The organism is Pseudomonas sp. NPDC086251 (assembly GCF_044746405.1).
Lineage (GTDB): Bacteria > Pseudomonadota > Gammaproteobacteria > Pseudomonadales > Pseudomonadaceae > Aquipseudomonas.
Map to the genome: position 1 here is coordinate 1 of NZ_JBIVBY010000004.1, position 57671 is coordinate 57671.

53 protein-coding genes and 1 pseudogene are annotated in these 57671 nt (G+C 54.7%); 45 read left to right on the plus strand and 9 right to left on the minus strand.

Annotated elements, in window-relative coordinates; all coding sequences use genetic code 11:
- Positions 1-395: S1 RNA-binding domain-containing protein (locus tag ACIPL2_RS06985; protein WP_401354298.1), on the plus strand; the 395-nt coding region annotated here is incomplete at its 5' end.
- Positions 396-830: 435 nt separating this feature from the next.
- On the opposite strand, the gene ACIPL2_RS06990 is transcribed toward ACIPL2_RS06985, so the two are convergent.
- On the minus strand, positions 831-1694 hold the full coding sequence (locus ACIPL2_RS06990; RefSeq protein ID WP_401354300.1) for a metallophosphoesterase: 864 nt from the start codon (positions 1692-1694) through the stop codon (positions 831-833).
- A 290-nt stretch (positions 1695-1984) separates the two neighbouring features.
- Here ACIPL2_RS06990 and ACIPL2_RS06995 point away from each other — a divergent pair, with 290 nt between their 5' ends.
- The 30 genes from ACIPL2_RS06995 (at position 1985) to fabF (ending at position 34698) form a co-directional block, all read left to right on the plus strand.
- Positions 1985-2263 carry a hypothetical protein gene (locus ACIPL2_RS06995; protein WP_401354303.1) on the plus strand — a complete coding sequence of 93 codons (279 nt, stop codon included), beginning with the start codon at positions 1985-1987 and terminating at the stop codon, positions 2261-2263.
- A gap of 152 nt (positions 2264-2415) precedes the next feature.
- Positions 2416-2712: an integration host factor subunit beta gene (gene ihfB / locus ACIPL2_RS07000; RefSeq protein WP_007899751.1), complete on the plus strand. Its 297-nt coding sequence runs from the start codon at positions 2416-2418 to the stop codon at positions 2710-2712.
- A gap of 27 nt (positions 2713-2739) precedes the next feature.
- The gene (locus tag ACIPL2_RS07005; protein WP_401354305.1) at positions 2740-2979 is read left to right on the plus strand and encodes a lipopolysaccharide assembly protein LapA domain-containing protein; all 240 of its coding nucleotides are present in this window, start codon (positions 2740-2742) and stop codon (positions 2977-2979) included.
- A gap of 151 nt (positions 2980-3130) precedes the next feature.
- Positions 3131-4207 (plus strand): dTDP-glucose 4,6-dehydratase, encoded by a 1077-nt coding sequence (gene rfbB / locus ACIPL2_RS07010; protein WP_401354786.1) that lies wholly within the window; start codon positions 3131-3133, stop codon positions 4205-4207.
- Positions 4204-5097, plus strand: coding sequence for a dTDP-4-dehydrorhamnose reductase (gene rfbD, locus ACIPL2_RS07015; protein WP_401354308.1), 894 nt, complete (start codon positions 4204-4206; stop codon positions 5095-5097). Before rfbB ends, rfbD begins: the two co-directional genes overlap by 4 nt.
- Positions 5094-5990 carry a glucose-1-phosphate thymidylyltransferase RfbA gene (rfbA, locus tag ACIPL2_RS07020; protein WP_401354311.1) on the plus strand — a complete coding sequence of 299 codons (897 nt, stop codon included), beginning with the start codon at positions 5094-5096 and terminating at the stop codon, positions 5988-5990. The genes rfbD and rfbA overlap by 4 nt, the downstream gene beginning before the upstream one ends.
- A 391-nt stretch (positions 5991-6381) precedes the next feature.
- Complete coding sequence (locus ACIPL2_RS07025; protein WP_401354313.1) at positions 6382-7824, plus strand: mannose-1-phosphate guanylyltransferase/mannose-6-phosphate isomerase; 1443 nt, start codon at positions 6382-6384, stop codon at positions 7822-7824.
- Positions 7825-7964: 140 nt separating this feature from the next.
- Positions 7965-9338 carry a phosphomannomutase gene (locus tag ACIPL2_RS07030; RefSeq protein WP_401354315.1) on the plus strand — a complete coding sequence of 458 codons (1374 nt, stop codon included), beginning with the start codon at positions 7965-7967 and terminating at the stop codon, positions 9336-9338.
- A gap of 101 nt (positions 9339-9439) precedes the next feature.
- Positions 9440-10534: a GDP-mannose 4,6-dehydratase gene (gene gmd / locus ACIPL2_RS07035; protein WP_401354317.1), complete on the plus strand. Its 1095-nt coding sequence runs from the start codon at positions 9440-9442 to the stop codon at positions 10532-10534.
- Between the two features lie 12 nt (positions 10535-10546).
- Positions 10547-11632: a DegT/DnrJ/EryC1/StrS family aminotransferase gene (locus ACIPL2_RS07040; RefSeq protein WP_401354319.1), complete on the plus strand. Its 1086-nt coding sequence runs from the start codon at positions 10547-10549 to the stop codon at positions 11630-11632.
- A 101-nt stretch (positions 11633-11733) separates the two neighbouring features.
- Positions 11734-12516, plus strand: a complete 783-nt coding sequence (locus ACIPL2_RS07045; RefSeq protein WP_401354322.1) for an ABC transporter permease — start codon at positions 11734-11736, stop codon at positions 12514-12516.
- Positions 12513-13283, plus strand: coding sequence for an ABC transporter ATP-binding protein (locus ACIPL2_RS07050; protein ID WP_401354325.1), 771 nt, complete (start codon positions 12513-12515; stop codon positions 13281-13283). Before ACIPL2_RS07045 ends, ACIPL2_RS07050 begins: the two co-directional genes overlap by 4 nt.
- The gene (locus ACIPL2_RS07055; protein WP_401354327.1) at positions 13261-15558 is read left to right on the plus strand and encodes a glycosyltransferase; all 2298 of its coding nucleotides are present in this window, start codon (positions 13261-13263) and stop codon (positions 15556-15558) included. The genes ACIPL2_RS07050 and ACIPL2_RS07055 overlap by 23 nt, the downstream gene beginning before the upstream one ends.
- Complete coding sequence (locus tag ACIPL2_RS07060) at positions 15549-17201, plus strand: glycosyltransferase (RefSeq protein WP_401354330.1); 1653 nt, start codon at positions 15549-15551, stop codon at positions 17199-17201. The genes ACIPL2_RS07055 and ACIPL2_RS07060 overlap by 10 nt, the downstream gene beginning before the upstream one ends.
- A complete protein-coding gene (locus ACIPL2_RS07065; RefSeq protein ID WP_401354332.1) occupies positions 17198-17827 on the plus strand; it encodes an acetyltransferase in 630 nt (209 codons plus the stop codon). Before ACIPL2_RS07060 ends, ACIPL2_RS07065 begins: the two co-directional genes overlap by 4 nt.
- Positions 17824-18933 (plus strand): glycosyltransferase family 4 protein, encoded by a 1110-nt coding sequence (locus ACIPL2_RS07070; protein ID WP_401354334.1) that lies wholly within the window; start codon positions 17824-17826, stop codon positions 18931-18933. The genes ACIPL2_RS07065 and ACIPL2_RS07070 overlap by 4 nt, the downstream gene beginning before the upstream one ends.
- 229 nt (positions 18934-19162) lie before the next feature.
- Positions 19163-20293 (plus strand): acyltransferase family protein, encoded by a 1131-nt coding sequence (locus tag ACIPL2_RS07075; protein ID WP_401354337.1) that lies wholly within the window; start codon positions 19163-19165, stop codon positions 20291-20293.
- Positions 20294-20339: 46 nt separating this feature from the next.
- Complete coding sequence (locus ACIPL2_RS07080) at positions 20340-21479, plus strand: acyltransferase family protein (protein ID WP_401354339.1); 1140 nt, start codon at positions 20340-20342, stop codon at positions 21477-21479.
- A gap of 455 nt (positions 21480-21934) precedes the next feature.
- Positions 21935-23461: a hypothetical protein gene (locus tag ACIPL2_RS07085; RefSeq protein WP_401354341.1), complete on the plus strand. Its 1527-nt coding sequence runs from the start codon at positions 21935-21937 to the stop codon at positions 23459-23461.
- A gap of 111 nt (positions 23462-23572) precedes the next feature.
- Positions 23573-24571 carry an NAD-dependent 4,6-dehydratase LegB gene (locus ACIPL2_RS07090; protein WP_401354344.1) on the plus strand — a complete coding sequence of 333 codons (999 nt, stop codon included), beginning with the start codon at positions 23573-23575 and terminating at the stop codon, positions 24569-24571.
- A 7-nt stretch (positions 24572-24578) separates the two neighbouring features.
- Entirely contained in the window at positions 24579-25286 is a 708-nt protein-coding gene (locus ACIPL2_RS07095; RefSeq protein ID WP_401354346.1) for a sugar phosphate nucleotidyltransferase, read from the plus strand.
- Positions 25240-26127: an NAD-dependent epimerase/dehydratase family protein gene (locus ACIPL2_RS07100; protein ID WP_401354349.1), complete on the plus strand. Its 888-nt coding sequence runs from the start codon at positions 25240-25242 to the stop codon at positions 26125-26127. The genes ACIPL2_RS07095 and ACIPL2_RS07100 overlap by 47 nt, the downstream gene beginning before the upstream one ends.
- Positions 26128-26130: 3 nt before the next feature.
- Positions 26131-27078 (plus strand): glycosyltransferase family 2 protein, encoded by a 948-nt coding sequence (locus ACIPL2_RS07105; protein ID WP_401354351.1) that lies wholly within the window; start codon positions 26131-26133, stop codon positions 27076-27078.
- Between the two features lie 134 nt (positions 27079-27212).
- Positions 27213-27587, plus strand: coding sequence for a GtrA family protein (locus ACIPL2_RS07110; RefSeq protein WP_401354353.1), 375 nt, complete (start codon positions 27213-27215; stop codon positions 27585-27587).
- Positions 27588-27843: 256 nt separating this feature from the next.
- A complete protein-coding gene (locus tag ACIPL2_RS07115) occupies positions 27844-28812 on the plus strand; it encodes a UDP-glucose 4-epimerase family protein (RefSeq protein ID WP_401354789.1) in 969 nt (322 codons plus the stop codon).
- Positions 28809-29837: a glycosyltransferase family 4 protein gene (locus ACIPL2_RS07120; RefSeq protein WP_401354356.1), complete on the plus strand. Its 1029-nt coding sequence runs from the start codon at positions 28809-28811 to the stop codon at positions 29835-29837. Before ACIPL2_RS07115 ends, ACIPL2_RS07120 begins: the two co-directional genes overlap by 4 nt.
- A gap of 107 nt (positions 29838-29944) precedes the next feature.
- Positions 29945-31939 (plus strand): polysaccharide biosynthesis protein, encoded by a 1995-nt coding sequence (locus ACIPL2_RS07125; protein ID WP_401354358.1) that lies wholly within the window; start codon positions 29945-29947, stop codon positions 31937-31939.
- 112 nt (positions 31940-32051) lie between these two features.
- Positions 32052-32387, plus strand: coding sequence for a ComEA family DNA-binding protein (locus tag ACIPL2_RS07130; protein ID WP_401354361.1), 336 nt, complete (start codon positions 32052-32054; stop codon positions 32385-32387).
- 209 nt (positions 32388-32596) lie between these two features.
- Positions 32597-33391 carry an SDR family NAD(P)-dependent oxidoreductase gene (locus tag ACIPL2_RS07135; RefSeq protein ID WP_401354363.1) on the plus strand — a complete coding sequence of 265 codons (795 nt, stop codon included), beginning with the start codon at positions 32597-32599 and terminating at the stop codon, positions 33389-33391.
- Between the two features lie 32 nt (positions 33392-33423).
- Positions 33424-34698, plus strand: a complete 1275-nt coding sequence (gene fabF, locus ACIPL2_RS07140) for a beta-ketoacyl-ACP synthase II (RefSeq protein ID WP_401354365.1) — start codon at positions 33424-33426, stop codon at positions 34696-34698.
- On the opposite strand, the gene ACIPL2_RS07145 is transcribed toward fabF, so the two are convergent.
- Complete coding sequence (locus ACIPL2_RS07145) at positions 34695-35252, minus strand: TetR/AcrR family transcriptional regulator (RefSeq protein WP_401354368.1); 558 nt, start codon at positions 35250-35252, stop codon at positions 34695-34697. The genes fabF and ACIPL2_RS07145 overlap by 4 nt on opposite strands.
- Before the next feature lie 175 nt (positions 35253-35427).
- On the opposite strand from ACIPL2_RS07145, the gene ACIPL2_RS07150 reads away from it, so the two are divergent.
- A complete protein-coding gene (locus ACIPL2_RS07150; protein WP_401354370.1) occupies positions 35428-36081 on the plus strand; it encodes a GntR family transcriptional regulator in 654 nt (217 codons plus the stop codon).
- 15 nt (positions 36082-36096) lie between these two features.
- The gene (locus tag ACIPL2_RS07155; RefSeq protein ID WP_059406779.1) at positions 36097-36945 is read left to right on the plus strand and encodes a DUF1989 domain-containing protein; all 849 of its coding nucleotides are present in this window, start codon (positions 36097-36099) and stop codon (positions 36943-36945) included.
- A gap of 176 nt (positions 36946-37121) precedes the next feature.
- Here ACIPL2_RS07155 and ACIPL2_RS07160 read toward each other — a convergent pair whose 3' ends face one another.
- Both ACIPL2_RS07160 and eat read right to left on the minus strand, forming a co-directional pair.
- On the minus strand, positions 37122-37289 hold the full coding sequence (locus ACIPL2_RS07160; protein ID WP_401354372.1) for a DUF2897 family protein: 168 nt from the start codon (positions 37287-37289) through the stop codon (positions 37122-37124).
- A 138-nt stretch (positions 37290-37427) separates the two neighbouring features.
- Positions 37428-38792, minus strand: coding sequence for an ethanolamine permease (gene eat, locus ACIPL2_RS07165; RefSeq protein WP_401354375.1), 1365 nt, complete (start codon positions 38790-38792; stop codon positions 37428-37430).
- A gap of 395 nt (positions 38793-39187) precedes the next feature.
- Here eat and kdpF point away from each other — a divergent pair, with 395 nt between their 5' ends.
- From kdpF to ACIPL2_RS07195, 6 genes are all read left to right on the plus strand, one after another.
- Positions 39188-39277, plus strand: coding sequence for a K(+)-transporting ATPase subunit F (kdpF, locus tag ACIPL2_RS07170; RefSeq protein WP_007899818.1), 90 nt, complete (start codon positions 39188-39190; stop codon positions 39275-39277).
- Between the two features lie 8 nt (positions 39278-39285).
- On the plus strand, positions 39286-40980 hold the full coding sequence (kdpA, locus tag ACIPL2_RS07175; RefSeq protein ID WP_401354377.1) for a potassium-transporting ATPase subunit KdpA: 1695 nt from the start codon (positions 39286-39288) through the stop codon (positions 40978-40980).
- Positions 40981-40990: 10 nt separating this feature from the next.
- Positions 40991-43048, plus strand: a complete 2058-nt coding sequence (kdpB, locus tag ACIPL2_RS07180; RefSeq protein WP_401354378.1) for a potassium-transporting ATPase subunit KdpB — start codon at positions 40991-40993, stop codon at positions 43046-43048.
- Between the two features lie 183 nt (positions 43049-43231).
- Positions 43232-43777, plus strand: coding sequence for a potassium-transporting ATPase subunit KdpC (gene kdpC / locus ACIPL2_RS07185; RefSeq protein WP_401354381.1), 546 nt, complete (start codon positions 43232-43234; stop codon positions 43775-43777).
- Positions 43778-43908: 131 nt separating this feature from the next.
- Positions 43909-46554, plus strand: a complete 2646-nt coding sequence (locus ACIPL2_RS07190) for a DUF4118 domain-containing protein (protein WP_401354383.1) — start codon at positions 43909-43911, stop codon at positions 46552-46554.
- A gap of 67 nt (positions 46555-46621) precedes the next feature.
- Positions 46622-47320 carry a response regulator gene (locus ACIPL2_RS07195; RefSeq protein ID WP_401354385.1) on the plus strand — a complete coding sequence of 233 codons (699 nt, stop codon included), beginning with the start codon at positions 46622-46624 and terminating at the stop codon, positions 47318-47320.
- A gap of 142 nt (positions 47321-47462) precedes the next feature.
- Here the strand turns inward: ACIPL2_RS07195 and ACIPL2_RS07200 are convergent, their stop codons facing one another.
- Positions 47463-48509: a patatin-like phospholipase family protein gene (locus ACIPL2_RS07200; RefSeq protein WP_401354388.1), complete on the minus strand. Its 1047-nt coding sequence runs from the start codon at positions 48507-48509 to the stop codon at positions 47463-47465.
- Positions 48510-48731: 222 nt separating this feature from the next.
- Here ACIPL2_RS07200 and ACIPL2_RS07205 point away from each other — a divergent pair, with 222 nt between their 5' ends.
- From ACIPL2_RS07205 to ACIPL2_RS07215, 3 genes and pseudogenes are all read left to right on the plus strand, one after another.
- A complete protein-coding gene (locus ACIPL2_RS07205; RefSeq protein WP_401354390.1) occupies positions 48732-49010 on the plus strand; it encodes a hypothetical protein in 279 nt (92 codons plus the stop codon).
- 45 nt (positions 49011-49055) lie between these two features.
- Positions 49056-49823: a CHAD domain-containing protein gene (locus tag ACIPL2_RS07210; RefSeq protein WP_401354392.1), complete on the plus strand. Its 768-nt coding sequence runs from the start codon at positions 49056-49058 to the stop codon at positions 49821-49823.
- A 261-nt stretch (positions 49824-50084) separates the two neighbouring features.
- Positions 50085-50879, plus strand: a pseudogene (locus ACIPL2_RS07215) (acyl-CoA thioesterase); the annotation flags it as partial.
- A gap of 3 nt (positions 50880-50882) precedes the next feature.
- Here the strand turns inward: ACIPL2_RS07215 and ACIPL2_RS07220 are convergent.
- The 3 genes from ACIPL2_RS07220 to ACIPL2_RS07230 form a co-directional block, all read right to left on the minus strand.
- The gene (locus ACIPL2_RS07220; protein ID WP_401354395.1) at positions 50883-51248 is read right to left on the minus strand and encodes a terminase; all 366 of its coding nucleotides are present in this window, start codon (positions 51246-51248) and stop codon (positions 50883-50885) included.
- A 218-nt stretch (positions 51249-51466) separates the two neighbouring features.
- Positions 51467-52948 carry a methyl-accepting chemotaxis protein gene (locus ACIPL2_RS07225; RefSeq protein WP_401354397.1) on the minus strand — a complete coding sequence of 494 codons (1482 nt, stop codon included), beginning with the start codon at positions 52946-52948 and terminating at the stop codon, positions 51467-51469.
- Between the two features lie 188 nt (positions 52949-53136).
- The gene (locus ACIPL2_RS07230) at positions 53137-53946 is read right to left on the minus strand and encodes a TatD family hydrolase (RefSeq protein ID WP_401354399.1); all 810 of its coding nucleotides are present in this window, start codon (positions 53944-53946) and stop codon (positions 53137-53139) included.
- A gap of 234 nt (positions 53947-54180) precedes the next feature.
- Between ACIPL2_RS07230 and ACIPL2_RS07235 the strand changes: the two genes are divergently transcribed.
- The 3 genes from ACIPL2_RS07235 (at position 54181) to ACIPL2_RS07245 (ending at position 57164) form a co-directional block, all read left to right on the plus strand.
- A complete protein-coding gene (locus ACIPL2_RS07235; RefSeq protein WP_401354402.1) occupies positions 54181-55602 on the plus strand; it encodes a transglycosylase SLT domain-containing protein in 1422 nt (473 codons plus the stop codon).
- A gap of 104 nt (positions 55603-55706) precedes the next feature.
- Positions 55707-56141 carry a DoxX family protein gene (locus ACIPL2_RS07240; protein WP_401354405.1) on the plus strand — a complete coding sequence of 145 codons (435 nt, stop codon included), beginning with the start codon at positions 55707-55709 and terminating at the stop codon, positions 56139-56141.
- 714 nt (positions 56142-56855) lie between these two features.
- Positions 56856-57164, plus strand: coding sequence for a class I SAM-dependent methyltransferase (locus ACIPL2_RS07245; protein WP_401354408.1), 309 nt, complete (start codon positions 56856-56858; stop codon positions 57162-57164).
- Between the two features lie 3 nt (positions 57165-57167).
- Here ACIPL2_RS07245 and greB read toward each other — a convergent pair whose 3' ends face one another.
- On the minus strand, positions 57168-57665 hold the full coding sequence (gene greB / locus ACIPL2_RS07250) for a transcription elongation factor GreB (protein WP_059403661.1): 498 nt from the start codon (positions 57663-57665) through the stop codon (positions 57168-57170).
- Positions 57666-57671 lie beyond the last annotated feature (6 nt).

Below are 57671 nucleotides of genomic sequence, written 5' to 3' on the forward strand. Positions count from 1 at the left end.
GTATCATGGTACTGGAAAGCGATCCGTTCTCCGAGTACGTTCAAGAGAACGACAAAGGCGCAATCGTTAAAGGCATCGTGAAAGAAGTTGTCGCTAAAGGCGCCATCATCACTCTGGCCGACGATATCGAAGCGACTCTGAAAGCCTCCGAAATCAGCCGTGACCGCGTTGAAGACGCGCGCAACGTTCTGAAAGAAGGCGAAGAAGTAGAAGCCAAGATCATCAGCGTTGACCGTAAGAGCCGCGTAATCCAGCTCTCGATCAAGTCGAAAGACGTTGAAGACGAGAAAGAAGCTATCCAAAGCCTGCGCGACAAGCCAGCGACTTCGGAACCAGCTGCTGGTCCTACCACTCTGGGCGACCTGTTGCGTGCACAAATGGAAAAACAGAACTAAGTTCTGAGTTTCTGTAAAAAAAGGGCGACTTCGGTCGCCCTTTTTTGTGCCTTACAACAAGGCTGATGAGTGGTAAGGCTAGTCGATCAAATCAGCAGTGATTTTTTTTGGATCACTCGCAATCTGTGATTCGGACTACTCACTACCCGCCCTGTGCGGTTTCTTTTGCCTGGAGAAACCTATGACAACAACCGAAAAAGATCGCGATATTCACGCCTGAATACTTTTGAGAAGACACGTGGCGAAAGCTTGGCCGGCCAGATCGCTGTGGCCTGGAACATCGCAATCGGGTGAGCGATGGCAAGGACATGTCGTGGTTATACCAGGGCTATGCGTGCGTGTGCCAGAGGCCCTAAAGCTGGGCGGCCACTCATTCTTTAGGAAGGTGACGCGGGTTCCGTTGCGCTGTAGCTGGCGCTGACCGGAGTGCTGGCATTATTGCTGATCATCGCTGGCGGCGTATGGAGGTGCAGGGTTGGCGCTATGGCAAGGCGGTAGGTTGGCGAGCCGGGACTCACGAACAGACTTTTCATTAATATCGATGTTTTGTTCACCTGATGCCCCGCGCATGTGTACCACGGCCATCGCTCCGGTGTTCAACTCGACGAGGCTTAGGGCTCCGTCACCGAAAGAACAACCGGTATCGATATATGTGGCATTTCCTAAATGGGTTATTTGCGGAACGGTTGAGTGCCCAACGTACAGTCTGTCCAATCCTCTAATTATGCCGTGATCACGCTCTTGCAGTTTTGATCGCGCGGTCAAAGCAAGTGCCAGCGCCTTTCGTTGGGCGTCTGCGCCATTTAGTCCGCTTATATGATCTTTCGCTTCGTTCCACCCATCTGTGTCTAATAATACAGGTGCTTGAGCATGCACAATGCCCACTTTCTGGCCGTTCGAAAGGTTGATCTCGATCATAAAGGGCAGCTCTTCCAAACCCTTAACGATCTCGGCCTGGATGCTTGCCGGAAGTTCATAGAGCCAAGATCCGCCCGTGCGCTTGTGCTTGGCTATATTCCCAGTTCCGGCAGCGCATTCCACGGCCGCCTGTTCGTGGTTGCCTCTGACGGCATGAAACCATTGTGTTCCTAGCCATGCGAGTGCGATCTCCGAATTTGGGCCGCGATCAATTATATCGCCGACAGAAAAAACACGATCGCCCTGAGGGTTGAAATTCAAGGCTCTAAGTAATGTGTAGAGGTGTTCGAAATGGCCATGGATATCGCCGACGACGAAATCACGCCCTCGAGTGTTTGGCGCGAAAACCTTTACTGCAGGGCAAGGGAATATTTCACACATGAGCATTTCGGAAAGGATTAAAGGCGCAAGCTTACCATTTTCAGATCTAAAGCATCGTTAGGCGATTGAAGCGGTATATCGAGCATTGGGGTCAAATAGGTGTAAACCTATTTCAGGAGTAGACATCGAGTTTGGTGCTTCAGAGGCCCGTGTTGGATGCTTCTGTAATGGCATGAAACAAATGTCCCTCTTGGGATGTCTCTTTCTTTAGCAGGATCAATCGTTTAATTGCAGCTAGTCTTGATCTCAAGCGAACGAAGCTCGGCATGGCGCCTGGCATAAGGAAGTGAATGAACAAGCTCATTGTCGCAATAGCATTACTGACACTGGCGGGCTGTACCACTAATGCCAAGACCCATGCGGTACGCGGGGTCAGCGGCATTGAGGTTGATTGTTCGGGATTGGGCTCAGGCTGGGAGAAATGTCACAAGCGTGCAGCGAAGGAGTGTAAGGGGGCGGGCTATAAAGTCGTCGCCAGGTCGGACGATGCCAAGGAAGAAGATGAATTCCCGTTCGGCTTCAACCCTGCAGGCTATCTGACACGAACCATGTTGGTTATTTGCAGGTGAAGTCGTAACAGGCAATAAATGTGGTGGCCAGGGTGAAACCGGCATTGCACCACGCATCGAAAGATGTCAAAAATCGGGCTGTTCAAATTCCCGCGGGCATGCTAAAACCTTTGAAGCGATTTTCCTAGCTGCTTGAAAAAGAAGGGAAAAATATGACGAAGTCGGAGTTGATCGAACGAATTGTCACCCATCAAGGGCTGCTCTCATCAAAGGATGTGGAGCTGGCCATCAAGACCATGCTTGAGCAAATGTCCCAATGTCTGGCCACCGGTGATCGTATCGAGATCCGTGGGTTCGGCAGCTTCTCCCTGCACTACCGCGCACCGCGCGTAGGCCGCAACCCAAAAACCGGTCAGTCCGTCAGCCTTGACGGCAAATTCGTTCCGCATTTCAAGCCAGGCAAAGAACTGCGCGATCGCGTGAACGAGGAAGAGGAAGAAGGCCTTTGACCGTCTCCGTGATTCAAGGAACTGCTGATGCGTAACGTAAAGCGTGTATTGCTCGCGGTATTCATCCTGCTGTTGGTGCTGGCGATCCTGGCGTTCGTACTTGAGAACCAGCAGTCGGTTATCTTGCTGTTCCTTGGTTGGGCGGGGCCACAGTTGCCTGTTTCGGTGGTGATGGTGCTGGCGCTGCTGATCGGCATGGTGATCGGGCCGGTCATTAGCTGGATTCTGGGTCGGGTATCCAGAGGGTCGCGTAGACGGCTTGTTTGATTGCGCTGCTGTCGAATTTACATCACTGCTTGTCCATATCCGTTAGTCGAGCCAACATGAAGCCCTAATTGCTGTTCGGTTGCTGCGCTGGCTTCGTCAAATGACCGTGCTTGCCGACGGCTCTGTCAGTCACTCAAGGGTATGGTTTCGCGTGAAAATTCTAGTCACTGGCGGTGCGGGCTTTATCGGCTCGTCAGTCATTCGACATATCATTTCCAATACCATCGACGCTGTGGTCAACGTCGATAAGCTGACTTACGCTGGAAATCTCGAATCTTTGGCCGAAGTCAGCGATAACCCTCGTTATGTATTTGAGCGGGTCGATATCTGTGATCGCGAGCAGGTTGATCGCATTCTGAATGAGCATCAACCGGACGCTATCATGCATCTCGCTGCAGAGTCGCATGTCGATCGCTCTATCTCCGGACCTGCCGAGTTCATCCAGACCAATATCATTGGCACGTACACCTTGCTTGAGGCTGCGCTTCACTATTGGATAGCAATGGACGATGGACGCAAGGCAGGTTTTCGTTTTCATCACATATCTACGGATGAGGTGTTTGGCGATCTGGAAACCTCCAGTGTGCAGTTCACCGAATCTACGCCATATCGGCCAAGCTCTCCCTATTCCGCCAGTAAAGCGGGTTCCGATCACCTGGTCAGGGCTTGGGCTCGTACCTACGGTCTGCCGACATTGATCACCAACTGTTCAAACAATTACGGACCATTCCATTTCCCTGAAAAACTGATCCCGCTGGTTATCCTCAATGCGCTGGAGGGGAAGTCGTTGCCGGTTTATGGCGAAGGTACACAGATCCGTGATTGGCTGTACGTCGAGGATCACGCTCGTGCGCTTTATCACGTCATCACTCAGGGGGAGGTCGGTCAGACCTACAATATTGGTGGTCACAACGAAAAACAGAATATCGAAGTGGTGCGCGCGGTATGCGCACTACTCGACGAACTCTGTCCGAACTCCCGCTATCGGCCACACTCGAGTTTGATTACCCACGTTCAAGACCGTCCCGGTCATGATCAACGCTACGCAGTCGATGCCGGCAAGATCCAGCGTGAGCTGGGTTGGCTGCCGAGGGAAACCTTCGAGACAGGGCTTCGCAAGACGGTTAAGTGGTACCTCGACAACGCGGAATGGGTCGCGCATGTGAAGAGTGGCAGCTATCAGCAATGGATCGATCAACACTACACAGAACGATCGAATCGCCCATGAAAATTCTGTTGTTGGGGAAAAATGGTCAGGTGGGCTGGGAGTTGCAGCGTTCCCTCGCACCGTTAGGGCAAGTGATTGCTCTGGATTGCGGCACGGCGTTCGGCCTGTGTGGTGATCTGGCAGATCCCGTCGGGTTGCGGGCAACGATTCGGGAAGTCAAACCTGACGTAATCGTCAATGCAGCGGCTTACACTGCCGTCGACAGAGCCGAGTCCGAATCCGAGCTGGCCAGCAAAGTGAATGGCTTGGCATGTCAGTTGATTGCTGAGGAAACCGCCAATCTTGGTGCCTGGCTGATTCACTACTCTTCCGACTACGTCTTCGATGGTCGTGGCTCGGTACCGTGGAGCGAGTCGGATGCAGCCTCGCCGTTGAATCACTACGGTGTCAGCAAGCTCGCGGGCGAACAGGCGATTATCGCAAGTGGCTGCAAGTATCTGATTTACCGCACCAGCTGGGTCTACGCCGCTCGCGGCGACAACTTTGCAACAAATATGCTGCGATTGGCGAGAGAGCGTGAAGTTTTGAACATCATCAATGACCAAGTCGGCGCGCCGACCGGCGCCGACCTGATTGCGGACATTACCGCGCTTTCTCTCCAGCAGGCTTTGAAGCGCCCCGAATTGTCGGGCTTGTATCATCTGGCAGCGGCCGGAGAGGTGTCCTGGTACGGTTACGCCCAGTACGTCATCGGCTTCGCCCAGGCGTGCGGCGAGCAACTGGTGGTCAAGACCATCAATCCAATCAAGACCTGTGACTATCCAACACCGGCACGCCGTCCACTGAATTCACGTTTGAATACACATAAGTTGCGCGACAGCTTTTCTCTGCACTTGCCAGACTGGCAAAGTGGAGTTAGCCGAATGCTCGCGGAAGTCCTGGACAAATGACCATCATCAAACGAAAAGGCATCCTTCTCGCCGGAGGTACGGGCACGCGCCTGCACCCGTTGACGTTGGGTGTGTCCAAGCAAATGTTGCCGATCTACGATAAACCGATGATCTTTTATCCGTTGTCGGTGCTGATGCTCGCAGGCATCCGCGACATTCTGATCATCTGCACACCGGAAGATCTACCGAGCTTTCGCAAGCTGCTGGGTGACGGAGGCGCGTACGGGATCAAATTGACCTATGCGGAGCAACCCAGCCCGGACGGCTTGGCCCAAGCGTTCATCATCGGTGAGGAGTTCATCGGCAGCGATCCTTGCTGTCTGATTCTGGGTGACAACATTTTCTATGGACATCACTTCTCCGACAGTCTGCGTGCAGCCGCCAATCAAGAGCGCGGGGCGACGGTCTTCGGCTACCATGTATCCGATCCGGAGCGATTCGGTGTTGTGGAGTTCGATGCTGATGGGAAAGCGCTGAGTATTGAAGAAAAGCCTGCCATGCCGAAATCCAGTTTCGCGGTGACCGGTCTGTATTTCTACGATAATCGCGTGGTCGACATCGCCAAGGCCCTGCAGCCTTCCGCGCGAGGCGAACTCGAAATCACTGATGTAAATCTCGCCTATCTGAAGCAGGGGGCGCTCAAGGTGGAAATACTGGGGCGCGGTTTTGCCTGGTTGGATACCGGGACCCCGGATTCGCTGCTCGAAGCCAGTCATTTTGTGCACACCATTGAGAAGCGCCAGGGATTGAAGCTGGCATGTCTCGAAGAGATTGCATACAACAATGGATGGATTTGTAATGCGCAGCTAGCGGGTCAGGCCAGGCGACTTGAAAAAACCGCATATGGTGAATATTTGCAAAAACTTCTCAAGGCGGCAGGTGTTGAGATTTGATCGGTGCTGATGGTTGATGTTATTTTGATGGCCCAAGATGCAGCATTTATTTGTTTTCAAATGATTTTTTTGTCTCCCGTCGGCGCATGAGTTATTAATTCCCGATACTAGCTGTAGAATGGCCGGCAGCATTATCCATCCTACTTCGACGCTGAACTCGAGTCTCGAATTGACTTGATTTTATTGAGAAAGCGTCGTTGCCAAGCGGACTCCACCGGATGGGGGCGAGTGGCAGCGTTAGAGAAGCGAGTGCGGATAGGGCTTGAAAGGTTTGGATCAAAGATGAGCTGTCATTCTGTCGCGTTGATGGCGATACAGGGATGACTGGAAACATAACTGAGCCCCGCTTGCTGGTTGCATCTGCCAGAAGTGGGGATTAAGGACTTAGAGCATGGAACTGATTCCCGTAATTTTATCTGGTGGAGTAGGCAGCCGGTTGTGGCCTGTTTCGCGAGAGGCTCACCCAAAGCCGTTCATGGACCTGCCAGATGGCCAGAATCTCATTCAGAAAACTTTTCTGCGCGCATCGCGCCTGGAGAGTGTGGTAGAGATTCTGACGGTGACCAACCGCGAGCTCTTGTTCAAGACCGAAGATGAATACGGCGCAGTCAATAAAGCCAAGCTTGCTCAAGGTTTCATTCTGGAGCCATTCGGACGCAATACAGCCGCCGCCGTTGCTGCTGCCGCGCTGCAACTGGAAGCCTCCCATGGGCCTGATGCCCAGATGCTGGTATTGGCTGCAGATCATCTGATCAAAGACGAAAAAGCCTTCGCTGCTGCCGTAACCAACGCCATGGCGCTCGCCGCCGAAGGGTGGCTGGTCACGTTCGGCATTCAGCCAACGTATCCTGAAACTGGCTTTGGCTACATTGAGGCGCAGAAAGCCGAGCCTTTGAAGGGTGGCCTGAAAGTAGCCCGCTTTGTCGAAAAGCCCAATCTGGAAACGGCTCAAGCCTATGTCAGCGCCGGTAATTATTACTGGAATTCAGGAATGTTCTGCTTCCGGGTTGGCACGGTTCTCGAAGAACTGCGCGAGCATGCACCGGACGTTGTAGCCGCCGTCAGCAAGACCATCGAGCAATCACGACTGACTTCGTCTTCCAAATATCGCTGCCTTGCCCTCAACGCCGATGCATTCGCCGAAGTGCCGGACATTTCCGTCGACTACGCGCTGATGGAGCGGTCGTCCAAAGTCGCGACCATTCCATGCGATATCGGTTGGAGTGACATAGGCTCGTGGAATGCCGTCAGTGAGTTGACTGAACCGGATGAGAATGGCAACCGCTTTGAAGGTGAAGTGCTGTCTCATGGATCGCGTAACAACTATGTGAATAGCGAAGGCCGCCTGACGGCGCTGGTGGGTGTCGAAGACCTACTGGTGATCGATACACCTGATGCGGTAATGATCGCCCACAAGGACCACGCTCAAGACGTCAAACATATCGTCAACCAACTCAAGGCGTGCAGTCATACGGTTCACCTGCTGCACCGCACTGTGCATCGCCCCTGGGGTACTTATACAACGCTTGAAAACGGGGAGCGTTTCAAGATCAAGCGCATTGTGGTGAAGCCGAAGGCATCGCTGTCCCTGCAAATGCATCATCACAGAAGCGAACACTGGATCGTCGTCAGTGGCATGGCCGTGGTCATCAACGACAAGCAGGAGCTGATGTTGAACACAAATGAGTCGACATTTATCCGTGCGGGTCACCAGCATCGATTGATGAACCCGGGGGTCATAGACCTGGTGCTGATCGAAGTGCAAAGTGGTGATTATCTTGGCGAGGACGATATCGTGCGCTTCGATGACAACTACGGTCGCGCCGACAAGTAACAGCGCCTTGCTCAAGCCAGGTCGGTGTAGTACTCGCCGACCGGGCTTTTTTGCGTTTTATCTAGGCTGATGCTTCCGTCTGTCGCAGACGTGTGAGTCGCGGGGCGGCATCACTTCATTTACCTCAGCAAGAGAGCGGTATGAACACCCCTATCAAAACCCAATGTTTCAAAGCCTATGACATTCGTGGCCAGGTGCCGTCCGATCTCAATGAAGAAGTTGCATACCGGATAGGTCGATCCTTGGTTGCTGAATTGCAGGCCAGGAATATTGTGCTGGGTCGGGATATGCGCCTCGAAAGCCCAATGCTGGCAGAAGCGATGACGCGTGGGTTGATCGAGGCTGGCGCGAATGTCATCGATATAGGGTTGTGCGGCACCGAGGAAGTCTACTTTGCCACCAGTGCTTTCGAAGCTGACGGCGGGGTGATGATCACTGCTAGCCACAATCCCAAGGGCTACAACGGGATGAAGCTGGTAAAGGCGCTATCTCGGCCGATCAGTGGTGATACCGGTCTTCATGCGATACGCGATCGTGTGGAAGCTGGGGATCTGGGGGCTTTGGCGACAACTCCCGGCAAGATTCAATTCGAATTGGATAAGTCTCAGTACATCGAGCATCTGCTTACTTACGTCAATGTCGAAGAACTGAAGCCATTGAAAATATTGGCTGACCCGGGCAATGGCGCAGCTGGGCCGGTATTGCAGCAATTGGTTTCGCGGCTGCCTTTCGAATGGGTGATGATCAATGCTGAGCCCGATGGCAATTTTCCAAACGGTGTACCTAACCCGTTGCTGCCGGAAAATCGCGACCTGACACAGCAGTCCTTGCTGGAACACGGCTGCGATCTGGGGTTGGCTTGGGATGGTGATTTCGACCGCTGCTTCTTTTTTGACCAGAATGGTCGATTCATCGAGGGTTATTACCTCGTAGGGCTCCTGGCTGAAATGCTGCTGAAAAAGAACCCGGGGTCGAAGATCATTCATGACCCGCGACTGACATGGAACACCATCGATCAGGTTCGATTGGCGGGCGGTGTTTCAGTACAATGCAAGACCGGGCACGCCTTCATCAAGGAGCGCATGCGCCTGGAGAATGCGATCTACGGTGGTGAGATGAGTGCCCACCATTATTTCCGTGATTTCGCCTATTGCGACAGCGGCATGATTCCCTGGTTATTGGTGACGGCGTTGATGTCTGCGTCCGGAAAGAATTTGGCCCAGCTTGTTGATGAGCGCATTGACGCCTATCCATGCAGTGGTGAAATCAACTATCGGGTCAACGATGTATCGGCGGCGCTGGAGGAGGTCCTGGCACATTACTTACCTCAAGGGCCGCACCTTGATCAAACCGATGGCGTCAGTCTGGAATTTCCTGAATGGCGGTTTAATCTCCGCGGTTCAAACACAGAGCCTCTGCTGAGGTTGAATGTGGAAAGTAGAAGGGACCCAGCGCTGGTAGCGCTGAAAGTTAGAGAAATTGAGGAACTGCTGAACAGTAGAAGAATGGAATGACAAAACGGGTCTCACTTCCAGAAGGAAGGTGAGGGGCAGCAAATAGTTGGCTCTCTGATAGAGACTTACTGTTCGATTGATTAATTTAAATTGGTGAGAAAATGAGCGACAAGAAAGTAGCGTTGATTACGGGTATTACTGGTCAGGATGGTGCTTACCTTGCCGAGTTCCTGCTTAAAAAAGGTTATTCGGTACACGGTATCAAGCGCCGTAGCTCCCTGTTCAATACTCATCGTATTGATCATCTCTACCACGACCCGCACAATCAAGGCTACGATCTTAAGCTGCATTACGGCGACCTGACCGATTCGAGCAGCCTGATTCGTATCGTGCAGGAAATACAACCGGACGAAATCTACAACCTGGCTGCACAAAGCCACGTTGGCGTTTCCTTCGAAGCACCAGAATATACGGCTGATACTGATGCCATGGGTACACTGCGTATTCTTGAAGCCATCCGCATCGCAGGGCTTGAGAAAAAGACCAAGTTCTATCAGGCCTCCACATCGGAACTGTACGGTCTGGTTCAGGAAATCCCACAGAAAGAAACCACGCCTTTCTATCCGCGCTCCCCGTACGCCGTCGCCAAGTTGTACGCCTACTGGATTACCGTGAACTACCGCGAGTCGTATGGCATGTATGCCTGCAACGGTATTCTCTTCAACCATGAATCGCCGATCCGTGGTGAAACCTTCGTAACCCGCAAGATCACCCGTGCACTGGCACGTATCAAGCTGGATCTGCAAGATTGCCTGTACCTCGGCAACATGGACGCCTTGCGTGACTGGGGTCATGCCCGCGATTACGTGGAAATGCAATGGCTGATGCTGCAACAGGAAACACCAGAAGATTTTGTGATCGCGACCGGTGTTCAATACTCCGTCCGTCAATTTGTTGAGCTCGCCGCGAACGAAATCGGTATCAAGATTCGTTGGGAAGGTACGGGCGTAGAGGAAAAAGGTTACGACGTCGCAACCAACAAATGCATCGTTGCCGTCGACCCACGCTATTTCCGTCCGGCCGAAGTTGAGACCCTGCTGGGTGACCCTAGCAAAGCCAAAGCCAAATTGGGCTGGGTACCAGCTACTTCCTTCGCCGAGCTGGTAGAAGAAATGATGCGTGAAGACATGCGTGAAGCCGAACGCGACCAACTGGTCCAGGCTCACGGCTACAAATACTTCAAAGGTCAAGAATAAGAGGGGGCTGGCATGATACCGGTATATCAGCCCTTTCTGGGCGGACGCGAAAAGGAATATGTAAACCAGTGTCTTGATTCGACCTGGATTTCCTCCCGCGGAGAATTTATCTCCCGCTTTGAGAGCGAGTTTGCCCGATACATCGGTGCGGACCATGCGACCACAGTGAGCAATGGCACGGTTGCCCTGCACCTGGCAATGGCTGCCTTGGGCCTTGGGCCTGGCGATGAGGTGATTGTTCCCACGCTCACGTACGTGGCGTCGGTCAACACCATCATGCAAACCGGGGCCAGCGTCGTCTACGCTGAATCCCTGGCTGATACCTGGAACGTCAGCGTTCCAGACATCCGCAGCCGCATTACGCCTAACACCAAAGCCGTCATGGTCGTGCATCTGTACGGCCTGGCGTGTGACATGGACGAAGTCGTTGCTCTGTGTAAAGAGCACAACCTGCTGCTGATCGAAGACTGCGCAGAAGCCTTTGGCTCTCTGTACAAAGGTCAGCATGTAGGGACTTTTGGTGATGTCGCGACGTTCAGCTTCTTTGGAAACAAGACCATTACCACCGGTGAGGGCGGGATGGTCGTGTCCAAGAACAAGGACATCCACGAGAGAGCCTGTCATCTGAAAAGCCAGGGCGTGTCCAAGACCCGCGAATACTGGCATGACGAGTTGGCATTCAACTATCGGATGACCAACATCTGTGCAGCCATTGGCCTTGCCCAGTTGGAACGTGCAGACGAGATCATCACGCTGAAGCGGCAGGTTGCGGACTGGTATCGCGAAGCGCTCGAAGGGCTTCCGCTGCAGATGCATGCAGAGCAACCCGGTACTCGTCACTCCTACTGGATGTGCTCGGTGCTGCTGGATGATCCGACCCGGCGTCAGGCATTGCGTGATCATTTGAAGAACAAGGGCATTGAGACACGTCCTCTGTTCGCGCCTGCTCACAACATGCCGCACTGCCAGACAGATGAAACCTTCCCGGTAGCGCAGGACCTTAGCTCGCGAGGGATGAACCTTCCGAGCTATCCAACACTGACCCGTGAACAGGTGCAGCTAGTAGTAGAAGAAATTCGATCTTACTTTGCCAGCTGATGTTGCGTTGGGATTGAGGCTGGCAACAGCCTCGATTCTCATAAAATTCAAAGAGGACGAATAATGTCCAGGCTTTCGAATTTAATTATTCAGGGGAAGTAATGTTTTCGTATTTTTCTCGCGTTTGGGCTGCTCGGTACTTTTGGGTGCATCTAGCTCTAGCTGATCTGCGCTCCCGCTGGCGCAGGTCTTTTTTTGGCGTGACGTGGTCAATTATCCAGCCACTGGGTATGACAATACTCCTGACACTGGTGTTTAGCCGGCTGTTCAATACGGACGTATTAACTTACGCTCCTTATGTTCTCTCAGGGATCGTCGTTTGGGAGTTCATTTCCGCTAATACAGTTGGCGGTTCATTGTCTTTCGTTCAGGCAGATGCCTACATTAAACAATGTAATCATCCCCTGGCAATTTATACCTTGCGAACAGTGCTCGGTAGCTCGATCGTGCTCATGCTGGCCAGCGTTTCCCTCTATCTCTGGGTCGCGATCATGATGCCGCAGAATTTTGGCTGGAGCTGGTTGGCGACGTTAACGATATTCCCCGTTGTTGCCTTGATAGCCTGGCCCGTATCGACCCTTCTCTCCTACATCAGTACCCGCTTTCGTGATGTTCCCCACGCGCTCGGGTTGGTGATGCAGTCTTTATGGTTTGTGTCTCCAGTGTACTTCGAAGCGAAAATGTTTCAGAACGGTGGGCTGCACGCGCTGGTTGATTACAACCCGATTTATCACATTCTCCAATTGTTTAGAGCGCCACTGCTGCAAGGGGAATGGCCGACTCTTGCCAACTATGCTTTTAGCTTGGGTACCGCTTTGTTCTTTGGTCTTATCGCGATGTATGTGGGTTACAAAGCAGAGCGGAAGGTGATTTTTTACCTATGAGAATGAATAAAATCAATCAGATCAATGTAAAGAATGTCAACCTCCATTACGCCGCCGCGGCTTATAAGGAGCGTTCATTAAAGTCGTTGATGGCGAATATCTTCTCAAAAAAAGAAGCCACTAATCACGTAGCCGATATTCACGCGCTCAAGAACATCAATGTTCAGATCGTCAGCGGCGAGCGTGTGGGGCTTCTGGGACATAATGGCGCGGGTAAAAGCACGTTCCTCAAGACTGTAGCTGGCCTGTATCCAATCTCCAGCGGCGAACTGGACGTACAAGGCCAGGTTCGTTCCTTGTTTGACTTGAGCTTGGGGTTCGAACCGGATGCGACGGGGCGCGAGAATATTCTCTACCGCGGCCTGTTGCTTGGTCTGTCTCCAAAGTTCATGCGAGAGAAGATCGACGAAATTGTTGCGTTTGCCGATCTGGGCGAATTTATTGATTACCCGATAAAGACGTACTCTGCCGGGATGCAAGTGCGACTGGCTTTTGCCATATCAACCACGGTCGGTGGCGATATTTTGCTGCTGGATGAGGTTATTGGTGCGGGCGATGCCAATTTTATGGCAAAGGCAAAAGTACGTATCACCAGTCTGATCGAAAAGGCTGAAATACTCGTTCTGGCCTCTCATGACTTCGGTGCATTGCAATCCATCTGCACCCGAGGTTTGGTCTTTCACCATGGCGAGTTGTTGTTCGACGGTGAGATAACAGACGCTATCGCCGAATACAAGAAGATAAATGGACTTGCTGATGCAAACTAAACCGTTTCGTGTGATGTGGCTGCTGAACCATGGTGCGGCTCGTAAGTTCGAGCTTGAAATGCTCAAATCCCTGGGTGTTAAAGAGTTCTTTCTGCCAAAGTCATTTCCACAGGAAATCGGTTTTCGTTCGGCAAGCATCGATTATTCGGAAGATGCGAACCTTACTATCCCGGCTGAAGACCTCGAGGTTCTCAACCAGCAGAACTGGTATGTGGCGCCGTCGAAAGAAGCTTGGGATATAGCCAATAAATACTTCGATGTCTGTTTTTTCATCTGCCACTCAAAAGGCTTCATGAATGAGGTTTCACGATCATTCACCGGTGCGGCCATTTGGCGTGCTTATGGGCTGGATAAGACGCTAAGTTACTCAGAGGTCGTGAAGATTCTGACGTTAGGTACGCAGTCAGTAAAGAAGCTCGGACGACGTCTTTGGTTGGGGATCGCGTACGATCATCTTGCCGATTCTGAGCCCATGTACCTGCAAAAACGAAAAGCGTTTTTACCGCTGGGCCTGAATAACTGTGCGATCAATGACATCTGGAACGGAAAGCAGAAGCACATTTTTTTCGTGTGCCCGGACATTGGTTTCAGTAGCTACTATAAAAAAGTATACGAAGATTTCGTTTCGGATATGCAGGGGATGCCCTACAAAATCGGCGGTTCGCAGCCGATTGAAGTGAATGATCCGAATGTGTTGGGATTTGTCACCCACGAAGAACATGAACGCAATATGAGAGAGTCGCGAGTGATGTTTTATCATTCAAGCGAACCCAATCATATTCATTATCATCCCTTCGAAGCCATCCGCGTCGGCATGCCATTAATCTTCATGAGTGGCGGCATTTTGGATCGCATGGGGGGAACGTCCCTTCCTGGTCGATGCGAGTCTGTCAAAGAAGCGAGAGAGAAAATTCGTCGCATCTTGAATGATGATTCGAAATTTACAGAGCAAGTGCGCAAAAGCCAGGCGGTACTGCTGGAGCCGATGCGAGCAGAGAACTGTGAAGCCGCTTGGATAAGCAGCTTCAAGGAGATTCTGCAAGAGCTGGAAGTCAGTCGCTTGGAACAAAGCCAGCGACCAGTCAAACGCAAGAAAATCGCAGTGGTAGTCCCTGTCGAATATCGAGGGGGAAGCCTTCGTGGGGCCCATCTGCTAGCGGAAGCATTGCATGAGGGGAGCAGACAGTGGGGTGAAGATGTCGACGTTGTCCTCCTGCATTTGAAGTCTGCTGATGATGAGGCAGAAGATCCTTCCGATCAGGATGAGAGAATTCAGCTTCGCACTTTTCACTGGAAAACGCTCGACGCGCAAACCGCACGCAGAGCCATGCGATACGCAGGCCACGACGGCTGGGAACCGGACTCCGTGAGATATGTTGTTCCGGATGATGGCATTAAACAGCTTCTGGACTGCGACGCGTGGATCATAGTCTCTGATCGTGTTCAAGCTCCGTTAGTGCCTCTGCGGCCCTGCATTTTCATGGTCTATGACTACCTCCAGCGCTATGAAAAGGTACTGTCGAAAAGTGGAGATGAACACTTTATTAGCGCTGTGCGTCGGGCGCAGAAGCTTCTTGTAACGACTGAATTTACGAAACAGGACGCTATTCAGTACGCAGGCGTTGAGGTGAATCGAATCGCTAAAGTGCCTATGCTGGCTCCTGACTTTTCAAAAGTTGGACCTGGAATATTGTCGGCACCCGACCAGCAGTATTTCTTGTGGACGACTAATGCCGGCGCGCATAAAAATCATGTGAATGCACTGAAGGCGCTCAAATTTTATTATGAGGCTCTGGGAGGTCAGTTCTTCTGTCATGTGACGGGGGTCAACACTGACAATATGCTAGAGAGTAGTGAACCGCACCTTAAGTCTCTTTCTGCATTGGTTAATACCAGCGCCGCATTATGGGAGAAAGTTAAATGGCTTGGCGAACTCCCTGACTTTGAATACCGTTGTACGTTGGCGAATGCAGCGTTTCTATGGCATGCCGGTAAAATTGACAACGGTTCATTCAGTGTTGTTGAGGCCGCTAGCTTAGGTGTGCCGGCATTAAGCAGTGACTATCCCGCCATGCGTGAGATGGACGTTCAATTTTCACTGCAGTTGTCCTGGATGAATGCCTCCGACTATAAAGAGATGGCGCACCAGTTAAAAGATATGGAATTGACTTACTTGTCCAAGAAGGCCCTGCTTCCATCGCCTGAGGTATTGGCAGAACAAGGCGTTGAGAAGTTGGCGGCACAATATTGGGGAGTCATACGAGAGTGTCTATAAATAAATATGGTATTTACCTGGCCTACGCGCCAGGGTTGGATTTGCGCCATGAAGGATTGGGTAGATACCTCGCTGCCTTTCTGAAAGGTGCAAGCGACCGAGAAGACGTGGGCTTTGTCCTTGTGTGCCCGAGCTGGTCGAAAGAAGGTCTTGAAGATCTATTTCGCAGCGAAGGGGTCTCACAGGAGCGCTTTGAATTAGTTTCCCCCTCGAAAAAGCCGATGGTGTTACGCATTTACGAAGCCTACATAGCCCGAAAGAAACGTAAGCGCAAGCCTGGACTGTTCAAAAGGCTTTCCAATGGCGTCTCAGCGATTAAAAAAGCTGTCATTGATCACGTCGAGCAGCAGTTAGTTACGACGAATTCGTACTTGGGCTTGGCGGTGTTGCTGATAGAAGGGCTTTTTCTCGCAGGCCTTGCGCTTTTGATTAGCCCAATCATTATCCTGGGGTTGATTGTTCTTTTTTTCATAAAATTAAAGTTTGTTTTTAAACGACTTTCCCGGCCTTTTCGGCGCCATTTATCACGGGCCCGAGGGGCAGTTGGACAGCCGAAGGACGACGCTTTTATTTTTCGACTGTATAAGCGGATGGAAAGAATCGAGTCAGAGCGGATGCTTCATTTGATTGATAGCTTGGCTGATGTTAAAGCTTGGTACAGTCCTACTGCTTTTTGGCCCGCCTTCAACAAAATAGATCGTCCACGTCTGATGTGTGTGCCGGATGTAGTGCTATCGGATTTTCCCGTCGGTTTCTCTAGTGTGGGAGGCGAACGCTTTTTGCAAACCTATGAGGATGTTCGCCGATCGATTCAGACTGGGCAGCATTACGTCACCTACAGCAACGCGATCAAGTGGGACACGTTGGTCGAACAGTACTCGATACGTGCTTCTAATGTATCGGTGATTCACCATGCCCCGAACATGTTGAACCAATGGGTCACAACCCGAGGATTTGCGGATCTGGAAGCGACGTCGCTTCATTATTCACAAACGCTTCTTGGTAGTGCGATGCGCAAGTCCTCCAATAAGAATTATACGGTGGGTTTCTCAAATACATCTTTCAAGTTTTTGTTTTATGCCAGTCAGTTTCGGCCTAATAAAAACTTGTTTGTGCTACTGCGAGCGTATGAGTTTCTTTTGCGAAAGAAATTTATTAGTCATAAATTAATATTGACGGGTGATCCAGAGCGCTATCCGTCAGTCAAAAAATTTATTGAAGATAATAATCTGGAAAACGATGTTCTGTGTTTGCATGGCCTAACGGTGCAGGAGCTTGCGGCTTGCTACAAATTGGCCGATTTGGCAGTGAATCCCAGCCTGAGCGAGGGTGGATGTCCTTTCACTTTTACCGAAGCACTGTCAGTTGATACTCCTGTAGTCATGGCTCGAATTCCAGTTACCGAGGAAATACTCAATCAGCAAGAGCTCCAGGATACGACATTTTTTGACCCCTATGACTGGGAGGATATGGCACGCCGCATAGAATGGGGTCTTTCACATCGAGACGAACTTCTGTTGTTACAGAAGAACATTTATCAGCATCTGATTCAGCGAACTTGGACTGATGTTGTGAATGAGCACATAAAGGTGCTTGAAACGATTTCTACGACTGGCTTTAGTCCTTCGGGTACCGATGTATGACTTCAATCACAGGGATACTAATTCTCGGTTTTGGTGGTCACGCCCGGAGCGTGGCCGATGTCGCACTGGCCTTAGGTATATCACAGCTGTGTTTTATCGACAGCAATGCTAGACCGGGTGAGTCGTTTTCTTCTTTTCCAGTCAAGTCGTCGATGGATTTTGAATTGCCCCCAGATTGGGTTGTCATTGCGGCTGCCGGAGATAATGAGAAACGACTGGAGCAATGCGATTGGGCAATTCAGCAAGGGTTTCGATTGGGCACACTCATTGCCCCCAGCGCAACCGTGGGCATCGGGGCGCTAATCGGCGAAGGGTGTTTCATCGCTCATCATGCACATGTAGGGCCGATGGCTTCGGTGGCGCGCGGCTGCATTATCAATACAGGAGCTATCGTTGAGCACGAGTGCAGCGTGGGCCAATTCAGCCACGTTTCTGTGGGCGCCGTCGTTGCCGGTCGGAGTCGTGTCGGCGACCGCTGTTTCCTGGGCGCCGGATCAACGGTAATCGACGGCCTTCAGATTACAGACGATGTCATGCTTGGAGCGGGCGCATGTGCTCATCGTGATCTTGAGGTTGCCGGCACGTATGTAGGCGTACCTGCGAAGTTTCTCGGGGGCACACGTTGAAAGTCCTGCACTTTTTCAAAACCTACTACCCCGACACGATGGGCGGGGTAGAGCAGGTCATCTTTCAGCTCGCTGAAGGCGGAATACAAAACGGAATAGAGTCTGAAGTTTTATACCTCAGTCCTCGTGGCGCTATGCGTAACGAAAAGCTCGCACACCATATAACGCATCGTTCATTTGAAAACTTTCAGTTTGCATCCACTGGATTCTCGATCGGAGCTTTCAAGGATTTCGCCGAGCTCGCAGAGCAAGCGGACATTATCCATTACCATTTTCCGTGGCCGTTCATGGATATGGTGCATTTCCTGACAAGGGTCAAGAAGCCAACTGTTGTGACTTATCACTCGGATATCGTTAAGCAGAAGTCCCTGCTAAAGCTCTACGGTCCACTACTGCATGCTTTTCTTCGCAGTGTAGATGTCATTGTTGCTACTTCGCCTAACTACGTTGCAAGCAGTGACGTGCTGACGAAATACAAAAGTAAGGTTAAAGTTATTCCTATTGGCATAGATCGGAACACGTACCCTGAGGTGAATGCGACAACAGCGGACCAGTGGCGAGAGAGGCTGGGAGAGCAGTTTTTTCTTTTTGTTGGCGCGCTTCGTTACTACAAAGGGCTAGATTTTCTACTGGAAGCTGCATGTCAGACAAAATTACCAGTAGTAATTGTTGGGAAAGGCCCTATGGAAGAGAATCTAAAACAAAGGGCAAAAAATTCAGGTCTTGACAATGTTTTTTTTGTCGGAGCACTGCCAGATAGCGAAAAAATTGTACTCATGAGTTTGTGTTTTGCGTTGGTTTTCCCCTCTCATCTTAGATCTGAAGCTTTCGGGATTTCTTTATTAGAGGGTGCCATGTTTGGGAAACCACTTATATCGTGCGAAATCGGTACGGGTACTACATACATAAATATTGATGGTGAAACTGGTTACGTAGCCGCTCCGGGCGATGGAGTGTCTCTCGCTAGGGCAATGATGAAATTATGGGATAACCCAGACAAAGCAGTGCAGATGGGGGAGAGGGCTTTAAGTCGATTCAATGATAAATTCAAGGGCGACGATATGGTTAAATCTTATAGTGAGGTATACAAGTTACTGTTGACGTAGCAAGATTTAGATATTGAGTTGGGTAACTGATTGAGTGCTGATAGGCGTGTATTTTCATCTAACTAAAGTAACCAGACTAAAATGGGCTTGAGGCGGATTTTTTTGAAGATTGTCGAAAGGCTTGAATTAGTAGCGCATATGATGAAAGATAAGAATTCGATCTTGGTTTTTTGAGATTGAACTCACAAATTTATAAAATCAGGTTCATTCAAAAAGTAGAGAGAAGATAGTGCTGCAGCCTACGAAAATTGAATTTGCGAATACGCTTAGAGGGATTGCCGCGTTAATGGTGATGTTTGGTCATTACTATTTGATATTTTGGCAACATAGGGATGTTGCTACTAGCTTGCCAAATGCGATGCCATTGCCCGCAAGTGTAGTTACTCCTTCTTATATATATGCACTGAATTTTCTTGATCCTTTCAGCTTCGGAATTTTTGGTGTTGCAATTTTTTTTCTGATAAGTGGTTTTGTTATCCCATTTTCTTTTGCTAAAACAGATTGGAAAGGTTTTTTGATCGGTCGCGCTATGAGGATTTATCCCACTTATGCGGCTGGTTTAACCTTTTCCCTCTTAGTCATTGTGACCTGTGGTATTCATTATGGTCGTCCGTTTCCTTTTGAATCTCATGTAGTCCTTTTTAATTATTTTCCTGGCTTGCGTGATGTAGTTTGGGTTGCTGGCATCGATGGAATAATCTGGACTCTAGATGTTGAGGTGAAATTTTATATCGTGTGTGCTTTGGCTTCTCGTTTATTCTTCAAAAATAGTACAGCTGTTTTTATAATTCCCATTTTACTGTCGATTCCTGCGTATTTGCTAGCTCCTGGTGTAGATCAAGCGCTGAAGTCAGGTGCATCGTTTTCAGGTCAACTTTATACATTCTGTGCTTTTAATCAATATTTGAATTTTATGTTTATTGGAGTCGCGTTTAATTTTCTTTACAGGGGTGTAATAAGGTCTGAACTTTTTGTGGTAATTGTCGTTGCGCTGTTTATTTCAATGGCAGCAATCTGGTGGCGAGCAAAAACTGTACCTTTTACTCTTCTCTGGACATACGGATTGGCAGTTCTTGTTTTTGCTTTGGCGTTCACATATCCAAAAATCCTAAAATCACGATCCATTACTAATTTCTTAGCTGACATTAGTTTCCCTCTGTACATAATTCATGGTGTTTTCGGGTACGCACTTCAGCGCGTATTGGCTGGAATGAATGTGCCGGCATGGCTATGTATATTGTTTGCGATGGCTGCATCAATAGCTATAGCTACGTTTATGCACCACACTATAGAATCAAGAGCCCACTTGTTAGGTAGGTCTTTGGCGAATCGTTTTTCTAGCGTTCAGGTAGCAGTTTGAGCTAAAGCTAAAATATAAATTTTATTCAGGCCCGAGAGATAAGACAGTGATATCAAAAAATACGGCATACCTTTCACGCCTCGATCATTTGCGTTTTTTTGCCGCGCTACTTGTTGCTGCATATCATTTTCATGGAGGTCCTGCGCTTACCCCTTCACTTAACCCATTGACGGTTTTCGTAAAAGAAGGTGAGGCCGGCGTCAGTTTGTTCATGGTGCTTAGCGGATTTATTCTTACCATAATTGCACATGGGAAGGAGCTTAATTACAGAAAGTTTGTCTATAATCGCTTTATTAGAATTTATCCACTGTACTTAACCATGATTTTTATTGCTGCGTATGCTAGCAATAGAACAGTTGATTTTCTCCAATTTTTACAACTGATATCGCCGCTTGCAAACGTTGGTCATTTTATGGGCTCGATAAAGTTTCCACATTTGTGGACGATAGCTGTCGAATTTCAGTTTTATCTGATATTTCCTTTTTTCATTGCGTTTATGTCTAGATATGGCGCTCGGTATGTTTTAGGTGTGGTCGTTCTAGCCGTGGCTGTCAGAGTGTTGCTATTTGTTCGCGACACCACGGTGATTGATGCGGCCTATTCGACTCTTGTTGGGCGCATCGATCAGTTCTGTATCGGCATGTTGATGGCGATAATTTTTAAATCGAGGAGCCGCCTGCTTTCCTCGCCAGTTGCTTTGGTTTTATCAGTAGTTGGTGTCTATTTGTGGTTTGTATTATTTTCTAGAATAACTCACGGCGGCTATTATGGTGACGCATCAGCTTACAATCCGATATGGATCATTTCGCCTACTATCGAGGCATTGGCATGGGCAGGTCTAGCTCTCGCTTACCTTCAACAGCGGTGGCAGATGCCCCGAATTCTAGATAGCGTTTTGTGCTATTTGGGTGGTATCAGTTTTTCTATGTATGCATGGCACTTTCCAATCGTCCAGATTTTTGGGCGGTTTACAGCCGATTTAGAAGTGTCCTGGTACTGGTTGTTTCTGTTTGCGGTGCTGCCAACAATTATCGCTGTAAGTAGTCTTTCTTATTACATAATTGAGAAACCATTTTTCGGTTTTCGTACATCATATGTAAAAAAGTCCAGTGTTTTATCAGGTGATACATTGGTTGAAAGTAATTCGAAGACGAAAGTACCCAAGTTGGGAGGCGTGCAACACTAATATGTAGAGGATGCTGAGTTATGTTCTTTGGGACAGTCCTGTTGCGGAATGCGTGGCAGGATATTTAATTTTTTACTTCGGTATGTTTTCTATTCGAGTCGACCCGATACTCGGCCTGTTGACGAATGCGACTCAGAATCCGTGAGGTAGCGGAAACAGGTGAGTAATCTACGCTCTCTGTTCTCTATCTGTAGAACTGATAGGTATTAGTTATCTATAAAACTCGTATACAGCTTGTCGTTTCCATGAGTGAAGCTCACAAGCCTTGTCAGGGCCTTCTGAAGCGGAGCAATCAGCGCGGCATGATACGAATGCGATGCCCAAACGTCTGCCAATGGGCTGATGAGGGGAGGAAAAATGTGACATCGCATCCCTTGTATATTAAAGTGGTGCGGCTCTGCGCAATCGCGTGCTTCTACACCCCTCGGGGTGATTGATTTTTAAAGGGATTTCGAATGATCGATGTTGCAGCAAAACCGGAAAAATTGATTCCGGTGCCATCGCCTTTTGATGCTGTGAACAAGCGGAATCTGATAGTTATAGAGCTTCTAACTATTCTGATTTTATTGGCGTTGACTTTTTGGTCAGTAGGACCATTGATCGAAGAATGGGGCTTGTTCCGTGCTTTCAATGAAAACGGTCTAGCATACTTTCAAACATTTGCACCATCAATCCCGATGCGACCGCTACATTTAGTTGCATATGCATTTCAATGGATAGTGGGTTGGGGGCATCCGATTGGCGTGGCTCTTGGTACTGCTTTGTTGATGGTTGCGCGCTATTTCGTTGCAAGATGGGCGGTTTCACCATTTTTTGGAGGCTATGAGCGCTGGTTGCTGGCTGTGTTGGCGGCAACACTTGTATTCTGGCCAGGTACCTGGATGGGGCGTTACGGCTCTGCGCAATTGTCGGCCATTCTACTTTTCGTCACGCTTGGATTTTCAATTCGGCTGTACAATCGATGGTCCATTAAATGGGTTGTCGGAAGCGCTGTGAGTGTTGCGTTATTGTTGGCTATCTATCAAGGGCTAACTCTATGTTTGCTTGCTATTCCAGTTTTGTCGCTATTCTGGAATCGTCAAGATAGCGTCGGTAGTGTAGTTAATAAATCGAGATTATTCAGTGCAGCACGTATAGCCGTGGCTATTGGTATTGGATTTTTGCTTTATGGTGTGTATTGGGTCATTGTTTCAAATACATTTGGAAGTTCTGGATATGAAGGGGCGTTGGCTTCAGATAGTGCCCGTTTACTCACTGTGACAGGGTTGTTGGCGCATATTAAGGCGGCTTATGTAACTGCGTTCGGACAAGAAACTTACCTGCTGCCTTTATTGCTCGCGCTTGCTTTTTTTATAACCTGGGATGCGCTGCAAAGGTTTGAAACTTTGGCCGCTAAACTTTCGGGTGCCACGCTTGTTTTCGTTTTTGTATCCATCCTACCTATGCTGTCCATGATCTACGTCAATGTCTTGCACATTCGTGATTTGGATCGGGTTTTCTATCCAATTTCTGTTGGATTTGTCCTTGTCTGCGTTTCATTGCTAGCAAGGTTCCGTAAGCACCAATCTGTTAACGACAGCTTGTTCAATTCCTCGATAGTGGTCACAGTTGTGCTGGTTTCTAGTGTGTTAGTAGCTCATGGCGTCCGGCACTATGTCCAGCTGCAAAGAAGCGTGATAAGCCAAACGTGGGCAGCACTTGACGTGAAGAACGCGAGCACAGTATTAGTCCGCGATACCACTGGCACACTTGGTGATGTGTACACTTTTTTGAGTACAACCCTTGGTGATGCTAGCACCGTACTTGGACGTAAGCTTACCGCTGATATCTGTACCCCGATGGCTATTGATCGACTGCACCCCGTCGCCCAGAGGTTTCCAATAGCGACTACTCCGAATTGTGAAGATTTGCCGCCTGTACCCGAATCTACGCTCGTACTTACCGCGCGTTGGCTCAACGGTGTTCTCGTGGTTACACCATGACTCGAACATTGGTGTAGAATGACTAAAAGATTGTATTGAGATTTAATCGATGTTTCTTGATAAGTTTTCAATATACACTATCAATAATTAATTTTTTCATAGGTGAATCAATTGAATCTCGTAGGGAAAAAAGTACTTGTGACAGGAGCCGATGGATTCATCGGCAGTCACCTTGTTGAAGCGCTGCTTGCGCACGGGTGCGACGTGCGCTCGTTTGTTTTCTACAATTCCTTTAACAGCTGGGGCTGGCTTGACTCTTTACCCCTGGATGTTGTAAAGGGGCTTGATGTTTTTGCAGGCGATATTCGAGATCCGCATGGTGTAGAACAAGCCATGCAGGGTTGCGACGTGGTATTCCATCTTGCGGCACTGATTGCGATCCCATTCTCGTATCATTCTCCTGATTCTTATGTTGACACTAATATCAAGGGTACGCTCAACGTTTTGCAAGCTGCAAAGAAATTGAACGTTGAACGGGTTTTGGTGACTTCCACATCTGAAGTGTACGGCACCGCACAGTATGCCCCTATTGATGAAAAGCATCCGTTCCAAGGCCAGTCACCATACAGCGCAACAAAAATTGGAGCTGATCGCCTTGCAGAGTCGTTTTATCGCTCGTTTCAAACTCCGGTTACTATTGTGCGCCCCTTCAATACTTACGGTCCGCGCCAGTCTGCTCGTGCGGTTATCCCTACAATTATTACTCAGCTTCTTTTGGGTACCACAGAACTCAAGTTAGGTAGTTTAGCGCCGACTCGCGACTTCAACTATGTCAAAGATACTGTACAGGGGTTTATTGCGCTAGCAAGCTCCGATAGGGCTGTCGGGCAAGAAGTGAATATCGCGACCAACTCCGAAGTTTCCGTGGGGGATATAGCAAAAGTATTGATCGATGAGCTAAACCCAAGTGCGAGAATTGTGACTGAGGATGACCGGCTTCGCCCTGATGCTTCAGAGGTATTTAGATTAATAGGTGATAACACCCTTATCAAGTCGTTGACTGATTGGGCGCCGAAATACGACTTGCGTCTCGGATTGCAAGATACTGTTCAGTGGTTTAAGAATCCCGAAAACCTAGCTCGTTATAAGGCTTGGCTTTACAACATTTGAGGTGGATATGAGAGCGATAATTCTAGCAGGCGGCAAAGGCACTCGGCTTCGTCCCTATACTACTTTGATCCCCAAGCCACTTGTGCCATTGGGTGGGAAGTACTCGATTCTAGAAATAATCATCTTGCAGTTGCGCAAAGGTGGTTTTACGCACATTACATTAGCTGTGAACCATCTTTCACATCTGATTATGGCCTATTTTGGTGATGGTTCTAGATTCGGGTTGAAAATCGATTATTCCATTGAGGAAACGGAACTAAGCACGATAGGCCCTCTGACTCTAATCCCTGACCTTCCAGAAAATTTCCTGGTGATGAATGGTGATATTCTTTCGGACTTGGACTATCGAAAGTTTTTTGACTTGCATGTACAAAGCGATAGTAAGGTATCCGTTTCAGCATATCGTCGTAATGTAAAAGTTGACTTCGGTGTGCTCAAGTATGATGAGGCTGGGAGTCTGACTGCTTTTGTTGAGAAGCCAGTCTATGATTTTGATGTAAGTATGGGGATCTACTGCATTCATAAGTCCGTCATTGACTCTCTGGTTAAGGGCGAATCCTACGGATTTGACCATCTGATGATCGATGGTCTGGCAGCAAATAAACCTGCAACTATTCGCCCGTTTTCAGGGTATTGGCTTGATATTGGTCGACCCGACGATTATCAGTATGCTGATGAGCATTTCGAAGAGTTGTCAGCGAAACTGGGGCTTTAAACGGATGGCAACAGTATTATTGACCGGTGGTGATGGTGCACTCGGTAAGCAGGTGGCGGAAAGCTTTCGTTCGCGCGGGTATGACGTTGTCTGTGGCTCACGACGTTCAGGGTGCGTTTTGGATGTTACTAACACCGCTAACGTGTCTGCTGTCATACATTTGATCAAGCCTACTGTGATTGTTCATCTGGCTGCTACTTTTGTTAATGATTACGAAATTGCGTATTCGACAAACGTTGTTGGTGCAAAAAATATCCTCTCAGCTGTAGAACAATCAGGTCAGCCAATACGCGTAGTATTGGCTGGTTCTGCTGCCGAATATGGACTGGTAACTCCAGAGGAGAATCCGGTCAGAGAGGATCGAATCCTTCGCCCAGTTTCAGTCTATGGTTTAACAAAATCATGGCAAACTAATTATGGCCTAATGTGTTCCTATCAGGGCATGGACGTGGTTATTGCCAGGATTTTCAATCTTGATGGTGAAGGCCTGTCAAATCGGCTTTTTGTAGGTCGCATCAACGAACAAGTCCGAGATGTTGAGTCTGGTTTACGGCGACGGATTGAAGTTGGTTCGCTTTCAGCTATCCGAGATTACATTTCTATGAAAGACGCAGCACTGCAACTTCTCGCTATCAGCGAGAGAGGGCAATCTGGACAGATTTATCATGTCGCAAGCGGAATTCCGATTAAAATGCGAGACTTTCTGAAGGAGCGGCTCGGAAAGGCTGGGTTGGACTTCAATATCGTTGATGAGGCACCCGCTCTCAGTGTCCGTAGCGGCTATGATGTTCCGGTCATTTATGCCGATATCAGCCGAACCGTTGCACTCTTGGATGAGTAAAAAATGACTGTAACAAAACTTACTATTGTTGCTCCCGTCTTCAATGAAGAAGCTGTTATCGCGCAATTTCATACTCGAGTTTCCGAAACGTTATCTGCTCTACAAAGTGTGGAGTCGCGAATTATTTATGTTGTTGATAAGTGTACCGATAACACGCTAGAAGTACTGCGCGATATCGCTGAAAATGACGACAAAGTAAAAGTTTTGGCGATGTCTTCTCGCTTTGGGCATCAAATGTCTCTGCTGGCAGGCATAGAGCAAGCGCTGGATGCAGATGTTATAGTAATGATGGATAGTGATTTACAGCATCCACCAGAGTTAATCCCGGTTTTATTGAAAAATTTTCATGACGGCGCGGATGTTGTTTACACTGTGCGTACCGATACTGAAGACGTCAATCCTATTCGAAAGGCGATGGGGAACTTATTTTACAGGTTTTTGAATCGCCTTTCTGATGTTGCAATAAACCCTAACGCTGCTGACTTTAGATTAATTTCCCAGCGGGTCGCAAAAATACTAGCGGAGGGTTTTGCAGAGAGGAATATGTTCCTTAGAGGTTTATTTTCCTGGATTGGTTTCAAACAGGTCGGCGTTGAATATGTTGCCGAAAAGCGTGCTGCTGGTGTGTCCAAATACTCTTTGTCGCGGATGGTTCAACTCGCAATATCGGGAATTCTTTCTTTTAGTACAAAGCCCTTGCAGATCGGAATATTTGTCGGAGTATCTTTTTCAGTAGTGGCATGTCTACTGATGGTTCTTACTCTTTTTACATTCCTATTCGATCGTTCACTTCCCAGCGGATGGACCACTATTGTAATGCTCCTCTTGCTTTTTAACGGCATCCAGCTTTTTGTCATTGGAGTACTTGGCGTTTATCTTGGAGGGATTTATGAAGAGGTAAAGTCTCGACCAAGATATATTCTCGAAGAGGAGATTTCGCAGCGTAAGTGAAAATTATCAGCACAAAAGAAAGAGCTAGCCGTGAGGTGAGCTCTTTCTTGTTATGTTATACATGCTTTCTAAATTGCATAATTCAGATGCCATTTCGAAAGTTGAATGGGAGTTGACAGCATGCGTATTAATAAATGAAGCAGCTTATCAAGTTTGTTATTGTTGGCGTGTTAAATACCATATTGGGTTATGGTGTTATTTTTGGCTGCATGTATCTATTGAATATGGATCCGGTAATCAGCAATGTAATTGGCTATTTGATTGGTCTCATGTTGTCGTATACATTGAATCGTAAAGTTACTTTTCAGAGCACCTCTAAGTCAAAGTCAGAGCTGGTACGTTTTTTGGCAGTGTTTTTAATAGCTTATTTTGCTAACTTGGCTGTTCTTATGGTTTTGATTAGGGTTGCAGTCTTTCACGAAGTTATCAATCAAATCGTCGCTGGTGCGGTTTATGTGTTCTTCTCTTTTTTCTTGAATAAATATTATGTGTTTTACCGGTCTTCTTGATTTTCTTGATGACTAGGTTGGAAGTGTAGGCCGGATTTGAACACTGTTGCTTCTTATTAGTGGTGCACAGTTTGGAGGTTTCATGGTCTGTTGTGCCCCTAAATATGACCGGATAACGCTATTCAATGGACTTCTCGAAATAATCAACTCTAAACGAGTGGATCCATGTCAAGCTTTTAGCCGATAGTGCGCGATGTTTGACTTGGCAATTTTTATGCCAGATTGTCCTGGGTCTCTAATTGAAAGTCGGTTTAAAATGTCAAAAAAAATACTTGTTACTGGGGCGACGGGATTTCTTGGAAACGCCTTGGTGCAGCATATTTGCAATTTACCCGATACCTCTGTTGTGGCACCTCTAAGAAATATCGACTGCATTCTGCCTAGCGGTATAGAAAAAAGATATATTACTGATATTGATCATACTACCGATTGGCGTGCCTCTCTAATAGGTGTGGATACGGTCATACATACAGCGGCGCGCGTGCATGTCATGCATGAACCTTCAAGGCACTCGATTCATAAATTCCGTGCGGTCAATGTTGAAGGTACTCTTCGTCTTGCTAATCAAGCCGCCGAGGCCGGGGTAAAAAGATTCATTTTTATCAGTTCTATCAAGGTCAACGGCGAAGCTACTAAGTTGGGTCATCCATTCTTCGCAGATGATATGCCTCTACCTTTGGATGCCTACGGGGTTTCCAAATACGAGGCCGAACAAAAGCTTCTTGAACTTTCTGAGGCCGGTTTAATGGAAGTTGTCATTATCCGGCCTGTCCTCATTTATGGTCCGGGTGTAGGAGCGAATTTTCAGCAGATGATGCGTTGGCTTACGAAGGGGATGCCTCTGCCATTCGGTGCAGTGACCAATCAACGAAGCCTTGTATTTTTGGATAACGTTGTCGATCTTGTAATCACCTGTATTGACCATCCTCGCGCAGCAAATCAAATATTTTTGGTAAGTGATGGAGAAGATGTTTCAACAACTCAGTTGATGGAGCGACTTGTTGCTTATCTGGGGACGAAAACTTGGCTTATGCCGATCTCCACTAAAATATTGACTTTTTTAGCACGATTTCTCGGTTGTGGGGCTGTAGCACAGCGACTTTTCGGCTCTTTACAGGTCGATATTAGAAAAAACCAGGAGTTGCTGGGCTGGAGTCCGCCAGTCAGATTGGAAGACGGGTTAAAGTCGACGGCAGCGCATTTTCTGGAGTCTCGTAAACAATGAATTACATGTGGTTCATTCTGGTGGCTGTTGGCGTTTCCTTTTTGCTTACAGCAGCATTACGTAGGTATGCCATATCACGAAGCCTGATTGACGTTCCCAACGCCCGCAGCTCGCATACGGTTGCGACACCGCGCGGAGGCGGCGTCGCAATAGTCGTGGCGTTCGTTTTGTCGTCGGTCTTTTTGTTTGTCGCCGGTCTGATGTCCACTGCGACTTTCATCGCAAACGCCGGCGCCGGTCTGGCGATTTCACTGATCGGTTTCATGGATGACCACGGCCATATTGCCGCACGCTGGCGATTGTTAGGGCATTTTGCTGCTGCAACTTGGTTATTGGCATGGACCGGCGGGTTGCCTCCAATAGAGCTGTTTGGCTCTACCGTCGATCTAGGCTGGGCTGGTCAGATGATGGCTATTTTTTATCTGGTGTGGCTGCTCAATCTCTACAATTTCATGGATGGCATTGATGGCATTGCCAGTGTAGAGGCCATTTGCGCCTGCCTTGGGGTTTGTTTTCTCTATTACTTGTCCGACCTGCACAACTTGGTCTGGGGACCGCTGCTTCTCGCCGCGTCTGTAGCCGGTTTCCTGTACTGGAATTTCCCCCCCGCACGTATATTTATGGGGGACGCCGGGAGCGGATTTCTTGGCATAACTCTTGGCGGCCTCTCCCTTCAGGCCGCGTGGGTGAGTGAGCCGATGCTGTGGGCCTGGTTGATTTTGCTGGGGGTGTTCATCGTCGACGCAACATTTACCCTGTTCCGCCGTTTATTGAGGGGGGACAAGGTTTACGAAGCCCATCGCAGTCATGCTTACCAATTCGCCTCACGGCGTTTCGGCAGGCATTTACCCGTCACGCTTGCAGTGGGCGTGATCAATCTTTTCTGGTTGCTGCCGATAGCCGTGGGCGTGACACGTTTCGGTCTGGACGGGGCATTAGGCGTCATCGTGGCTTACGTGCCATTGATCGCGTTGGCTATAAAGTTTCGGGCAGGGGATCTGGAAGGTCCTACGATAAAGAACTAAGCACCAACTACTATGTCATTAGGTTTAGAGTGATCGCGCGGCGCCCATGAGATTTCACCAGGGTGATAGGGTTGCCGAGAGGAGGGACTGAGGTGTTTGAAGGGTTTATGGATAAAATCAGAGCATATCTGGTAGGGCTCCCCCGGCGCCGAAAAAGGTTGATACAGGTCACCACAGACATAACGCTGGTTTGGGCCGCGTTGTGGTTGGCATTCATCGTGCGTTTGGGTATTGATGATATGTACAACCCTTTCAAGGTTCACTTTTGGCTGTTTGTTTGCGCCCCTCTTGTCGCGATTCCCCTGTTTATCCGTTTCGGCATGTATCGTGCCGTCATGCGCTATTTTGGCAATGACGCCCTTATTGCGATCATCAAAGCCGTCAGCCTGTCTTCGCTGATCCTGGCGGTTGTGGTCTATTGGTACAGCAATCACGAAGCCGTGGTACCGCGCTCCATCGTCTTCAACTATTGGTGGCTTAGCCTGGTCATCATCGGCGGCCTGCGCCTGTGCATGCGTCAGTACTTCATGGGTGACTGGTTCACCGCCGCCCAGCACGTGCCGTTCACCAATCGCGATGACGGCCTGACCAAAGTTGCGATCTACGGTGCAGGCATGGCCGGCAATCAGCTGGTCGCGGCGCTTCGCATGGGCCGTGCCATGCGTCCGGTGGCGTTTATCGATGATGATCCGAGCATCGCGGATCGTTCGATTGCCGGGCTGCAGGTGTTCAAGCCCAAGCACATCCAGCAGATGATCGATGAAACCGGTGCACAGGAAATTCTCCTGGCGCTTCCGTCATCGACCCGTGCACGGCGTCGAGAAATCCTTACGCTTCTGGAACGGTACCCGCTTCACATACGAAGTGTGCCGAACTTCTCCGATCTGGCCAGTGGCCGGGTCAAGGTCGAGGACATCCAGGAAGTGGATATCGCCGACCTCCTTGGGCGCGACTCGGTACCCGCGCAACCCGACTTGCTTGAACGCTGCATCAAAGGCAAGACAGTGATGGTCACCGGCGCCGGTGGATCGATCGGTGCAGAACTGTGCCGGCAAATCTTCGCGCTGGGGCCGACCACGCTTCTGCTGTTCGAGCACAGTGAGTTCAACCTCTACAGCATTCTGTCGGAGCTTGAGCAGCGGGCCTGTCGGGAGTCGGTTCCTGTCCGATTGCTGCCGATCCTCGGCTCGATCCGGCATCAGGACAAACTGCTGGATGTGATGAAAACCTGGGGCGTGGACACGGTGTACCACGCCGCCGCGTATAAACACGTGCCGATGGTTGAACACAACATCGCCGAAGGCGTGCTCAACAACGTGATTGGCACGCTCAACACCGCTCAGGCAGCCTTGCAGTCGGGTGTTTCCAATTTTGTGCTGATCTCCACCGATAAGGCCGTACGCCCGACCAACATCATGGGCAGTACCAAACGCCTGGCCGAGTTGACCCTGCAAGCCCTCAGCCGTGAAATCGCCCCGGTGCTGTTTGGTGACAAGGCTAATGTGTCTCGGGTCAACAAGACCCGTTTCACCATGGTTCGCTTTGGCAACGTGCTGGGGTCTTCCGGTTCGGTGATTCCGCTGTTCCACAGCCAGATCAAATCCGGTGGTCCGCTGACGGTCACGCACCCGAAAATCACCCGCTATTTCATGACCATCCCCGAAGCCGCGCAATTGGTGATCCAGGCCGGGTCCATGGGGCTGGGCGGTGATGTGTTCGTGCTGGACATGGGCGAGCCGGTAAAGATCGTCGAACTGGCAGAGAAGATGATTCACCTGTCCGGCTTGAGCGTGCGTTCGGAGAAAAACCTGCAAGGCGACATCTCCATTGAATTCACCGGTCTGCGTCCAGGCGAGAAGCTGTACGAGGAGTTGCTGATCGGCGACAACGTGGCGGCGACCCAGCATCCGATGATCATGAGCGCCAACGAAGATCATCTGCCCTGGGATGTACTCAAGGGCCGCTTGAGGGAATTGCTGGTGGCTGTCGATCGGGACGACTACGCGCGCGTCCGTCAGCTCCTGCGCGAAACCGTCAGCGGCTACACACCCGACGGCGATATCGTTGACTGGATCTACCAGCAACGTCGCCTCGAACCCTGATTGTTTCACATCCTGTAACGGACACATTTTTGACAGGCTCCAGACATCGCCTAAGTTTGGGAGGCAGCTTCGGAAAAGCTGCTTTCTCAATCGATGTCATGGAGCGTCATTTATGCGTACTGGCTATTTCTACTCTCTGGTTTTTGCCCTGCTCACCAGCGCCTCTATCGGTGCCATTGCTGCGCCGACAACGAAGCCGGAGGCTGGCAGTGCACCTGTGGTGCTGGAAGTCTCCCCTAAGGTACAGTCCGACAAGGTCGATCTGAATGCCGCCGACGCGCCAACCTTGCAGCGCGCGTTGTCGGGTGTAGGGGAGGCCAAAGCCAAGGCGATTGTTGCCTATCGTGAGGGTAATGGGCCGTTTGCGTCCGTCGACGAACTGCTGGAAGTGAAGGGGATCGGTAAAGCTATTCTGGATAAGAATCGCGAGAAGCTTGAGGTGAACTAAGCTTGTAGCTCAACGCCAAGAAGGCCGGTCATTGACCGGCCTTTTTTGCATTCTGGCGAACGCTACCAAGTTGTGCCTTCCGTCGCTGCAATAAAAATTACGGCTATCATATGAACGTTGGATTATGCCTATAATAAAAACATCATTCGCCAAAGCGTTTTGAGATTCAGGCGCTTGTTTTTCCCTCAAGCACTCCCAGGAGCATAGTCATGACGTCCACTCAGTCCCAAGGTACGGCCCTTGTCACCGGTGCTTCTTCCGGTATCGGTGCGATTTACGCTGAGCGGTTGGCGGCGCGCGGTTTTGATTTGTTGCTGGTCGCTCGCGACGAGCAGCGACTGGAAGCGGCGGCGAGCACATTGCGCTCCGAGCATGGTGTTCAGGTGGAAGTGCTCAAGGCGGATCTCACGCAAAAGGATGACGTGCTCAAGCTCGAGCAGCGCCTTCGCAGTGATTCGAGTATCAGCCTGTTGCTGAACAACGCCGGTGTCGCGGCGGATGGTTTGCTGGCCAATGCCGACATGGATCAGCTGGAACGCTTGATTCAACTGAACGTCACCACGGTCACGCGGTTGGCATCGGCAGCGGCTGCCAGCTTCGCCAAGGCCGGTCGCGGTACGATCATCAATATCGCCTCGGTGGTGGCATTGTTTCCCGAGCGTTTCAATGCGACTTACACCGCGAGCAAGGCTTATGTGTTAAGTCTGACCCAATCGTTGAACGCCGAACTGGATGGCACCGGGGTCAAGGTCCAGGCGGTGTTGCCAGGCGTAACACGCACTGAAATCTGGGAACGCTCCGGTATCGATGCGACCCAGATCCCGGCGGACATGGTCATGGAAGCGGGGGAGATGGTCGATGCGGCGTTGGCCGGTCTGGACCAGGGTGAGTTGGTGACCATTCCTTCGTTGCCGGATGCCGCCGACTGGGATGCGTTTGTTGCGGCGCGTCATGTGATGGCGCCGAATCTTTCCAAAAGCAAGGCCGCCTCGCGTTACAAGTGAGGTGCCATCAATCGGCTTGAGGTAGTTGCGGTATGAGTGATCGTCGAGTGGTTGTAACGGGCATGGGCCTGGTGTCTCCGTTGGGTAGCGGTGTCGAAGCCGTCTGGGAGCGACTGTTGGCCGGACGTTCCGGGTTGCGCAATTTGCCGGACGAGGTGGTTGCCGATCTGCCGGCCAAGGTTGGCGGCGCTGTGCCGACCCTGGCTGACGATGCCGAGGCGGGGTTTGACCCGGACCGGGCGACGCCGCCCAAAGAACAAAAGAAGATGGACCGCTTCATTCTGTTCGCCATGGAAGCGGCGCGTCAGGCGCTGGAACAGGCCGGTTGGCAGGCTCAGGACGCCAATGCCCAGGAGCGCACCGCAACCATCATCGGTTCGGGCGTGGGTGGCTTCGGTGCGATTGCCGATGCGGTGCGCACCACGGACAGCCGTGGGCCGCGACGCTTGTCGCCGTTCACGATTCCGTCGTTTCTGGTCAACCTCGCCGCGGGTCATGTGTCGATCCAGCACGGTTTCAAAGGCCCATTGGGCGCACCGGTCACGGCCTGCGCGGCCGGGGTTCAGGCGATTGGCGATGCAGCGCGGCTGATTCGTTGTGGTGAGGCGGACATTGCGGTGTGCGGCGGCGCGGAAGCGGCGATCGATCGCGTCAGCCTCGCCGGGTTTGCCGCTGCGCGGGCCTTGTCCAGCGGTTTCAATGAAACTCCGGAACGTGCTTCGCGACCGTTCGACAGTGATCGCGATGGTTTCGTCATGGGCGAGGGCGCGGGTCTTCTGGTAATTGAATCCCTGGAGCATGCCTTGGCGCGCGGCGCTCAACCGCTGGCGGAGCTGGTCGGTTACGGCACCAGCGCCGATGCCTATCACCTGACGGCAGGCCCGGAGGATGGCAGTGGTGCGCGACGGGCGATGACGCTGGCGTTGGCTCAGGCGGGTATCTCGCCAGCACAGGTGCAGCATCTCAATGCCCACGCCACGTCGACCCCGGTGGGCGATCTTGGCGAATTGGCGGCGATCAAGGCATTGTTCGGCGCGGACAACAAGATTGCGGTGACGTCGACCAAGTCGGCGACCGGGCATTTGCTCGGTGCAGCGGGCGGGATCGAGGCGATCTTTACGTTGTTGGCCATTCGCGATCAGATCGTGCCGGCGACCCTCAATTTCGATAACCCGGACCCTGCCGCCCAAGGCGTGGACATCGTTCACGGTCAGGCGCGGCCGATGCCCATCGAGTATGCGTTGTCCAATGGCTTTGGCTTTGGCGGGGTGAACGCCAGCGTGTTGTTCAAGCGCTGGGAGGGTTAATCCCTCGGTTGTTTAAGAAAATCGCGAGTGACGTCGAGAATCCGCTGGGCCAGCTCAGGATTCTCGACACTGCGCGATAGCAATAGCGCCCCGACCAGCGTCGACATAATGACGACGCTGCGGTCGGCGGCGTCCTCGCCTTCAAGGGTGCCTTGCACCTGTTCGAGCCGTGCGTTGAGCACCACATCTGTGGTCGAGCTCGGCTGCCCGCGCATGCCAAGTTCCGATGACATGGTCAGCAGTGGGCAACCTTCATGCGGTGAAGTCTTATGCCATTCGGACAAATAGGTATCGATGAACGCTTCCAGCGGACGATCCTGGGCGAACAGATCGGCACACAGCACATCCACTTCATCACCGGCGGTTTGCAACGCCTTTTCTACGAGTTCGTCCTTGGACTTGAAATGCGAGTAAAAGCCGCCGTGCGTCAAGCCCAGTGCTTTCATGAGGGGTTGCAGGCCTGTCGCGCCAATGCCATCGCGGCGAAAGCGCGCTGAAGCTTCCTTGATAATGCGTTCGTGGGTCTGGGCTTTGTGGTCCTGCGAGTAACGCATGTCGAATCTCCGCAACAATGCGCCATATTAACCAATGAAAATGAGATGGTGACTGTACTTCTACTTCTAAAAAGCATGCAGATGCGTCCAACTCCGTCGTAAACGATTCGGTAAGTGGCACGAATAGTGATTACTCATTAATCGACGATTGTTGAACAATCACGAGGCGATGAGCATGAGCAGCGGACTGTCCCTGGCCGACCACATCACACTGGAGTTGCGCGCCGACATCATCGGCGGCCGTTTGCTGCCCGGCATGGCGCTGGTGGAAAACGATCTGGTGTCGGCCTACAACGCGTCCCGCAACACCATTCGCGAAGCGCTGCATCGCCTGGGACAGGAAGGTCTGACCCGATATGTGCGCAACAAAGGCGTGATGGTGCGCAGGCTTGGCGTTGATGATGTGCGGGACCTGTTCAACGTCCGGCGCACCCTTGAGTTGCAGGCCATCAGCGCGAGTCAGCCGCTGCGCGATTATCAGTCCGACCGGATGCTTGAATCCCTGGAGGCCACCGAGCTGGCCCGGGAACGCGAAGACTGGCGCGCCGTCGGCACCCACAGCCTGGCGTTTCATCAACACATCGTCGGGTTGCTGCGCAGCCCACTGTTCGACGAGTTCTTCACCAACGTCGTCGCGCAATTGCGCCTGGTGTTTTGCAGCGCGCCCGACGAATCGAGCTTTCAGGCGCCCTGGCTTGCGCGCGACCGGCAGATACACGACTTGCTGGCCGAAGGCGACAAACCCGCGGCCGAAGACGCCATGAGTTTGTATCTCGACGATTCCGAACAACTCCTGTTGCAGTTGCTTGCTCCGATTTCCCATCACTGATCGAGGATTCGTGCCATGTACAAAGACTATCCGGCGGCCTATCAAGTCAGCAAAGGCTCGGCCTTGCAGGTGGACAAAGCGTTCTATGAGCGGATCCGCGACACCAAGGACGGGCGTACGCTGATCGAATCCTTCGAGGTGCCGATCCGCACCGGTCGCGCCTGGAAAGTGCCGGCCGGACACGTGTTCCGGGTCACGACGCCGGTCGGCCCGCAAGTCGGTGATTTCAACGTCTGGAACGCCAACGATCCGCGTGAACGCTTGTGGGCGGCGCGGACCCGCCAGCTTCAGGGCGCGCATGTCAGCACCCATGACCGGCTCTGGTCGAATCTGCCTTTTTTGCGGCCGCTGGTGACCATCACCGACGATAGCCTGGCCGGTTATGGCATCGACGAACATGGCGGCCGCTTGCACGATTTGCTCGGTACGCGCTGCGATCCCTATGTGAACAAAATGCTCACCGGCGAAGATTTCCATCATCACTGCCACTCGAACCTGACGCGTGCAGTGTTGCCCCATGGCCTGACTGAGTTCGACGTGCACGACGTGTTGAACATTTTCCAGTGCACCGGCCTGAACCACGACGACATGTATTTCATGAAAGCCTGTCCGGCGCAGAAGGGTGACTACCTGGAATTTTTTGCCGAGATCGACCTGTTGTGCGCGCTGTCCACCTGCCCGGGTGGCGATCTGTCGCTGGCGATGTGGGGACCGGATGCGCAGGATCCACTGAGCGTGTGTCGACCGCTCGGGGTGGAGATTTATCGCTTGGAGGATTCATTGCTGCAGGGCTGGAGCCAGCCTGAGCGCGCGGCGTACAAAGGGCTGCATGGCTTGCACATCGCCAAGGCCGATTGGGAATAGAAGTACAACCTGTAGCAGCTGGCGAAGCCTGCGTTCGGCTGCGCAGCAGTCGTAAATCCAGATAACGCGGTTTTCCTGCTTCACCGCGTTCGCTGACTTTACGACTGCTGCGCAGCCGAACGCAGGCTTCGCCAGCTGCTACACATTGAAGTTCGCCGCCGTTTCAATGGCGTTGTTTAGCGGTCCTGAGCTTCCTTGGCATCTATTTCCGCATTGCGTTCGGCGACGCGTTTACGTTGCTCTTCGGTCAGATCGACCTTGGTGGCGGTATCACGCAACATCATTAAACCGCCAACGATCGAGCCGATTGCAACGACCAGAATCAACCAGGCATACCAGGGCATAAGGGCTCTCCTTGAGGGCAGGCCGATTGGCGGGTTTCGCCAATCGATCGTGCATAACACTTTGAGCGTTTGGATTTCGCTCCAGTTCCATCGCAGTGCTCCATTCTATGCCTGATAGGCCTGCCGTATCGCGACTGTTTAGAGCCCGGTCAACATTGCATCCGCCGGCGCATCGGCACGCAATTGCGCGGTCAGCATGAAGTACACGAAACCCACGGCCATGAAGCCAAGGAAGATCACCCCGATCAGCGTGTTGAACCAGGCCATGGCCACCAGGCAGACCACCGCCAGCACCAGCGCAATCAGCGGCACCAACGGATAGCACGGCGCGCGGAACGTGCGCTCCAGGTTCGGCTCGGTTTTACGCAGTTTGAACAGGCTGAGCATGCTCATGATGTACATCACGATCGCCCCGAACACCGCCATGGTGATCATCGCTGCCGTCAGCGTCATGCCGCCGAGGTTGATCAAACCGTCACTGTAGATGGCGGCGATGCCGATCACGCCGCCGGCGATGATTGCCCGGTGCGGCGTCTGGAAGCGTGACAGTTTGGCCAGGGACGCCGGCAGGTAACCGGCGCGGGCGAGGGCGAAGAACTGCCGTGAGTAGCCCAGGATGATCCCGTGGAAACTTGCAACCAGGCCGAACAGGCCGATCCACACCAGCATGTGCAACCAACCGGAGCTTTCGCCGACCACGGTCTTCATGGCTTGCGGCAGTGGATCGTTGATGTTCGACAGGGTGCGCCAATCGCCGACGCCGCCAGCAAAGAACATCACGCCCATCGCCAGCAACACCAGCGTCAGGATGCCGCTGATGTAGGCCTTGGGAATCGTGCGTTTCGGGTCCTTGGCTTCTTCAGCCGCCATGGCGGCGCCTTCGATGGCCAGGAAGAACCAGATGGCAAACGGAATCGCCGCGAACATCCCGGCAATCGCCGGTGCGCCGAACACGTCGGAACCGGCCCAGCCATTGAGCGCGAAGTTGCTGAAGCTGAACGCCGGGGCGACCACGCCCATGAACACCAACAACTCGGCAACCGCCAGCACGCAGACCACCAGTTCAAAGGTCGCCGCGAGTTTCACCCCGAGGATGTTCAGGCCCATGAACACGATGTACGCGCCGACCGCTGCGTGTTTCGGGTCGAGGGCGGGAAATTGTACGTTCAGGTAGGCACCAATCGCCAAGGCAATCGCGGGTGGGGCGAAGACGAATTCGATCAGGGTCGCCAGCCCGGCGATCAAACCGCCTTTCTCGCCAAAGGCGCGGCGGCTGTAGGCAAAGGGCCCGCCGGCATGGGGAATCGCGGTGGTCAGTTCGGTGAAACTGAAGATGAAGCAGGTGTACATCGTAGCGACCATGAACGAGGTCACCAGAAAGCCCAGCGTGCCGGCCACGCCCCAGCCGTAACTCCAGCCGAAGTATTCCCCGGAAATCACCAGTCCGACCGCAATGCCCCACAGGTGCAGCGTGCCCAGCGTGGGTTTGAGTTGTGTGTTCATGCGTTTGCTCCCTGAACGGTTTGGAAAGCTCGGGGGAGGGCGCGTGCAGTGGGCGTGCCAGTGTTGTGATGGCAGTCGTAAAGCGCAAAAAGGCGTCGTATCGAGGATGTTTGCGGCGTAATGAGCCTTTTTTGTGCGTCAGTTGGGGGCATTGTTGCCTGTCATGCCGTCTTCGCGAGCAAGCCTCGCTCCTACAAAGTCAGGAGCGCCGCACTTCCTGTAGGAGCGAGGCTTGCCCGCGAAGAGGCCCCTCAGAACAACGCTGTAACGCCAGCATAAACCCACTCTTTACGCTTTCTTTATGCACAGCCAACACCCTCGGTCTCGTTCCTTTACAGCCTCCCTGCCGACAATGACTCCACACGCGGCAATACGCCGTAACACGGAGAACTTCCATGAGCGTTCTGGACGGGGTGTCACTGCTGCTGGCAGTGGGGCTGTTCATTTATCTGTTGGTTGCGCTGTTGCGCGCGGACCGGAACTAGGAGCGGCTATGCACAGTTATGACTATTGGCTGATCCTGGCCTTCTTCGCCGTGGTGCTGATACCGGCACCGTTTCTGGGGCGTTTCTACTACAAGGTCATGGAGGGGCAACGCACCTGGCTGACACCGATCCTCGGACCGGTGGAGCGCGGGTGTTATCGAGTGGCCGGCGTTGATCCGCAGGCCGAACAGAGCTGGCAGAAATACACCCTGGCCTTGCTCGCCTTCAACCTCGCAGGCTTCCTGCTGTTGTTCGCGATCCTGTTGTTCCAGGACCACTTGCCACTGAACCCGCAAAACCTGCCGGGTCAGGAGTGGACGCTGGCGTTCAACACCGCCATCAGTTTCATGACCAACACCAACTGGCAGGCCTACAGCGGCGAAGCGTCCCTGAGCTACCTCAGTCAGATGGCCGGCCTCACCGTGCAGAACTTCGTCAGCGCCGCCACCGGCCTCGCCGTGCTGGTTGCACTGTGTCGCGGTATCGGGCGCAAGTCGACCAAGACCCTTGGCAACTTCTGGGTCGACATGACCCGCGCGACCCTCTACGGCTTGCTGCCACTGTGCCTGTTGCTGGCGCTGTACCTGGTCTGGCAGGGCGTGCCACAAACCTTCGCGCAGTACGTGAATGCCGTGACCCTGCAAGGCGTTGATCAGGTGATCCCGCTCGGCCCGGCCGCCAGCCAGATTGCGATCAAGCAACTGGGCACCAACGGTGGTGGTTTCTTCGGCGTCAACTCGGCGCACCCGTTCGAGAACCCGACCGCCTGGAGCAACCTGTTCGAGATGGCGTCGATCATCCTGATCCCGGTCGCGCTGGTGTTCACCTTCGGCCACTACGTGAAAGACCTGCGTCAGAGCCGCGCGATCATCGCCTGCATGCTGGCGCTGTTCTTGATCGGCGGCGCGACCTCGCTGTGGGCTGAATACCAACCGAACCCGACCCTGAACAACGTCGCCGTCGAACAGACCGCGCCGCTGGAAGGTAAGGAAGCGCGCTTCGGCACCACCGCCACGGTGCTGTGGTCGGTGACCACCACGGCGGCGTCCAACGGTTCGGTCAATGGCATGCACGACAGCCTCAACCCGCTGAGCGGTATGGTCGCGCTGGTCAACATGATGGTCGGCGAAGTGATCTTCGGCGGCGTCGGTGCCGGGCTCTACGGCATGTTGCTCAACGTATTGATCGCGGTGTTCCTCGCCGGCCTGATGATCGGCCGCACCCCGGAATACCTCGGCAAGAAATTGCAGGCCAAGGAAGTGCAGTTGCTGGTGGTGACCTTGCTGGTGATGCCGGTCGGCGTGCTGGTGCTCGGCGCGATTGCCGCGAGCCTGCCCGGCCCGGTCGCGGCGGTGAGTAACCCCGGCGCCCACGGTTTCAGCCAGTTGCTCTACGCCTACACCTCGGCCAGTGCCAACAACGGCTCGGCGTTCGGCGGCTTCGGCGCCAACACCGCGTTCCATAACCTGATGCTGGGCTTGGGCATGTTGATCGGGCGCTTCGGTTACATCCTCCCGGTACTGGCGTTGGCCGGCAGCCTGGCGATGAAGAAAACCGCACCGATCGGCCAGAACAGCTTCCCGACCCACGGCCCGCTGTTCGTGACCTTGCTGACCGTGACCATTTTGCTGGTGGGTGGTTTGACCTTCCTGCCGACCCTGGCTTTGGGCCCAATCGCTGAACACCTGAGCATGGGCTTCTAAGGAGTCAATGATGAATATGCCCGTAACTAAAACCGCCGCCGTCAAGGCGCCGGAGCAACCGAAAACCGCGATCTCGGCCCTGTGGCGGCCGGCGCTGGTGCAAGCTTTCGTCAAGCTCGACCCACGGCAATTGCAGCGTGCGCCGGTGATGCTGGTGGTCGAACTGACCGCGATCCTGACCACCGTGCTGTGCTTCATTCCCGACACGGCAGTGCCGACCTTTGTCGCGGCGCAAATCGCCCTGTGGCTGTGGTTCACCGTGTTGTTCGCCAACTTCGCCGAAGCCTTGGCCGAAGGTCGCGGCAAGGCCCGCGCCGACAGCCTCAAGGCGGGCAGTGAAGGCTTGAGCGCCCGACGCAAAACCAGCAACGGGGTCTTTCAAGTGGTGCCGGCGACCAGCCTGCGCAAGGGTGACGTGGTGCGCGTTGAAGCCGGGGAAATGATCCCCGGTGACGGCGAAGTGATCGAAGGCATCGCGGCGGTCAACGAAGCAGCGATTACCGGTGAATCCGCGCCGGTGATCCGCGAGTCCGGCGGCGACCGTTCGGCCGTCACCGGCAACACCCGCCTGGTCTCCGACTGGCTGTTGGTGCGCATTACCGCTAACCCCGGCGAGTCGACCCTGGACCGCATGATCGCCCTGGTCGAAGGCGCCAAACGCCAGAAAACCCCGAACGAAGTGGCGCTCGACATCCTGCTGATCGGCCTGACCCTGATCTTTCTGCTGGTGGTCGTGACCCTGCAACCGTTCGCCCACTTCGCCAACGGCAGCCTGCCGCTGGTGTTCCTGGTGGCGTTATTGGTCACGCTGATTCCGACCACCATTGGCGGCCTGTTGTCGGCCATCGGTATCGCCGGGATGGACCGTCTGGTGCGCCTTAACGTGATCGCCAAATCCGGTCGCGCGGTGGAAGCGGCAGGCGACGTACACGTCCTGCTGCTGGACAAGACCGGCACCATCACCTTCGGTAACCGTCGCTGCACTGCCGTTTTTGCGGCACCTGGCGTCTCTGCCAAGGAACTCGCCGAAGGTGCGTTGTTCGCCTCGCTGGCCGACGACACGGCCGAAGGTAAATCCATCGTCGAGTACCTGCGCGGCACTCAGCCACAGCCTGAGCCGTCCACCGAACTGCTGACGGCTGTACCGTTCAGCGCCGAGACTCGCTTGTCCGGTGTCGACTATCAGGGCCGCGTGTATCGCAAGGGCGCGGTGGATTCGCTGCTGGCCTTCGTCGGCCTGAAGCGCGCCGATCTGGCCGCGTCGCTGTCGCGGGAAATCGACAAGATCGCCCAGAGCGGCGGCACACCGTTGCTGGTCTGCGTCGACGGTAAATTGCTCGGTGCGATTCACCTCAAGGACGTGGTCAAGCCCGGCATCCGCGAACGTTTCGCCGAACTGCGCAAACTGGGGATTCGCACGGTCATGGTGACCGGCGACAACCCGCTGACCGCCGCCGCGATTGCTGCTGAGGCGGGCGTGGATGACGTGCTGGCTGAAGCCACGCCGGAGAAAAAACTGGCGCGCATTCGTCACGAGCAGAACGACGGCCGCCTGGTCGCCATGTGCGGCGACGGCGCCAACGACGCCCCGGCACTGGCCCAGGCGGACGTGGGCATGGCGATGAACGACGGGACGCAAGCGGCACGCGAGGCGGCGAACATGGTCGACCTCGACAGCGACCCGACCAAGCTGCTGGACGTGGTGCAGATCGGCAAGGAATTGCTGGTGACTCGCGGTGCGCTGACGACGTTTTCCATCGCCAACGACGTGGCCAAATACTTCGCGATCCTGCCGGCGCTGTTCGCCTCGATCTACCCGCAACTGGGCGTGCTCAACGTCATGCACCTGAGCAGTCCGCAGAGCGCGATTCTCTCGGCGATCGTGTTCAACGCGTTGATCATCGTCGTGCTGATTCCGTTGGCATTGCGCGGCGTGCGGGTGCAAGCGGCGAGTGCGGCGGCGTTGCTGCGACGCAATCTGCTGATCTACGGGCTGGGCGGGATTCTGGTGCCGTTCGTGGGGATCAAGGCCATCGACATGCTGCTGACCGCCTTGCACCTGGTTTGACCCTGCATAGCGGTGTGTCCGCCACACCGCCTTCGCGGGCAAGCCTCGCTCCTACGGGGTTTGAGGTGTTCGCAAAACGTGTGCACGCCACCGCCCCGTAGGAGCAAAGCTTGCTCGCGAAGAATACGACACGGTCCATCTGAATGAACGCAGCGGTTTTTATCCGAATTCGAGGAATTTGAAATGTCCACAATGATACGTCCGGCCTTGAGCCTGTTAGTGCTGATGACCCTGATCACTGGCGTCGCCTACCCTTTGGTGGTCACCGGCGTGGCCCAGGTCGCCTTCCCGGATCAGGCCAACGGCAGCCTGGTGCACGACGCCGACGGCAAGGTCCGTGGATCGTCGCTGATTGCCCAGGATTTCGTCGGTGACGCCTGGTTCCACCCACGGCCATCGGCCGGTGCTTTCGCCACCGTGTCGAGCAGCGCCAGCAACCTGTCGCCCAGCAACCCGGCGCTGGCCACTCGGGTGATCGACGATGCCAATAAACTGTTGGTACCAGGCCAGGGGCCGGTGCCGCTGGCGATGCTGACCACCTCCGGCAGCGGCCTCGATCCACACTTGCCACCGGCGGCGATTGCCTATCAACTGGCGCGTGTTGCGGCGGCGCGCAACCTGCCGGTGTCTACGCTTCAGCAATTGCTGGAGGCGCACATCGAGCAGCCGCTGGTGGGGCCACCGGTGGTGAATGTGCTGGCGCTGAACATGGCGCTGGAAAACCTGTAGATCGGTGGCGCCGCCATTCGCGAGCAAGCCCGCTCCCACAGGAAAATGCATTCCAATGTGGGAGCGGGCTTGCTCGCGAAGGCGGCCTCGTAGACACCCCATCACTACCTGAATAGAAGAGAGCTTCAAGCATGAGTGACTCCGGCCGCGCCGACGCGCTGTTAGCAGACCTGCCCCGCGATGGTCGTGGCCGGCTCAAGGTTTTCCTCGGCGCGGCGCCCGGTGTCGGCAAGACGTACGCCATGCTGCAAGCGGCCCACACCCAACTGCGCCAGGGCGTGAAAATCATCGCTGGCGTGGTCGAGACGCACGGCCGCGCGGAAACCGAAGCGCTGCTCGGCGGCTTGCCGCAGCAGCCGTTGGTGCGCTCGGAATACCGTGGCGTGGTGCTCGAAGAAATGGACCTCGACGGCCTGCTCGCGGCCAAACCGAAACTGGTGCTGGTGGACGAACTGGCCCACACCAATGCCCCCGGCAGTCGTCACGCCAAACGGTGGCAGGACATCCAGGAACTGCTCTCAGCCGGCATCGACGTGTTCACCACGGTCAACGTCCAGCACCTGGAAAGCCTCAACGATCAGGTGCGCGGCATCACCGGCGTGCAGGTCCGTGAAACCTTGCCGGACTGGGTGCTGCAAGAGGCTTACGAACTGCTGCTGGTCGACCTGCCACCGCGCGAACTGCTTGAGCGTCTGCGCGACGGCAAGGTCTACGTGCCGGAGCAGGCTCGGGCGGCCATCGACGCGTTCTTCACCCAGACCAATCTCACCGCGCTGCGCGAACTGGCGATGCAAACCGCCGCCGCCCAGGTCGATAACGATTTGGCCCAGGGTTACCGCCAGCTCGGCCAGGATGCGCCGGCCGTGCGCGGTCGCTTGCTGGTGGGTGTCGACGGCGATGCGCAGGCCGAACGCCTGGTGCGGCATGCCAGCCGCGTCGCCCAGCGTCGGCACTTGCCGTGGAGCCTGGTGCATGTCGACAACGGCAGCGTGCGTGACGAGCAATCGCGCCTGCGCCTGCAAAGTGCCCAGCAACTGGCCGAGCGTCTGGGCGGCGAAGTGGTGTTGCTGCGGGCCGGCGAAGTGGCGAAAACCCTGATCCAGCACGCCGCCGAACGCCGCGCCAGCCTGGTACTGGTCGGTCAGTCGCGACAGCGTTTGCGTCGACGATTGTTCGGCGGCGGCCTGGCGTCACGTTTGCTGCGCAATGCGCGTGGGCTGGAAATCAACGTCATCGACAGCGAACACGAACAGCACCCGCCACGGCAACGTGCGGCGCATTCGCTGGTCTGGTTCGACTACGCGCTGGCGCTGGTCGCGACGGTGTTGGCCAGTGCGCTGGCCTGGGCGGTGGCGAGCGTGTTGCCGTTGCCGAACATCTCGCTGGTGTTCCTCGCCGCCGTGTTGCTGGTGGCGGTGCGCAGCAGCCTCGGCCCGGCGCTGGCCTGTGCGGCGCTGTCGTTCCTGACCTACGACTTTTTGTTCATTCCACCGAATTTCTCCTTCAGCATCCAGCGCGAAGAAGACGTGCTGACTTTGTTGTTCTTCCTGCTGATGGCGGCCCTCACCGGTAACCTCGCAGCACGGCAGCGGCGGCAATTGCAGGCGCTGCGCGACACCCAGGAAGAAACCACCGAACTGCTCGACCTGTCGCGCAAACTCACCGCCGCCACCGACCGTCAGGCTGTGGTCAGCGCCGCCGCCCAGCACCTCAACGGCTGGAGCGATCTGCAACTGTGCCTGCTCAATCGCGATAATCAGGGTGGCTGGAAAGTCGAAACCGGTGGCCCGCTGGAGTTCTCCGAAGCTGAACGCGCCGCCGCCGATTGGGCCTGGCAACATGATCAACCGGCGGGCGCGGGCACCGGCACGTTGCCGTTTGGGCGTTGGTGGTGGTGGCCGTTGTCGGTGGAAGACGGGCCGCTGGCGTTGCTCGGCGTGTGCGCCAAAGAAGGCCAGACCTTGAGCGGCCAGCGCCGCCGTTTGCTGACCGCGTTGAGCCAGCCGCTGGCTCAGGCGCTGGCTCGCGCGCAATTGGCCGAAGACCTTGAAGCGGCGCGCCTGCACGGCGAAACCGAGCAACTGCGCAGCGCCTTGCTGGCCTCGGTGTCCCACGACTTGCGCACACCGTTGACGTCCATGCGCGGCAGCATCGACAGCCTGTTGGCCCTCGGCGAAGCCATTCCGCTGGAGGACCGTCGCGAGCTGCTGGAAGGCACGCGCGATGAAGCCGAACGCCTCGATCGCTACATTCAAAACCTGCTGGACATGACCCGCCTCGGTCACGGTGCCCTGAAGCTGGCGCGAGACTGGGTGTCACCGGCCGACATTGTCGGCAGTTCGCTCAATCGCCTGCGCGCCGTGCTGGCGCCGTTGCAGGTGAGCACCGAAGTGCCGCCGGAATTGCCGCTGCTCTACGTCCACGCCGCGCTGATCGAACAGGCGCTGGTCAACGTGCTGGAAAACGCGGCGCGATTTTCACCGACTCACGGCCGTCTGCAATTGCGCGCCGGGACCGATGATACCGAGCTGTTTTTCTCGGTGAGCGATGAAGGACCGGGGATTCCGGAGGAGGAGCGGTCGAAGATTTTTGATATGTTCTACACCGCCGCGCGCGGTGATCGTGGCGGGCAGGGCACGGGGTTGGGGCTGGCGATTTGTCAGGGCATGGTCGGCGCTCACGGCGGGCGAATCAGCGTCGCCGACGGCATCGAAGGGCGCGGCACCTGTATCACGCTGCACCTGCCGTTGCAGGAACAACCGGCCTTTGAAAATTAAAAGCCGAAAGTGAAGCCTGAACGCACTTGCGCTACTCTCTTGCCACTCATTTTGTTGATGTGAATTCATGAGCCAGACCGCGACCATTTTGGTCATCGACGACGAACCGCAGATCCGCAAGTTCCTGCGTATCAGCCTGGTTTCCCAGGGCTACAAAGTGCTGGAGGCGGGCACCGGCACCGAAGGCCTGGCCCAGGCCGCGCTGAACAAACCGGACCTGCTGGTGCTCGATCTCGGCCTGCCGGACATGGACGGCCAGCAAGTGCTGCGCGAGTTTCGCGAATGGTCGACGGTGCCGGTGCTGGTGCTCTCGGTGCGGGCCAGCGAAGGGCAGAAAGTCGAAGCGCTGGACGGCGGCGCCAACGACTACGTGACCAAACCGTTCGGCATTCAGGAATTCCTCGCCAGGGTGCGTGCGTTGTTGCGTCAGGCGCCGGCCGGTGAAGCCCAGCAAGCGGCGCTGGCGTTCGGCCCGTTGACCGTGGACCTGGCGTATCGCCGGGTGCTGCTCGATGGCACCGAAGTCGCGCTGACCCGCAAGGAGTACGCGGTGCTGGCGCAATTGGCCCGGCATCCGGGACGGGTCATCACCCAGCAGCAATTGCTCAAGGACATCTGGGGGCCGACGCATACCGACGACAGTCATTACTTGCGGATTGTGGTCGGGCATTTACGGCAGAAACTGGCGGATGATCCGACCCAGCCACGGTTTATCGTGACTGAAGCGGGGGTTGGGTATCGGTTGTTGAGTGAGGGTGGTCTTTAGGTTTTGTGGTGAATGATCTGGCGCCTTCGCGGGCAAGCATCGCTCCTACAGGGGTGGTGTCGTGCACAAAACTCGCGAGCGACACCCATCCTGTAGGAGCGAGGCTTGCCCGCGAAGAGGCCCGAACATTCACTCGAGAACTTCAAGAATCCCGGTTCTGCTCATTCTCATACCGATCCAGCGTATCCCGCGCAATTTCCCGCCCCAGCGCGATCAGCTCCGGCGCCTTGTAGAACTCGAAAAACCGGCACACCCGCTTCGGCACGTTGATCAGGATGTCCGGTGGATACCCGGCAATCTTGTACTGCGCCAATGACGTCTGCATCACCTCGAAACTCTGGTTGATCAAGTCCAGCAAGGACGCCGGCCCGACGTTGTCGATGATGAATGAGCCCGTTGCAGACTTCGGCGCACCATCACGTTCAGGCGCGGCGGCCGGTTGCTGGGCTTCGGGTTCGGCGGATTCGACCCACGGGTTGATGTCGGCCGCTTCGGCCATCAACGCTTCCTTTTCCAGCAACAGCAATTGTTCCGCCTGTTTGCGGCGGAACGGCAATTTCGAGCCGAGCGAATTGATCAGGCTGTCAAAGCGGCTCTTGAATGCCGCCGGGCGCTGGATCACCGGCAGTTGATAGTGACGCTGGTTGGTCGAGTTGAGGTTGACCGCGATGATCAGGTCGCAGTGACTCGACACCACGGGCACGATCGGTAAAGGGTTGAGGATGCCACCGTCGACCAGCATGCGATTGCCCTGCATCACCGGGGTAAACAGGCTGGGGATCGCCGCCGAGGCGCGCATCGCCTGGTGCAGGCAGCCTTCCTGGAACCAGATTTCCTGCTGGTTGGTCAGGTCGGTGGCCACCGCCGTGTAGGGGATGCGCAGGTCTTCGATATTGATCTCGCCAACGATCTTGCGGATTTGCCCGAAGACCTTTTCTCCACGAATCGCACCGAGACGAAAACTGACGTCCACCAGGCGCAAGACGTCGAGGTAGTCCAGGCTCTCGATCCAGTCGCGATAATCATCGAGCTTGCCGGCGGCGTAGATGCCGCCGACCACCGCGCCCATGGAACAACCGGCAATGCAGGCAATGTCGTAGCCACGCCGTTCGATTTCTTCAATGACCCCGATATGGGCATAGCCCCGGGCCCCGCCAGAGCCCAGTACCAGTGCGACACGCTTTTTCATGAATCGCCCTCGTCTGACAAGGTTCAACAATGCACCCATCGAGGGGCGCGCTTCAATCGCTAAGGTCGCTCGGTGAGGGGAGGGCGTCGTTTTTTCGACACTCCATGGCGGCAGTTGGGTATTCTCGCCAGCGCTATAGTTTCCGAGTCGGGGCCAAGGCACTTTTCACGTGACGGACCGTCTTACCTGCACGACTGTTTACCTATTGTTGAGGTGTGAGTGATGAAAGCCTGGATCTGTGTGCCATTGATTGCCCTGGCACTCGCCGGTTGTGCCGGTAAAACCGCTTACCGTGACAGCTGCGGTAGCGGGCTCGATGCCGCGTGGCATGAGCTGGACCTGGCCAAGGCCGAAGGTTTCGCCGGCACCGTCAGCTACTCCAAGGCCCTGTCGCTGTTGACCGCGGCCAAGACCCAACAGCAATTCGAGGGCTTCGAAGGTTGCACCAAGAAAGCCGAGCGGGCGCGCTTCTATATTCGTGAGTCACGCGCCGGCCGTTGAGGCATGATGTAGAGAACAGGGGCAACTCGATTCAAGGAGCAAGCGATGTCTGCCATGGTTGATCGGTTGGTGGCTCATGTCCTGGGCCTGGAAGTTCGTCTGCTGGCCTGTCAGGCACGCTTGAGTGCCCGTACCGACCCGGAAGCGTTGCATGACTTGCGCACGACGGTTCGTCGTATGCGCAGCTTGTTGCGACCTTTGCGCGGCTTGCCGGGCGTCGAACAACTGGAAGCGGCGGCGTCCCGGGTCGGTGACCTGACCACGCCGCTGCGCGATCGCGAAGTGCTGGCGGCGTACTTGCTCGAGCACGGTCAACCCGAGGCCGCGCACCGGCGCATGGTGCTGATGGCGGAGGCCTATCCGGCGGTCGCGCACAGTTCGGAACTCGCGCAGTTCCTGATGATCTTTGACGCCTTTCCGCGGTTTCTGCGAGCCTCCCAGCGTCAGGGGTTGCTCAAGGGATTGCGCAAACGCATCGAAAAACGCCTGGGCAAGCAGTGGAAGAAACTCGACCAGGCGCTGCACGACCCGGCCCATGATCGTCATCGCTTACGCTTGTTGATCAAGCGTGTGCGCTATGGCATCGAGGCCTATCCCGAACTCGATCGTTTGCCGAAGCAGGCGCTGCCCCGACTCAAATCGGCCCAAGGTGCTTTGGGCGATTGGCACGACAGCTGGCAATGGCTGGCCAGGGCCGAAGAGGAAGCGGATTTGCAGCCCTGTGTCGCGGTCTGGAAAACCACCATGGCCAACGCCGAAGCCCGCGCCGACCGCGTGCTCGACAAACTCAGCGACCGCTGTTTCAAATCCTGAGAACACCCTATGTGCGGGCAACACTGAACCAATGTGGGAGCGGGCTTGCTCGCGAAGGCGGACTTCCAGTCGACATCAATGTTGAATGTCAGACCGCCTTCGCGAGCAAGCCCGCTCCCACATTGGTTTTGTATTGGATAGAGAATGAGTGTTCGAGCCGGATGCGGCCCTTCTGTCAGTCAATTTGGCCGAAATAGGCACTGTGCTGTCCTTTCAGGCTGGTTAAGATCCCTTCATTCTTTTCCTGCTTCTGAGGTTTCCATGCGCTTTTCCGATCTGCTCGACGCCGTCCGCAGCCAGCCGCTGGAGCTGTCTATTCCGGCCGAATGGGCTCAGGGGCGCGCCAGTTTTGGTGGCCTGGTGGCCGCGTTGCAATACGAAGCCATGCGCGCGAAGGTTCCGGCGGATCGTCCGGTGCGTTCGCTGGCGATCACCTTTGTCGGACCGGTCGAGCCCGAAGTGCCGGTCAGCTTTGAAGTCGATGTGTTGCGCGAAGGCAAGGCCGTCAGCCAGGTACTGGGCCGGGCGGTGCAGAAGGGCCAGGTGGTGACATTGATCCAGGGCAGCTTCGGTGCCTCGCGTCCATCCGAAGTAGCGGTCACCGCCGAACCGGCGCCCGAGATGAAGCATTGGGATGACTGCCAGGAACTGCCCTATATCAAAGGCGTAACCCCGGAATTCATGCGCCACCTTGCGATGCGCTGGAGCGTCGGCGGCTTGCCGTTCACCGGCAACAAATCCCGCGAGATGGGTGGTTGGGTGCGTTTGCGTGGGGATGTGAAGGAAGAGGCTGTCAGCGAGTCGCACATTCTGGCGCTGGTAGACGCGTGGCCACCGGCCTTGTTGCCGCACCTGAAGAAACCGGCAATGGGCAGCACGCTGACCTGGACCATCGAATTCGTCCAGCCGTTGCTGGCGCTGAGCACGCTGGACTGGTGCAAGTACCTCGTTGAAACCGAATATGCGGCCGACGGCTACGGTCACGCCGCCGCGAAGCTGTGGGATGTGGATGGTCGGTTGATTGCCATGAGCCGGCAGACGGTGACGATTTTCGCCAGATCAGTGACGACGGTGGCGCTCACGCCAGGCGCGCCACCAACCGCCGCTGAGGAAAAACCGAGGGAAGGTCAGGAACTGCTCGACCAGCAGGCGTGACATCGCATCTTTGCGATCACTGAATGGCTCGGAGGCTTGCGCCTCCAGGCTGTGCCCGTGACGTTGCAGGCCCAGCGCGGCGAGCAGGCCAATGACGCCGATGGCGATATTGGCAAAGCTCAGGCCGAACACCCCGGAAACAATCAGCAGAAACGCTACGATGAACAGCGGTACGGCAATCAGGTGCAGCACCAGATTGGTCGGGTGCTGGTGATTATTCGGGTAGGCACGCCATTGCCAGGCGGGAAGGTTGGGGTGACGTTTGCCCATGATGCTAATCCTCGATCCATGTTGAACACATGATTGAAGAATAGGCCCGACGAATGCGCGGGGCGAATCGAGGTTGGCTATCGAAGTGATAGGGGCCATGTTTGGAATTGATGTTGGATGATCTGACGCCTTCGCTGGCAAGCCAGCTCCCACAGGTAATGCGCAAATTTTGAAACAACGCTAATCCTGTGGGAGCGGGCTTGCCCGCGAAGAGGCCCTTACAGCTTGAGCTGCCCGATGGCCTTGCTCAACTCCCCAGCCAACGCCGCCAACTCATTACTGGTGGTCGCCGAATCCACCGTCTGCTGCACAGTGTTCTCGGTCACATCGCGAATGCTCACCACCGCCCGATTCATCTCTTCCGCCACATGGCTCTGTTGCTCGGCCGCCACCGCGATCTGCGTATTGCTTTCGCGCATCTGCGCCACCGCGCTGGTGATTTCCGCCAGCGCTGCGCCAGCCTCTTGTGCCTGCTGCACGCAATCGTCAGCCTTGAACGAACTCTCCTGCATAAAGTCCACGGCGTCCCGAGTCCCGGCCTGCAACGCGGACACCATGAGCGTGATCTCATCGGTAGACGTTTGTACGCGCTTGGCCAGGTTGCGCACCTCATCGGCCACCACCGCAAAACCACGCCCCATCTCACCCGCGCGAGCCGCTTCAATCGCTGCGTTCAGCGCCAGCAGATTGGTTTGCTCGGCGATGCTGTGAATCACGCTGACCACACCATTGATCTTCTGACTGTCTTCGGCCAGTCGCTGAATCATCTCGGCGGTCTGTTGCACACCGGAGGACAATCCAGCAATCGACTTCTGCACCCGACTGACCACTGCCTGCCCGCTGCCGGCCAGGGTGTCGGCGGTTTGCGAGAGGTCGCGGGTGGCGCCAGCGTGTTGGGCGATGTGGTAGACGGTGGCGGTCATCTCATTGATCGCCGTGGCGGCTTGATCGGTTTCGCTTTGCTGGCCGAGCATGCCGTGGCGCACCTCGTTCATGCTCGACGCCAGCCGCGCCGCGCCGACATCCAGTTGCCGGGCGGTGCTGGCCACGGTGTTCACCACCCGTTGATAACCGGCCTGCATCGCGTTGAAGGCGTTGGCCATCTGCCCGACTTCATCGGAACAGGCCAGCGGGACCCGGGCCGAGAGGTCGCCGGTGTTCTCGACGTGCAGCATCACGTCTTTCAAGGTATTGAGTTGGCTGAGCAGAAAGCGGATCAACAGTTGCGAGGCACCGAGCATCGCCAGCATCAGGATCGCCACCGCCACGGCATAGTTGCCGAAGCGCTCGCCGAACACCTGGGCCAGGCTCGGGACGTACGCCACCACAGCGACCTGTTGACCGTCGGTGCGAGTGAACACTTCGGCCCCCATCAACAGGTTGTCGCCGAACAACGGCATTGCATTGATCTCGACCCAACCGTTGCTATCGGTCAGCTCCAACAGCGGTTGGCCGTTGAGCAACGGTGCTTGCCCGTGACTGAACGTCAGCAGGTGATCGGCCTTCGGCAGCGGCTGCCCGACAGGCCAGGCGCTGAGCAAACGCGCCTGGGCCTGGGCCGACACTTGGGCGGCATGGCTGCGGGCCTGTTGTTCGAGCTGCACGGCGTACAGCACGAGCATCAGCGTGGTGACGAAGGCGACGGCGTTGACCGCCCAGAATTTGTATTTCAGCGAGATGTTGCTAAGCCAGGCACCCATGGAGGTCTTCTCTGATAGCGGAAACAGTATTGGCAAGGTGCCATTATTGTGCCGCTACCCAGGGAATCGACTCTTGATATGGGTCAATGTGGGAGCGGGCTTGCTCGCGAAGAGGGAGTGCCAGTCGACATCAATGTTGAATGACACACCGCTTTCGCGAGCAAGCCCGCTCCCACAAGGATTTGTGGTTACTGGGGGATTGAAGGCAGCCCGTAAAATGCCCGTGCACACGCGGTTGTGTGCGCCGCCAGATCTTCCTCACTCTCCCCGCGATGCAACGCCACTTCGCGCAGCACTTCGGTCAGATACGCCGGTTCGTTGCGGCCGTTTTTCGGCTTGGGCCGCAGGCTGCGCGGCAATAGGTACGGCGCATCGCTTTCCAGCATCAGGCGCCCGCGCTTGATTTCTTTTACCAACGGATGCAAGTGCGTGCCCCGTCGTTCGTCGCAGATCCAGCCGGTGATCCCGATGTGCAAATCCAGGTCGAGGTAGCTGAACAACGCCTTCTTTTCGCCGGTGAAACAATGCACCACGGCAGCCGGCAGCTGATCACGGTAATCACGGAGGATTTCCAGCAACCGCTGACTGGCGTCGCGTTCGTGGAGGAACACCGGCAATTGCAGGTCGACTGCCAGCGCCAGGTGCTCTTCGAGGACTTTTTCCTGTTGCGGGCGCGGCGAGAAATCCCGATTGAAATCCAGCCCGCATTCACCCACGGCCACCACGTTCGGCTCCTTGAGCAAACTGCGCAGACGCTGGGCGCTGTCGGCGTTCCAGTCGCTGGCCGAGTGAGGGTGAATGCCGGCGGTGGCGAACAGCCGTTGCGCCGTTTCATCCAGTTGCTGGCACAGCTCAAGCGCCTGCTCACTACCCTCGACACTGGTGCCGGTCAGCACCAATTGGCAGACCCCGGCGGCGTAGGCGCGGTCGAGTACAGCCTGGTGTTTGTCGGCAAAACTGGGGTTGGTCAGGTTGACGCCGATATCGATGAGTTGCATGGTGCTACCTCGGACCAAAGGCCGGAAAGCATATCAGAGCTGTAGATTTATAAGAAAAACGAAGAACTACAACGGGTTATAGCTGTCTCTTGAGGCCGCAAGACACGCTGGATGGCTAATGTGCCATCACTGTGCCAGTCTTCCGCACGTTGCCAGCGCTCAAGGCGCCCTGTTTCTGTTGTCTGAGCTTCATGAAAATCATGAGGCCGGACCCGTATCCTTTCCGGAGAGTGGATGATACGTCCCTCGGTTTTATTACTGCTGTGTGGTTCGTTGCTGTTGCCGATGCCGGCCGTTGCGCGACTGGCCGGCCCGCTGCAGGCCGTGCCGTCGACCAAGGTGCGCGACCTGGCGGAAATCCGCAGTAGCCGCGTATTGAGGGTGCTGGTCAATCAGAGTCGCAACAGCTCCGGCGAAGTCCAGGGCCAGGCCATCGGTGTCGAATACCACCGCTTGCGCGCCTTCGAGCAATACCTCAACGGCCATGCCCGCGACGGTCAGGAAATTACCCTCAAGATCATTCCCAAGGCCAAGGATCAACTGATCGGCGCGTTGCAGCGCGGCGAAGGTGATCTGGTCGCACCGGGGGAGCTGCTCGATCTGCAACCGGGACACGCGGTCAGCACCAGTGAACCGATTGCCAGCAATATCCCGTTGGTCCTGGTCGGGATCAAGGGCGAGCGACGTTACACCCGCCTCGAACAACTCTCCGGCAAAACACTCGCGTTGCCCACCGGCAGCGCGGCTGGGGATGCGGTGAGCCAGATCAACCAGAAGCTCGCCCTGCACAAGTTGCCGCCGGTGAAAGTCGAGTGGGTCGATCCCACCCTGGCGGTCGAGGACGTGCTGGAAATGGTTCAGGGCGGAATCTTTCACCTGACCATCGTCGAGCAACCGATTGCCGAGCGCTGGGGCAAGATTCTGCCCAAGTTGCGTTTCGATCGGCAGGTGCTGATCAGCGATCCGGGCGAAGAGTTCTGGTTCGTGCGCCGCGATGCCTCGATGCTGCGGGCGAGCATCGATCGTTTCCTGACCGGGTACAAGAAACCCTCGGATCAGGATGCCGCGTTCCTGCGGATCTATCGACGCTTGTATCAAGTGCACTATCCGTTGGCCAAGGCGGACCGCCAGCGGTTGGAAAAACTTCGGCCGGTGCTGCAGAAACACGCAGACGCTCAGAGCATGGACTGGCTGAACCTGGCGGCGCTGGCGTTCAAGGAATCCGCGCTGCAACCCAACGCCCGCAGTGGCAGCGGCCCCACCGGGCTGATGCAGATCACCCCGTCAGCGGCGCAGCGGGTGGGGGTCAACAATATTCAGGACCTGGACGCCAATGTGCAGGCCGGGGCCAAGTACCTGGCGATGATTCGCCGCAAGTTTTTCGCCAGCCCCAAGCTCAACGAACGCGAGCGCATGGCGTTTGTGCTGGCGGCTTACAACATCGGGCCGGAACGGGTCCAGGGGATGCGCGCCGAGGCTCGGCGACGCGGTCTGAATCCCAATCAGTGGTTCTTCCAGGTCGAGCGCATCGCCATGGAGCAGGTGGGAATGGGCCCTGTCAGCTATGTTAATAGCGTGAACAAGTATTACTTGGCGTTCGATCGGGAGCGGGAGTCGTTGGAGCCCCAGGGGCAGAAAGTTGCCCTGCGTAAGTGATCGAATAAACTGATTGTTATGGCGGGTTTTTTGCGCTTTTAACATGACATTTACTGATTAATATAGCGGCCAACCAACACACTACTCACAAGGGATGACGCAGCATGAACTCACTGATCAACAAGGTACTGTTTACCCGCGCTGGCTACGGCCTGACTGTTTTGCGGATTTTCGTCGGCATCATCTTCGCTGCCCACGGCGCGCAGAAACTCTTCGGGGCGTTCGGTGGTTACGGTCTGGCGGGTACTGCGCAGTACATGGAGAGCATCGGTTTGACGCCGGGGTATTTGATGGCGACGCTGGCGGGTGGGACCGAGTTCTTCGCCGGTCTGGCATTGATCATTGGCTTGCTGGCTCGCCCGGCAGCATTGGGCCTGACCTTCCTTTCGCTGGTGGCGATCTTTACGGTGCACCTGCCTAATGGGTTGTTCATGGCCAACAATGGTTATGAATTTGCCCTGGCTTTGCTGGGTGGCAGCATTGCGGTGTTGATTGAAGGGGCTGGGAAGCTGTCGGCTGATCGCGCTATAGCTGGGTGATTGGTTTGGTTTTTGATCAAGATCAAAAGCCGAAGCAACAGCGGTCCCCTGTAGGAGCGAGCTTGCTCGCGATGCACCCACAGGCACCGCGTGCTCCGATTGAAACGCGTCATCGTTGACGATCTTCGCGAGCAAGCTCGCTCCTACAGGGGAACTCGTACCCCCAATCAGGCCGGCCTGCAGGCCGCCGTGCTTTTGATTTTGATGCACCGCCGCCTCGAGAGGCCGAGCGCAGGTTCTGCGCAGTGGGCAACCCGGCAGGGATGCCGGGTTAGCCGCCCCCGGCCATGGATGGCCGATGGCGGCGGGCCCACGGAGCAGGACCGGAGCGAGGGCATGCCGAGCCTTAGCGAGGCACCGAACGAAAGGGTAGAAGCGCTTTGGTTACTTTCGACTGGGCCGGCTTCCGGATTTTCGAAAGTGACCCGCCGTAAGGGCGGAACCCATAGCAGCCGCGACCCAAAAAACGGATATACACCCAAATCAAACAGCCCCCCGCACAAACCCCTTGTTATGCGCGATTCTTGACACTGTCCAGTCAGCTTCTCTAGGATGTTGTCCCATGCGCCGATTTAAACAGCTACTTGCGGGGCGCCAGGTGACTCATTTCGTCGCCGATAGAAGCTGGAAGCCAGCTTCGAAATACCGCTAAAGCGCTGGTTCGGTGTTGCCTCTCACCTGCCATGCAGACTTTTGAGGCAGAGACACGACACAATGAATGCACTAAGCCCCGTTATACGTCCCGCGCCGATCACGGCACATCTCACCCAGCGCAATCCAAAAATCCTGCTTGGCGGCAAACATCAGCCGACGCTCTTGCGTTACCTCGATGGCTGGCCACGTCGTACCGGTGGGCCCGCAGCGTTCCTGATCCAGTTTGTCGAAGACGGAGAATCCCTGGCACGATTTGCCAGCGACAGTTTCGATCTGGCGGTGATTCAATCGCCGAGCCTCGAAGACGCCCCCGACGTCATCAAACAACTGACCCGCGTAGCCCGGCAGGGGCTGATTACCCGGCGTTAAGGTTCAGGGATAGTCGATCGCCACGATATACACGCACTGCTCACCATCAGGTGTCTGGACCCGGACTTCAGCGTCCAGCGCCTTGCCGATCAGTGCGCGTGCCAGTGGGGAGTCGATGCTGATCAGGCCCAGTTTCAAGTCCAGCTCGTCCGGCCCGACAATGCGATAGCGCGACTCTTTGCCATCCTCGTTTTCAATCGTGACCCAGGCACCAAAATAGACCTTGTTCGGATCGCTGGGCTTTTCACTGACAACCTTGAGCGCTTCCAGCCGCTTGGTGAGAAAACGCACGCGGCTGTCGATCTCGCGCAGCATCTTTTTGCCGTAGGTGTATTCGGCGTTTTCCGAACGATCGCCCTGTGCCGCAGCCTCGCTGACTGACTGCGTCACTTGCGGTCGCCGAACATGCCAGAGTTCATGAAACTCGGCCCGCATCCGCGCTTCACCTTCGGGGGTGATCAGCGCGGTGCCGGCGGGGCGGGGAGGGCGATAACGGCTCATGACAAC

Coding starts and splice junctions, on each gene's coding strand:
- rfbD (WP_401354308.1), top strand. CDS start 4,204: ATGAAAATTCTGTTGTTGGGGAAAAATGGTCAGGTGGGCTGGGAGTTG.
- ACIPL2_RS07235 (WP_401354402.1), top strand. CDS start 54,181: ATGATACGTCCCTCGGTTTTATTACTGCTGTGTGGTTCGTTGCTGTTG.
- ACIPL2_RS07125 (WP_401354358.1), top strand. CDS start 29,945: ATGGATAAAATCAGAGCATATCTGGTAGGGCTCCCCCGGCGCCGAAAA.
- ACIPL2_RS07040 (WP_401354319.1), top strand. CDS start 10,547: ATGATACCGGTATATCAGCCCTTTCTGGGCGGACGCGAAAAGGAATAT.
- ACIPL2_RS07190 (WP_401354383.1), top strand. CDS start 43,909: ATGAGTGACTCCGGCCGCGCCGACGCGCTGTTAGCAGACCTGCCCCGC.
- ACIPL2_RS07145 (WP_401354368.1), bottom strand. CDS start 35,252: ATGCGTTACTCGCAGGACCACAAAGCCCAGACCCACGAACGCATTATC.
- ACIPL2_RS07030 (WP_401354315.1), top strand. CDS start 7,965: ATGAACACCCCTATCAAAACCCAATGTTTCAAAGCCTATGACATTCGT.
- ACIPL2_RS07130 (WP_401354361.1), top strand. CDS start 32,052: ATGCGTACTGGCTATTTCTACTCTCTGGTTTTTGCCCTGCTCACCAGC.
- kdpC (WP_401354381.1), top strand. CDS start 43,232: ATGTCCACAATGATACGTCCGGCCTTGAGCCTGTTAGTGCTGATGACC.
- eat (WP_401354375.1), bottom strand. CDS start 38,792: ATGAACACACAACTCAAACCCACGCTGGGCACGCTGCACCTGTGGGGC.
- ACIPL2_RS07230 (WP_401354399.1), bottom strand. CDS start 53,946: ATGCAACTCATCGATATCGGCGTCAACCTGACCAACCCCAGTTTTGCC.
- greB (WP_059403661.1), bottom strand. CDS start 57,665: ATGAGCCGTTATCGCCCTCCCCGCCCCGCCGGCACCGCGCTGATCACC.
- ACIPL2_RS07095 (WP_401354346.1), top strand. CDS start 24,579: ATGAGAGCGATAATTCTAGCAGGCGGCAAAGGCACTCGGCTTCGTCCC.
- kdpA (WP_401354377.1), top strand. CDS start 39,286: ATGCACAGTTATGACTATTGGCTGATCCTGGCCTTCTTCGCCGTGGTG.
- rfbA (WP_401354311.1), top strand. CDS start 5,094: ATGACCATCATCAAACGAAAAGGCATCCTTCTCGCCGGAGGTACGGGC.
- ACIPL2_RS07240 (WP_401354405.1), top strand. CDS start 55,707: ATGAACTCACTGATCAACAAGGTACTGTTTACCCGCGCTGGCTACGGC.
- ACIPL2_RS07120 (WP_401354356.1), top strand. CDS start 28,809: ATGAATTACATGTGGTTCATTCTGGTGGCTGTTGGCGTTTCCTTTTTG.
- ACIPL2_RS07245 (WP_401354408.1), top strand. CDS start 56,856: ATGAATGCACTAAGCCCCGTTATACGTCCCGCGCCGATCACGGCACAT.
- ACIPL2_RS07225 (WP_401354397.1), bottom strand. CDS start 52,948: ATGGGTGCCTGGCTTAGCAACATCTCGCTGAAATACAAATTCTGGGCG.
- ACIPL2_RS07100 (WP_401354349.1), top strand. CDS start 25,240: ATGCTGATGAGCATTTCGAAGAGTTGTCAGCGAAACTGGGGCTTTAAA.
- ACIPL2_RS07085 (WP_401354341.1), top strand. CDS start 21,935: ATGATCGATGTTGCAGCAAAACCGGAAAAATTGATTCCGGTGCCATCG.
- ACIPL2_RS06990 (WP_401354300.1), bottom strand. CDS start 1,694: ATGTGTGAAATATTCCCTTGCCCTGCAGTAAAGGTTTTCGCGCCAAAC.
- ACIPL2_RS06995 (WP_401354303.1), top strand. CDS start 1,985: ATGAACAAGCTCATTGTCGCAATAGCATTACTGACACTGGCGGGCTGT.
- ACIPL2_RS07105 (WP_401354351.1), top strand. CDS start 26,131: ATGACTGTAACAAAACTTACTATTGTTGCTCCCGTCTTCAATGAAGAA.
- ACIPL2_RS07210 (WP_401354392.1), top strand. CDS start 49,056: ATGTCTGCCATGGTTGATCGGTTGGTGGCTCATGTCCTGGGCCTGGAA.
- ACIPL2_RS07045 (WP_401354322.1), top strand. CDS start 11,734: ATGTTTTCGTATTTTTCTCGCGTTTGGGCTGCTCGGTACTTTTGGGTG.
- ACIPL2_RS07220 (WP_401354395.1), bottom strand. CDS start 51,248: ATGGGCAAACGTCACCCCAACCTTCCCGCCTGGCAATGGCGTGCCTAC.
- ACIPL2_RS07160 (WP_401354372.1), bottom strand. CDS start 37,289: ATGCCCTGGTATGCCTGGTTGATTCTGGTCGTTGCAATCGGCTCGATC.
- kdpB (WP_401354378.1), top strand. CDS start 40,991: ATGAATATGCCCGTAACTAAAACCGCCGCCGTCAAGGCGCCGGAGCAA.
- gmd (WP_401354317.1), top strand. CDS start 9,440: ATGAGCGACAAGAAAGTAGCGTTGATTACGGGTATTACTGGTCAGGAT.
- ACIPL2_RS07205 (WP_401354390.1), top strand. CDS start 48,732: ATGAAAGCCTGGATCTGTGTGCCATTGATTGCCCTGGCACTCGCCGGT.
- ACIPL2_RS07110 (WP_401354353.1), top strand. CDS start 27,213: ATGAAGCAGCTTATCAAGTTTGTTATTGTTGGCGTGTTAAATACCATA.
- ACIPL2_RS07050 (WP_401354325.1), top strand. CDS start 12,513: ATGAGAATGAATAAAATCAATCAGATCAATGTAAAGAATGTCAACCTC.
- ACIPL2_RS07115 (WP_401354789.1), top strand. CDS start 27,844: ATGTCAAAAAAAATACTTGTTACTGGGGCGACGGGATTTCTTGGAAAC.
- ihfB (WP_007899751.1), top strand. CDS start 2,416: ATGACGAAGTCGGAGTTGATCGAACGAATTGTCACCCATCAAGGGCTG.
- kdpF (WP_007899818.1), top strand. CDS start 39,188: ATGAGCGTTCTGGACGGGGTGTCACTGCTGCTGGCAGTGGGGCTGTTC.
- ACIPL2_RS07200 (WP_401354388.1), bottom strand. CDS start 48,509: ATGAAAAAGCGTGTCGCACTGGTACTGGGCTCTGGCGGGGCCCGGGGC.
- ACIPL2_RS07065 (WP_401354332.1), top strand. CDS start 17,198: ATGACTTCAATCACAGGGATACTAATTCTCGGTTTTGGTGGTCACGCC.
- ACIPL2_RS07195 (WP_401354385.1), top strand. CDS start 46,622: ATGAGCCAGACCGCGACCATTTTGGTCATCGACGACGAACCGCAGATC.
- ACIPL2_RS07025 (WP_401354313.1), top strand. CDS start 6,382: ATGGAACTGATTCCCGTAATTTTATCTGGTGGAGTAGGCAGCCGGTTG.
- ACIPL2_RS07135 (WP_401354363.1), top strand. CDS start 32,597: ATGACGTCCACTCAGTCCCAAGGTACGGCCCTTGTCACCGGTGCTTCT.
- ACIPL2_RS07005 (WP_401354305.1), top strand. CDS start 2,740: ATGCGTAACGTAAAGCGTGTATTGCTCGCGGTATTCATCCTGCTGTTG.
- ACIPL2_RS07055 (WP_401354327.1), top strand. CDS start 13,261: ATGGACTTGCTGATGCAAACTAAACCGTTTCGTGTGATGTGGCTGCTG.
- ACIPL2_RS07155 (WP_059406779.1), top strand. CDS start 36,097: ATGTACAAAGACTATCCGGCGGCCTATCAAGTCAGCAAAGGCTCGGCC.
- fabF (WP_401354365.1), top strand. CDS start 33,424: ATGAGTGATCGTCGAGTGGTTGTAACGGGCATGGGCCTGGTGTCTCCG.
- ACIPL2_RS07150 (WP_401354370.1), top strand. CDS start 35,428: ATGAGCAGCGGACTGTCCCTGGCCGACCACATCACACTGGAGTTGCGC.